Origin of the sequence: Variovorax atrisoli 110B, assembly GCF_000382045.1 — a bacterium.
In the GTDB taxonomy this organism is placed as follows: domain Bacteria; phylum Pseudomonadota; class Gammaproteobacteria; order Burkholderiales; family Burkholderiaceae_C; genus Variovorax; species Variovorax atrisoli.
Map to the genome: position 1 here is coordinate 332704 of NZ_KB907453.1, position 52124 is coordinate 384827.

65 protein-coding genes (2 of these 65 only partly in view) are annotated in these 52124 nt (G+C 68.6%); 34 read left to right on the forward strand and 31 right to left on the reverse strand.

Translation table 11 applies throughout. The annotated features are described in order from the left end of the window. A protein-coding gene (locus G369_RS35825) for an ArnT family glycosyltransferase (protein WP_019654914.1) crosses the window boundary here: on the forward strand, positions 1 to 409 show its final stretch. 1007 nt of this gene lie to the left of the window's left edge; 409 of the gene's 1416 nt are visible here — the last part of the coding sequence; its start codon lies beyond the left edge, outside the window; the stop codon is at positions 407 to 409. 6 nt (positions 410 to 415) lie between these two features. On the opposite strand, the gene G369_RS0115460 is transcribed toward G369_RS35825, so the two are convergent. The 11 genes from G369_RS0115460 to G369_RS0115510 all read right to left on the reverse strand — a co-directional run bounded on the left by G369_RS0115460 (position 416) and on the right by G369_RS0115510 (position 9314). Next, entirely contained in the window at positions 416 to 907 is a 492-nt protein-coding gene (locus tag G369_RS0115460; protein ID WP_019654915.1) for a GNAT family N-acetyltransferase, read from the reverse strand. 28 nt (positions 908 to 935) lie between these two features. Further along, entirely contained in the window at positions 936 to 1430 is a 495-nt protein-coding gene (locus G369_RS0115465; RefSeq protein ID WP_019654916.1) for a P-loop nucleotide/nucleoside kinase family protein, read from the reverse strand. Positions 1431 to 1622: 192 nt separating this feature from the next. Next, entirely contained in the window at positions 1623 to 2411 is a 789-nt protein-coding gene (locus tag G369_RS0115470; protein WP_019654917.1) for an amino acid ABC transporter ATP-binding protein, read from the reverse strand. Then, entirely contained in the window at positions 2395 to 3048 is a 654-nt protein-coding gene (locus G369_RS0115475) for an amino acid ABC transporter permease (RefSeq protein WP_019654918.1), read from the reverse strand. Before G369_RS0115475 ends, G369_RS0115470 begins: the two co-directional genes overlap by 17 nt. A 24-nt stretch (positions 3049 to 3072) precedes the next feature. Then, positions 3073 to 3735 (reverse strand): amino acid ABC transporter permease, encoded by a 663-nt coding sequence (locus G369_RS0115480; protein WP_019654919.1) that lies wholly within the window; start codon positions 3733 to 3735, stop codon positions 3073 to 3075. Positions 3736 to 3854: 119 nt separating this feature from the next. Beyond that, the gene (locus G369_RS0115485) at positions 3855 to 4655 is read right to left on the reverse strand and encodes a transporter substrate-binding domain-containing protein (protein WP_019654920.1); all 801 of its coding nucleotides are present in this window, start codon (positions 4653 to 4655) and stop codon (positions 3855 to 3857) included. Then, positions 4652 to 5422, reverse strand: a complete 771-nt coding sequence (locus G369_RS0115490; RefSeq protein ID WP_020723086.1) for a GntR family transcriptional regulator — start codon at positions 5420 to 5422, stop codon at positions 4652 to 4654. The genes G369_RS0115485 and G369_RS0115490 overlap by 4 nt, the downstream gene beginning before the upstream one ends. Positions 5423 to 5521: 99 nt before the next feature. Beyond that, positions 5522 to 6862 carry an MFS transporter gene (locus G369_RS0115495; protein ID WP_019654922.1) on the reverse strand — a complete coding sequence of 447 codons (1341 nt, stop codon included), beginning with the start codon at positions 6860 to 6862 and terminating at the stop codon, positions 5522 to 5524. 30 nt (positions 6863 to 6892) lie between these two features. Continuing rightward, positions 6893 to 7966: an MBL fold metallo-hydrolase gene (locus tag G369_RS0115500; RefSeq protein ID WP_019654923.1), complete on the reverse strand. Its 1074-nt coding sequence runs from the start codon at positions 7964 to 7966 to the stop codon at positions 6893 to 6895. A 50-nt stretch (positions 7967 to 8016) separates the two neighbouring features. Continuing rightward, entirely contained in the window at positions 8017 to 8790 is a 774-nt protein-coding gene (locus tag G369_RS0115505; RefSeq protein ID WP_019654924.1) for an SDR family NAD(P)-dependent oxidoreductase, read from the reverse strand. Beyond that, positions 8787 to 9314, reverse strand: coding sequence for an ester cyclase (locus G369_RS0115510; protein WP_019654925.1), 528 nt, complete (start codon positions 9312 to 9314; stop codon positions 8787 to 8789). Before G369_RS0115510 ends, G369_RS0115505 begins: the two co-directional genes overlap by 4 nt. A 141-nt stretch (positions 9315 to 9455) precedes the next feature. Between G369_RS0115510 and G369_RS0115515 the strand changes: the two genes are divergently transcribed. Then, positions 9456 to 10187 carry a Crp/Fnr family transcriptional regulator gene (locus tag G369_RS0115515; RefSeq protein ID WP_038114761.1) on the forward strand — a complete coding sequence of 244 codons (732 nt, stop codon included), beginning with the start codon at positions 9456 to 9458 and terminating at the stop codon, positions 10185 to 10187. An 18-nt stretch (positions 10188 to 10205) separates the two neighbouring features. On the opposite strand, the gene G369_RS0115520 is transcribed toward G369_RS0115515, so the two are convergent. Further along, positions 10206 to 11174, reverse strand: a complete 969-nt coding sequence (locus tag G369_RS0115520) for a Bug family tripartite tricarboxylate transporter substrate binding protein (protein WP_019654927.1) — start codon at positions 11172 to 11174, stop codon at positions 10206 to 10208. 45 nt (positions 11175 to 11219) lie between these two features. Beyond that, on the reverse strand, positions 11220 to 11660 hold the full coding sequence (locus tag G369_RS0115525; protein WP_019654928.1) for an OsmC family protein: 441 nt from the start codon (positions 11658 to 11660) through the stop codon (positions 11220 to 11222). Between the two features lie 254 nt (positions 11661 to 11914). Here G369_RS0115525 and G369_RS0115530 point away from each other — a divergent pair, with 254 nt between their 5' ends. Further along, positions 11915 to 13612, forward strand: coding sequence for a long-chain fatty acid--CoA ligase (locus G369_RS0115530; protein WP_019654929.1), 1698 nt, complete (start codon positions 11915 to 11917; stop codon positions 13610 to 13612). Positions 13613 to 13642: 30 nt separating this feature from the next. Here the strand turns inward: G369_RS0115530 and G369_RS0115535 are convergent, their stop codons facing one another. Then, positions 13643 to 14125 carry a tetratricopeptide repeat protein gene (locus tag G369_RS0115535; RefSeq protein WP_019654930.1) on the reverse strand — a complete coding sequence of 161 codons (483 nt, stop codon included), beginning with the start codon at positions 14123 to 14125 and terminating at the stop codon, positions 13643 to 13645. A 147-nt stretch (positions 14126 to 14272) separates the two neighbouring features. On the opposite strand from G369_RS0115535, the gene G369_RS0115540 reads away from it, so the two are divergent. After that, positions 14273 to 14830, forward strand: a complete 558-nt coding sequence (locus G369_RS0115540; RefSeq protein ID WP_019654931.1) for a thermonuclease family protein — start codon at positions 14273 to 14275, stop codon at positions 14828 to 14830. 81 nt (positions 14831 to 14911) lie between these two features. Here G369_RS0115540 and G369_RS0115545 read toward each other — a convergent pair whose 3' ends face one another. Continuing rightward, positions 14912 to 15160 (reverse strand): hypothetical protein, encoded by a 249-nt coding sequence (locus G369_RS0115545; protein ID WP_019654932.1) that lies wholly within the window; start codon positions 15158 to 15160, stop codon positions 14912 to 14914. 12 nt (positions 15161 to 15172) lie between these two features. Next, positions 15173 to 16519, reverse strand: a complete 1347-nt coding sequence (locus G369_RS0115550; protein WP_019654933.1) for an NAD(P)/FAD-dependent oxidoreductase — start codon at positions 16517 to 16519, stop codon at positions 15173 to 15175. A gap of 179 nt (positions 16520 to 16698) precedes the next feature. On the opposite strand from G369_RS0115550, the gene egtB reads away from it, so the two are divergent. From egtB to G369_RS0115575, 5 genes are all read left to right on the forward strand, one after another. Next, entirely contained in the window at positions 16699 to 17955 is a 1257-nt protein-coding gene (gene egtB, locus G369_RS0115555) for an ergothioneine biosynthesis protein EgtB (RefSeq protein ID WP_019654934.1), read from the forward strand. A 2-nt stretch (positions 17956 to 17957) separates the two neighbouring features. After that, positions 17958 to 18977, forward strand: a complete 1020-nt coding sequence (gene egtD, locus G369_RS0115560; protein WP_019654935.1) for an L-histidine N(alpha)-methyltransferase — start codon at positions 17958 to 17960, stop codon at positions 18975 to 18977. A gap of 970 nt (positions 18978 to 19947) precedes the next feature. Beyond that, positions 19948 to 20232: a DUF427 domain-containing protein gene (locus G369_RS0115565; RefSeq protein ID WP_019654936.1), complete on the forward strand. Its 285-nt coding sequence runs from the start codon at positions 19948 to 19950 to the stop codon at positions 20230 to 20232. After that, entirely contained in the window at positions 20229 to 20984 is a 756-nt protein-coding gene (locus G369_RS0115570) for a 2OG-Fe dioxygenase family protein (protein WP_019654937.1), read from the forward strand. The genes G369_RS0115565 and G369_RS0115570 overlap by 4 nt, the downstream gene beginning before the upstream one ends. Positions 20985 to 21114: 130 nt before the next feature. Further along, positions 21115 to 21555, forward strand: coding sequence for a universal stress protein (locus tag G369_RS0115575; protein WP_007833935.1), 441 nt, complete (start codon positions 21115 to 21117; stop codon positions 21553 to 21555). Between the two features lie 85 nt (positions 21556 to 21640). Here G369_RS0115575 and G369_RS0115580 read toward each other — a convergent pair whose 3' ends face one another. Continuing rightward, a complete protein-coding gene (locus tag G369_RS0115580) occupies positions 21641 to 22291 on the reverse strand; it encodes an RluA family pseudouridine synthase (protein ID WP_019654938.1) in 651 nt (216 codons plus the stop codon). A gap of 86 nt (positions 22292 to 22377) precedes the next feature. On the opposite strand from G369_RS0115580, the gene G369_RS0115585 reads away from it, so the two are divergent. Next, positions 22378 to 23679, forward strand: coding sequence for an MFS transporter (locus tag G369_RS0115585; protein ID WP_208604393.1), 1302 nt, complete (start codon positions 22378 to 22380; stop codon positions 23677 to 23679). Between the two features lie 15 nt (positions 23680 to 23694). Here the strand turns inward: G369_RS0115585 and G369_RS0115590 are convergent, their stop codons facing one another. From G369_RS0115590 to G369_RS39090, 3 genes are read right to left on the reverse strand one after another with little or no spacing between them, the layout of a single operon-like run. Further along, a complete protein-coding gene (locus G369_RS0115590) occupies positions 23695 to 23982 on the reverse strand; it encodes a 2Fe-2S iron-sulfur cluster-binding protein (RefSeq protein WP_019654941.1) in 288 nt (95 codons plus the stop codon). After that, the gene (locus tag G369_RS0115595; protein ID WP_019654942.1) at positions 23979 to 24269 is read right to left on the reverse strand and encodes a VF530 family protein; all 291 of its coding nucleotides are present in this window, start codon (positions 24267 to 24269) and stop codon (positions 23979 to 23981) included. Before G369_RS0115595 ends, G369_RS0115590 begins: the two co-directional genes overlap by 4 nt. After that, a complete protein-coding gene (locus G369_RS39090; protein ID WP_019654943.1) occupies positions 24269 to 24418 on the reverse strand; it encodes a hypothetical protein in 150 nt (49 codons plus the stop codon). The genes G369_RS0115595 and G369_RS39090 overlap by 1 nt, the downstream gene beginning before the upstream one ends. Positions 24419 to 24504: 86 nt before the next feature. Between G369_RS39090 and G369_RS0115605 the strand changes: the two genes are divergently transcribed. From G369_RS0115605 to G369_RS0115615, 3 genes are all read left to right on the forward strand, one after another. After that, complete coding sequence (locus G369_RS0115605) at positions 24505 to 25023, forward strand: GNAT family N-acetyltransferase (RefSeq protein ID WP_019654944.1); 519 nt, start codon at positions 24505 to 24507, stop codon at positions 25021 to 25023. A 15-nt stretch (positions 25024 to 25038) separates the two neighbouring features. Continuing rightward, positions 25039 to 25731, forward strand: a complete 693-nt coding sequence (locus G369_RS0115610) for a PepSY-associated TM helix domain-containing protein (RefSeq protein WP_019654945.1) — start codon at positions 25039 to 25041, stop codon at positions 25729 to 25731. 104 nt (positions 25732 to 25835) lie between these two features. After that, entirely contained in the window at positions 25836 to 26744 is a 909-nt protein-coding gene (locus G369_RS0115615) for a DUF808 domain-containing protein (protein ID WP_019654946.1), read from the forward strand. A gap of 49 nt (positions 26745 to 26793) precedes the next feature. Here the strand turns inward: G369_RS0115615 and G369_RS0115620 are convergent, their stop codons facing one another. Next, on the reverse strand, positions 26794 to 27006 hold the full coding sequence (locus G369_RS0115620) for a hypothetical protein (protein WP_019654947.1): 213 nt from the start codon (positions 27004 to 27006) through the stop codon (positions 26794 to 26796). A 33-nt stretch (positions 27007 to 27039) separates the two neighbouring features. Further along, a complete protein-coding gene (locus tag G369_RS0115625; RefSeq protein ID WP_019654948.1) occupies positions 27040 to 28227 on the reverse strand; it encodes a YncE family protein in 1188 nt (395 codons plus the stop codon). Positions 28228 to 28319: 92 nt separating this feature from the next. Here G369_RS0115625 and G369_RS0115630 point away from each other — a divergent pair, with 92 nt between their 5' ends. From G369_RS0115630 to G369_RS0115640, 3 genes are all read left to right on the forward strand, one after another. Continuing rightward, on the forward strand, positions 28320 to 28592 hold the full coding sequence (locus G369_RS0115630; RefSeq protein WP_019654949.1) for a DUF2164 domain-containing protein: 273 nt from the start codon (positions 28320 to 28322) through the stop codon (positions 28590 to 28592). 75 nt (positions 28593 to 28667) lie between these two features. Continuing rightward, positions 28668 to 29090 carry a hypothetical protein gene (locus G369_RS0115635; RefSeq protein ID WP_019654950.1) on the forward strand — a complete coding sequence of 141 codons (423 nt, stop codon included), beginning with the start codon at positions 28668 to 28670 and terminating at the stop codon, positions 29088 to 29090. A gap of 40 nt (positions 29091 to 29130) precedes the next feature. Further along, complete coding sequence (locus tag G369_RS0115640) at positions 29131 to 29928, forward strand: enoyl-CoA hydratase/isomerase family protein (RefSeq protein ID WP_019654951.1); 798 nt, start codon at positions 29131 to 29133, stop codon at positions 29926 to 29928. Between the two features lie 105 nt (positions 29929 to 30033). Here the strand turns inward: G369_RS0115640 and G369_RS0115645 are convergent, their stop codons facing one another. Both G369_RS0115645 and G369_RS0115650 read right to left on the reverse strand, forming a co-directional pair. Next, a complete protein-coding gene (locus tag G369_RS0115645; RefSeq protein WP_019654952.1) occupies positions 30034 to 31137 on the reverse strand; it encodes a M14 family metallopeptidase in 1104 nt (367 codons plus the stop codon). 37 nt (positions 31138 to 31174) lie between these two features. Beyond that, on the reverse strand, positions 31175 to 32515 hold the full coding sequence (locus tag G369_RS0115650; protein ID WP_019654953.1) for an MFS transporter: 1341 nt from the start codon (positions 32513 to 32515) through the stop codon (positions 31175 to 31177). Positions 32516 to 32662: 147 nt separating this feature from the next. On the opposite strand from G369_RS0115650, the gene G369_RS0115655 reads away from it, so the two are divergent. After that, the gene (locus tag G369_RS0115655) at positions 32663 to 33565 is read left to right on the forward strand and encodes a LysR family transcriptional regulator (RefSeq protein ID WP_019654954.1); all 903 of its coding nucleotides are present in this window, start codon (positions 32663 to 32665) and stop codon (positions 33563 to 33565) included. Here G369_RS0115655 and G369_RS0115660 read toward each other — a convergent pair. Beyond that, positions 33562 to 34218, reverse strand: a complete 657-nt coding sequence (locus G369_RS0115660; protein WP_019654955.1) for a glutathione S-transferase — start codon at positions 34216 to 34218, stop codon at positions 33562 to 33564. The two genes, G369_RS0115655 and G369_RS0115660, sit on opposite strands and share 4 nt — an antisense overlap. A gap of 69 nt (positions 34219 to 34287) precedes the next feature. On the opposite strand from G369_RS0115660, the gene G369_RS0115665 reads away from it, so the two are divergent. Both G369_RS0115665 and G369_RS0115670 read left to right on the forward strand, forming a co-directional pair. Continuing rightward, positions 34288 to 35157 carry a helix-turn-helix domain-containing protein gene (locus tag G369_RS0115665; RefSeq protein WP_019654956.1) on the forward strand — a complete coding sequence of 290 codons (870 nt, stop codon included), beginning with the start codon at positions 34288 to 34290 and terminating at the stop codon, positions 35155 to 35157. 53 nt (positions 35158 to 35210) lie between these two features. Then, a complete protein-coding gene (locus tag G369_RS0115670; RefSeq protein WP_019654957.1) occupies positions 35211 to 36113 on the forward strand; it encodes an SDR family oxidoreductase in 903 nt (300 codons plus the stop codon). Between the two features lie 36 nt (positions 36114 to 36149). Here G369_RS0115670 and G369_RS0115675 read toward each other — a convergent pair whose 3' ends face one another. Then, complete coding sequence (locus tag G369_RS0115675; RefSeq protein ID WP_019654958.1) at positions 36150 to 36584, reverse strand: hypothetical protein; 435 nt, start codon at positions 36582 to 36584, stop codon at positions 36150 to 36152. 100 nt (positions 36585 to 36684) lie between these two features. On the opposite strand from G369_RS0115675, the gene zigA reads away from it, so the two are divergent. Next, the gene (zigA, locus tag G369_RS0115680) at positions 36685 to 37878 is read left to right on the forward strand and encodes a zinc metallochaperone GTPase ZigA (protein WP_019654959.1); all 1194 of its coding nucleotides are present in this window, start codon (positions 36685 to 36687) and stop codon (positions 37876 to 37878) included. 216 nt (positions 37879 to 38094) lie between these two features. On the opposite strand, the gene G369_RS0115685 is transcribed toward zigA, so the two are convergent. Then, entirely contained in the window at positions 38095 to 38568 is a 474-nt protein-coding gene (locus G369_RS0115685; RefSeq protein WP_020723089.1) for a Fur family transcriptional regulator, read from the reverse strand. Positions 38569 to 38770: 202 nt separating this feature from the next. Between G369_RS0115685 and G369_RS0115690 the strand changes: the two genes are divergently transcribed. The 7 genes from G369_RS0115690 (at position 38771) to G369_RS0115720 (ending at position 44687) form a co-directional block, all read left to right on the forward strand. Continuing rightward, complete coding sequence (locus G369_RS0115690) at positions 38771 to 39781, forward strand: Bug family tripartite tricarboxylate transporter substrate binding protein (protein WP_019654961.1); 1011 nt, start codon at positions 38771 to 38773, stop codon at positions 39779 to 39781. A gap of 135 nt (positions 39782 to 39916) precedes the next feature. Then, positions 39917 to 40579, forward strand: a complete 663-nt coding sequence (locus tag G369_RS0115695; protein WP_019654962.1) for an alpha/beta hydrolase — start codon at positions 39917 to 39919, stop codon at positions 40577 to 40579. 30 nt (positions 40580 to 40609) lie between these two features. Beyond that, the gene (locus G369_RS0115700; RefSeq protein ID WP_019654963.1) at positions 40610 to 40927 is read left to right on the forward strand and encodes a putative quinol monooxygenase; all 318 of its coding nucleotides are present in this window, start codon (positions 40610 to 40612) and stop codon (positions 40925 to 40927) included. Positions 40928 to 41064: 137 nt separating this feature from the next. Continuing rightward, positions 41065 to 42624, forward strand: a complete 1560-nt coding sequence (gene gshA / locus G369_RS0115705; RefSeq protein WP_026346406.1) for a glutamate--cysteine ligase — start codon at positions 41065 to 41067, stop codon at positions 42622 to 42624. 150 nt (positions 42625 to 42774) lie between these two features. Beyond that, on the forward strand, positions 42775 to 43701 hold the full coding sequence (locus tag G369_RS0115710) for an SDR family NAD(P)-dependent oxidoreductase (protein WP_019654965.1): 927 nt from the start codon (positions 42775 to 42777) through the stop codon (positions 43699 to 43701). 100 nt (positions 43702 to 43801) lie between these two features. Further along, positions 43802 to 44221: a nuclear transport factor 2 family protein gene (locus G369_RS0115715; protein ID WP_019654966.1), complete on the forward strand. Its 420-nt coding sequence runs from the start codon at positions 43802 to 43804 to the stop codon at positions 44219 to 44221. Then, a complete protein-coding gene (locus tag G369_RS0115720) occupies positions 44211 to 44687 on the forward strand; it encodes a MerR family transcriptional regulator (protein WP_019654967.1) in 477 nt (158 codons plus the stop codon). Before G369_RS0115715 ends, G369_RS0115720 begins: the two co-directional genes overlap by 11 nt. Here G369_RS0115720 and G369_RS0115725 read toward each other — a convergent pair. From G369_RS0115725 to G369_RS0115735, 3 genes are all read right to left on the reverse strand, one after another. Further along, positions 44674 to 45033: an HPF/RaiA family ribosome-associated protein gene (locus G369_RS0115725; RefSeq protein WP_019654968.1), complete on the reverse strand. Its 360-nt coding sequence runs from the start codon at positions 45031 to 45033 to the stop codon at positions 44674 to 44676. The genes G369_RS0115720 and G369_RS0115725 overlap by 14 nt on opposite strands. Before the next feature lie 102 nt (positions 45034 to 45135). Then, a complete protein-coding gene (locus G369_RS0115730) occupies positions 45136 to 45564 on the reverse strand; it encodes a CBS domain-containing protein (RefSeq protein WP_019654969.1) in 429 nt (142 codons plus the stop codon). 144 nt (positions 45565 to 45708) lie between these two features. Next, on the reverse strand, positions 45709 to 46332 hold the full coding sequence (locus G369_RS0115735; RefSeq protein WP_019654970.1) for a SmpA / OmlA family: 624 nt from the start codon (positions 46330 to 46332) through the stop codon (positions 45709 to 45711). Positions 46333 to 46557: 225 nt separating this feature from the next. On the opposite strand from G369_RS0115735, the gene ylqF reads away from it, so the two are divergent. The 3 genes from ylqF to G369_RS35830 all read left to right on the forward strand — a co-directional run bounded on the left by ylqF (position 46558) and on the right by G369_RS35830 (position 48808). Next, entirely contained in the window at positions 46558 to 47514 is a 957-nt protein-coding gene (gene ylqF / locus G369_RS0115740; protein WP_019654971.1) for a ribosome biogenesis GTPase YlqF, read from the forward strand. A gap of 46 nt (positions 47515 to 47560) precedes the next feature. After that, positions 47561 to 48142 carry a Crp/Fnr family transcriptional regulator gene (locus G369_RS0115745; protein ID WP_019654972.1) on the forward strand — a complete coding sequence of 194 codons (582 nt, stop codon included), beginning with the start codon at positions 47561 to 47563 and terminating at the stop codon, positions 48140 to 48142. Positions 48143 to 48226: 84 nt separating this feature from the next. Then, a complete protein-coding gene (locus G369_RS35830; RefSeq protein ID WP_019654973.1) occupies positions 48227 to 48808 on the forward strand; it encodes an anthrone oxygenase family protein in 582 nt (193 codons plus the stop codon). Here the strand turns inward: G369_RS35830 and G369_RS37120 are convergent. Beyond that, positions 48715 to 49536, reverse strand: coding sequence for a hypothetical protein (locus G369_RS37120; protein WP_132797645.1), 822 nt, complete (start codon positions 49534 to 49536; stop codon positions 48715 to 48717). The two genes, G369_RS35830 and G369_RS37120, sit on opposite strands and share 94 nt — an antisense overlap. Positions 49537 to 49754: 218 nt before the next feature. On the opposite strand from G369_RS37120, the gene G369_RS0115760 reads away from it, so the two are divergent. The 4 genes from G369_RS0115760 to G369_RS0115775 form a co-directional block, all read left to right on the forward strand. Continuing rightward, the gene (locus G369_RS0115760; protein ID WP_019654975.1) at positions 49755 to 50210 is read left to right on the forward strand and encodes a Fur family transcriptional regulator; all 456 of its coding nucleotides are present in this window, start codon (positions 49755 to 49757) and stop codon (positions 50208 to 50210) included. Between the two features lie 92 nt (positions 50211 to 50302). Then, positions 50303 to 50452, forward strand: a complete 150-nt coding sequence (gene ykgO, locus G369_RS0115765; RefSeq protein ID WP_019654976.1) for a type B 50S ribosomal protein L36 — start codon at positions 50303 to 50305, stop codon at positions 50450 to 50452. A 133-nt stretch (positions 50453 to 50585) separates the two neighbouring features. Further along, a complete protein-coding gene (locus G369_RS0115770; protein WP_019654977.1) occupies positions 50586 to 51293 on the forward strand; it encodes an ABC transporter ATP-binding protein in 708 nt (235 codons plus the stop codon). A 164-nt stretch (positions 51294 to 51457) separates the two neighbouring features. Then, positions 51458 to 52124, forward strand: the 5' end (the start) of a protein-coding gene (locus G369_RS0115775; protein WP_019654978.1) for a DUF3526 domain-containing protein. Its footprint extends 734 nt past the window's final position; the window shows 667 of its 1401 coding nt (coding positions 1-667); it begins with the start codon at positions 51458 to 51460; the stop codon falls past the right edge of the window.

The following is a 52124-nucleotide window of genomic DNA, read 5'->3' on the forward strand; positions in this document are numbered from 1 at the left end:
CACGGGTTTCCTGGCGGTGCAGATCCTGCTGTTCGCGCTGACCTGGGTGATGTCGCCGATGAGCGGACTGGGCCTGTCCAAGAGCAAGTCCGCAGGCTTCCGCTCGGAGCACTTCGCTGCGCGCATCGGTCCGCCGGCGCGCGTCGTGCTGGGCGGGCCTGTCATGATCGTCGGCGGTTCCTCGCGCATCGCGAGCGCCATCGCGCTGAGGCTGCCCGAGCGGCCGCTGGTGCTGCTCGAAGGCGACCTGGTCGCAAGCCCATGGGTGTCGGTTGCGCAGGTCGAGCGCCACGGCGTGCTGTGGGTGGGCGACGAGCATTCGCTGCCGCCGCCGCCCGGCCTCGAGCGGCACTGGGTGACCGGCAAGCTCTGGTGGGCCGTGCAGTTGCCCAGGCCCGACGCTGACTGAGCCGGCTCAGGCGCAGGGAACGCGCAATTCGTAGCGGGCGAAGGCCCGTTCGCCCTTGTGGATCACGCTGTGCAGTGAAAAGCCGAAGCGCTCGTACAGCGAGCGCAGCGGCGCCCGGTCGGCCACGCAGTCCAGCCGCAGGAAGGGGCGGCCGAGCCCTGCGGTGCGTTCGCGTGCGAATTCCAGGAGCCGTATCGAAACCCCGCGCCCCGCCCAGGCCCGGCTGACTGCGAGCTTGTGCACGTAGAGCGATGTGCCGGTCTCCATCTCGGGCCAGAAGCCCGGGTCATCGAGGTCGATCCGCATCACGCCCGCCACCTCGCCGCCTTCGCGGGCGATGAAGTAGCCGCCGGCATCGGTGTCGCGCTGCACGCGCTCCAGCCCGACGTCGGCCTCCGACCACAGCGGCCGGCCCTCGCCGGCGATCCATTGGGCGGCTTCGCTGAGGACGGCCGCGACGGTGGCGGCCTCGGAGGGCCTGGCTTGTTCGATCTGCATCGGGGGCAGAGCATAGCGGCGCGTCGGCTCAGGCGTGCCGCTCCACGTCGAAGCCTTCTTCCGGCGAAGGCGCCGCGAAGTGGCTGCTGATCAGCTCGAACTGCTCGTCCGTCGTCTCGAAGGGATGCGTGCCGCTCGCGTTGCGCGCCCGCAGGCGCTGTCTGCAGACCTCGTCGGGTACGTCGAGAAAGTGCAGCCTGTGCGCCGCGCCGGCCGCCTCGAAGATGCCGCGCATCCACCGGCGGCCGGCCACCGTGTTGGCCGGAAAGTCGAGCACGACCGACACGCCGGCCCTGAGCAGGCCGGCCACGTGGTCCGCCATGGCCTGCTTGAGCCGGCCCGCGCAGCGCACGTAGTCGGGCAGTTCGTGGATCTCGCCGGGGTACAGCGCCGCCAGCCAGACGTCTTCGCTGATCAGCACGGTGGCGGGCGCTTCGGCGAGCTGCCGCATGAGCGTGGACTTGCCGGCGCCGATCTTGCCGCAGACGATGTGGAGCACGGGGCGGGGGAGTGGCGGTGTCATCTCGATCTCCTGAAGGCTTGAAGAGAAGAGCCCCAGGAAACGAAAAACCCGCCTCCTGGGGCGGGTTGCATGGCGTGTACCTGATGTGTCGTTCGAAGTGCCGCGCGCTAACCCACCGTCTTACGGATGGGTCGAATAATGGAGGCGGTACGCAGGCAGGCCATGGGCAGAGGATAACCGCAGGGCTCCGGCTCAGTCGTGCAGCGAGGACAGGAACTGCTTGAGCTCCGCCGTCTGCGGATTGCCGAAGAGCTCCGCCGGCGGCCCCATCTCGTGCACGCGGCCCTGGTGCATGAAGATCACGCGGTCGCTGACCTTGCGCGCGAAGTTCATCTCGTGCGTGACCATGAGGAGCGTCATGCCCTCGTCGGCCAGCGACTCCACCACGCGCAGCACCTCGCCGACCAGCTCGGGGTCGAGGGCGGAAGTGATCTCGTCGCACAGCAGCACGGCCGGCTCCATCGCCAGCGCGCGGGCGATGGCCACGCGCTGCTGCTGGCCGCCCGAGAGCTGGTCAGGCATGGCGTCGAACTTCTCGGCCAGGCCCACGCGTGCGAGCAGCTTGCGGGCCTGCGAGGCGGCTTCGAGGCTGGTGCGCTTCTTGACCAGCGTGGGCGCGAGCATCACGTTGCGGCCCACCGACAGGTGCGGAAACAGGTTGAAGCTCTGGAAGATCATGCCCACGCGCTGGCGCAGCTCGCGCATGGCCATGGCGCTCTCGTGCAGCAGCGGCTTGCCGTCCACCGTGAGCGAGCCTTCCTGGAATACCTCCAGGCCGTTGACGCAGCGCAGCAGCGTGCTCTTGCCCGAGCCGCTCTTGCCGATGATGGCGATCACCTCGCCGCGCTTCACGTCGAGGTCGATGCCCTTGAGCACCTCGTTGGTGCCGTAGGACTTGCGCAGCGCCGTGATGCGCACGATGGGCGAGCCCACCGAGGTGGCGGGCGTCTGTTGTTGCGAAGGGTCAAGCACGGCGGCCATGGGATTTCCTCTCGAGGTTCTTGGCGTACAGGCTCACCGGGAAGCACAGCACGAAATAAAGCAGGGCCACGCAGCTGAACACCACGAAGGGCTTGAAGGTGGCGTTCGAAATCATGCTGCCGGCCTTGGTGAGTTCGACGAAACCGATCACCGACGCGAGCGCGGTGCCCTTGATGACCTGCACCAGGAAGCCCACCGTGGGCGCGATGGCGATCTTCACCGCCTGCGGCAGGATCACGTGGCGCAGTTGCTCGCCGAAGCTCAAGGCGAGGCTGCCCGACGCCTCCCACTGCCCCTTGGGGATCGATGCCACGCAGCCGCGCCAGATCTCGGTGAGGAAGGCGCTGGTGTAGAGCGTGAGCGCCACGCTGGCAGCGGTCCACGCCGACACGTCCACGCCGAAGAGCGCGATGCCGAAGTAGGCCAGGAAGAGCTGCATCAGCAGCGGCGTGCCCTGGAAGAGCTGCACGTAGAGGCCCACGGCCCGGCCGATCGCCTTGCCGCCGCGCAGCCGCAGGAACAGCAGCAGCGCGCCCACGATGCCGCCGCCGATGAAGGCGATGAGCGAGAGCACGACAGTCCAGCGCAGTGCCAGCAGCAGGTTGCGCAGGATGTCCCAGAGAGAAAAATCAGCCATGTCGGGGTGCTTTCGCTTGGTTGCTCAGCGGCCGAAGAAGAACTTCGGCCCGGCCCAGTCGAGCAGCCGCCGCAGCGCCACCGACAGCGCCAGGTAGATCAGCGTGGCAACGATGAAGGCCTCGAAGGCGCGGAAGTTGCGGCTCTGGATGAGGTTGGCCGCGTAGCTCAGTTCCTCGGTGGAGATCTGCCCGCACACCGCCGAGCCCAGCATCACGATGACGATCTGGCTCACCATCGCGGGCCATACCTTCTTGAGCGCCGGCGGCAGCACCACGCGCAGGAACACCTGCGAGCGGCTCAGCGCCAGGCTCACTGCCGCCTCGATCTGCCCCTTGGGCGTGGCCTCGATGCCGGCGCGGATGATCTCGGTGGAGTAGGCCCCCAGGTTCAGCACCATCGCGATCACCGAGGCCACTTCCGGCGTGAGCTTTACGCCCGCCGCCGGCAGCCCGAAGAAGATGAAGAACAGCTGCACGATGAAGGGCGTGTTGCGGATCAGCTCCACGTAGGTGCCCACGATGGCGCGCAGCCACTTCGGGCCGTCGGCGCGCGCCCACGCGCAGAAGGTGCCCACGATCATGCCCAGCACGGTGCCGACCGCGGTCAGGCCGATGGTCCATGCAACGCCCCGCAGCAGCAGCGGCCATTCGGAGAGCACCGCGCCGAAATCAAACTCGATGTTCATAAGTCAGTCTTCCCTTCGTGGAACGCCGCGGAACCGGCGTTGCCGGGCCGCAGGCGTCGCCCCCGGCGAGGGGGTGTGCGCAGCGACACGAAGTGCGCGAAGCATGTGGGAGTACTTGTTCAGACCGGCAGGTCGCCGGCAGCCTTGCCCAGCCACTTCTTCGACAGGGCGTCCAGCGTGCCGTCCTTCTTGGCGGCGGCGATGATCTCGTTGACCTTGGTCTTCAGCGCGGTCTCGCCCTTGGCGACGCCGACGAAGCAGGGACTGTCCTTGAGCAGCAGCTTGAACTCGGCACTGACCTTCGGGTTCTTGGCGAGCATGTCGCCCGCGACGGCGGCGCTGGTCGCGATGGTCTGCGTCTGGCCGGCCACGAAGGCGGCGATGGTCGCGTTGTTGTCCTCGAAGCGGCGGTAGTCGACGTTCGGCGGCGCCACCTTGTTCAGCTCCTGGTCTTCCATCGCGCCGCGCGTCACGGCCACGGTCTTGCCGGCCATGTCGGCGAAGCTGGTGAGCTTCATGCTCTTGGGGGCGTACACGGCCTGGAAGAAGGGCGCGTAGGCCGACGAGAAGTCGATCACCTTCTCGCGCTCGGGGTTCTTGCCCAGCGTGGAGATCACGAGGTCGGCCTTCCTGGTCTGCAGGTACGGGATGCGGTTGGCGCTGGTCACGGGCACCAGCTCGACCTTCACGCCGAGCTTGGAGGCGATGAGCTCGGCCATCTCCACGTCGAGGCCCTGCGGCTTCATGTTCTTGTCGACCGAGCCGTAGGGCGGGTAGTCGGTGGGCACGGCGATCTTGATGGTCTTGGCCTTGAGCACGTTGTCCAGCGCGTTCTGGGCGTGCGCGGCGCCGGCCGAGGCCAGCATGGCGGCGGAAGCGAGCGCCAGGGCGATGCGGCGTTTGGAAGCAGAGAAGGTCATAGCAGGGCTCCTAGGTAAGTCGAAGAATCGGAATCGGGCGGCGCGCCGGGCTTGCGGCGCCTGCCCTTGGGCGTTGCGGGGGCAGTGGCGGCGGTGTTGTGCAGCGGCGCCAGCGCGTCGCGCAGCTGCGCCAGCGGATCGGAGGGGGCCTGCACGCGCAGGGCCGACTGCACGGTGCCGATGTGCTCGGCCATCAGCGCCTCGGCGGCGGCGTGGTCGCCGCGCTCCAGCGCCGCGACGATGCGCACGTGGTCCTCGCAGGACTGCACCGCGTCGTGCGTGGACTGGTAGAGCATCGCGATCAGGGTGGTGCGCGCCGTGTAGTCGCGCAGCGTGTCGGCCAGCAGCGTGTTGCCCAGGCACTCGGCCAGGCAGACGTGGAAATCGCCCAGCAGGAAGCTGCGGTTGCCGACGTCGCTCTCTTTCAGTGCGGCCTTTTCACGCTGCAGGTGCGCCTTGAGCTGGCGCAGGGCGGTCTTCTCGATCTTGCCCACGCTGCGGATGAGCCCCAGCTCGATCACGCGCCGCGCCTCGAAGGCCTCGCGCGCCTCGTCCTGCGAAGGCTCGATGACGAACCAGCCGCGCCGCGCGCTCACGGTGACGATGCCGCGCGCCGCCAGCCGCGTGAGCGCCTCGCGCACGATGGTGCGGCTGCAGTCGAACAGCATCGCCAGCTGCTGCTCGCCCAGGCGAGAGCCCGGCGCGAGCTTCTGCGCCATCACCGCCTCGACGATGCGTGCACTGATTTCGGATGCGGAGATGGCCATATGCCTGCATACCAGCAGCTTCTGTGCCAACTGGTATGCAAGATTTGCGCACCTGAATGGAGCATGCCTCCGGTCGGGAGGCCGGCGCGGTGCGCCGATTCAGTGCCGGGGGCGCCCCAGCGCGCTGGCAGGCAGTGCCACAAGCATGAGCAATGCCGAGAGCACCAGCGCCCCGCTCAGCACGTAGAGGCTGGCGGTGAAGCCGCCCGTGAGCTGCTTGAGCCAGCCCACCATCATCGGCGCCACCAGCCCCGCGCTGCCGCCGATGGTGCTGATGAGCGCAATGCCCGCGGCCGCTGCGCTCTTCGACATGAAGTTGCCCGGCACAGCCCACAGCACGGTGAACGCCGCCGAGATGCCCATGGCCGCCAGCGCGAGGCAGAGCACGGCGGCGATCGCGTCGTGCATGAAGAACGTGGTCAGCGCCAGCCCGGCCGCACCCGCGACCGCGCTGAGCGCGAAGTGCCAGCGCCGCTCCTTGCTGCGGTCGGAGTGCCGGCCCACCACGATGTTGGCCGCGATGCCCGCCATCGCCGGGATCACCGAATAGAAGCCGATCTGCAGCACGCTCAGCCCCATCGACTTGAGGATCGTGGGCTGCCAGAACGACAGCGCGTAGATGCCCAGGATGATGAGGAACGACATGAAGCCGATCAGCCAGACCCGGCCGTCGCGCATCGCCGCGCCGAAGGTGTGGCGCTCGGCGGCGCCGTGCGCGGCCTGGTCTTCGGCCAGCAGGCGGGCCACGCGCTGCTTCTCGGCGGCGCTGAGCCAGGCCGCCTGCGCCGGACTGTTCGACAGCCAGCAGAAGGCCGCGATGCCCAGCAGCACGCTCGGCAGCCCCTCCAGCAGGAAGAGCCACTGCCAGCCGCGCAGCGACAGCGCGCCGTCGAGGTACGTCATCGTGAGCCCCGCGATCGGTCCGGCCACGATGGGTGCCGCGCCGAAGGCCATGAAGAAGAGGGCCGTGGCCTGCGCGCGGCGGTGCGAAGGGAACCACAGCGTCAGGTAGAACAGCACGCCCGGCGCGAAGCCGGCCTCGAACACGCCGATGAGAAAGCGCAGCACGTAGAACTGCGCGGGCGTGGTCGCGAACATCATCGCCGCCGAGGCCAGCCCCCACAGGCCCATGATGCGCAGCAGCGTGGCGCGCACGCCGATCTTCGCGAGCATCAGGTTGCTCGGAATCTCGAACACCGCGTAGCCGATGAAGAAGATGCCGGCGCCCAGGCCGAACACCGCGTCGCTGAAGCCGAGCTGCTCCTTCATCTGCAGCTGTGCGTAGCCCACGTTGGTGCGGTCCAGGTAGTTCAGCACGTAGCAGGCGCACAGCAGCGGCATCAGGCGCCAGGTGATCCTGCGGAAGAGGGCGGCGTCCTCGCGCGCATCGGCGTCCGCCTGGGATTGCGCTTGCGCCCCGGCCAGGGTGGCTGTGTTCATCGTCTGTCTCCTCGTTGTCGAATCGTTCGGTCAGGCCTTCACCGGCGTTCCGAAGCTGGTCTCGCCCCAGAGGAAGCTGGCTGGCGCCCCCGGAAAGAGCCAGTGCGGCGTGCATTCGGCCGACGGCACCACGTTGCTGAAGCCGTGCGCTGCCGAGCTGCCTGCAAGCGTCTTCTCCAGCACCATCGACAGGTACTGGTCGTTGCTGCTTTCCTGCGTGTTGCCGTTGAGGATCACCTCCGCGCCGGTGGCCTGCGCGTAGCGGCGGATGCCGTTGTGCCGCGACCGCAGCGGCGCCCAGCTGTCGGCCGCCACGCCGTTCTCGCTGCTCACCCGCAGGCCGTCGCCCGTGCGGTAGACCAGAGAATGGTTGCCTTCGGTATGGCCCGGCGTGTGCACCAGCGCCAGACCGCGGCCGAGCTGGATGCTGCCGTCGAAAGCGACGATTCTTTCGGCCGGGATGCCGTCGAGCCCGTGCGGGCAGTACCACTCGGCCTGCACCGGCATCAGGCCCTGCACGCTCGCGAGCTCCTGGCGATGCACCAGCAGCCTGGCGTTGGGCAGCAGGCCCGGCGTGGCGCCGCTGCCCAGCCACCGGCGCAGGTCCTGCGTGTGCAGGTGGTCGTAGGTGATGTAGTCGACCTGTTCCGGCGCGATGCCGCAGCTCGCCAGCGCCTGCGGCACGGTCCGGTAGACCGGCGCGATCGCCTTGTGCAGGAACTTCGGCGTCTGCTCGGCCAGGCGCTTGAAGTAGGGCGTCTCGTTGCCGGCCTCGAAGTCCGCCGGCGTGAACAGCAGCGTGCGCAGCCGGCCCTCGAAGTCGTCGTACTGGACGACCACCGTGCGCGCCAGCAGATGCACCATGTGCGGCTTGATCAGCTGCTGCGAATAGACGCCCGTGAAGGCGAACCACGCCGGGTACGGAATGCGCAGCAGGTCGAAGCTGCGCGCGAAGCGCACCGGCGGCGCGTCGAGCAGGCGCTCGCGCAGGCCTTCGGCGGCGCGGCGGATGGCGCGCAGGCGGTCCTGCGGCATGGCAGCGTCGCGCGCGCCGTCGAAATCCGCCAGCTGTGCGAAGCCCGAGGGTTCGGGGTCTCTGGTCATGGGGTCTCCTTGTCAGCCTTCGAGGGAAGCGAAGCGAAATGAGCGGGCGCTCAGTACGTCGAGCGCCCGCCCGAGATGTCGAACACCGCGCCGGTGCTGAAGGAACAGTCGTCCGACGCGAGCCATGCCGCCATGGCGGCCACCTCGTCGACCTCGACGAAGCGCGCCATCGGCACGCGCGAGAGCAGGGCGGTGCGCAGCTGCTCGCGGTGTTCGGCCGGAACGGCGGCGAACACCTCGGTGTCTGCCGCCGAGGGCGTGATGCAGTTCACCAGCACGCCGGACGAGGCCAGTTCCTTGCCCAGCGACTTGGTGAGCGCGATGAGACCGGCCTTCGAGGCGGAGTACGCGGCGTTGAAGCCGTTGCCCTCCTTGCCTGCGACCGAGGCGATGTTGACGATGCGGCCGCGCCGCTGCGCGAGCATCGCCGGTGCCACTGCCCGGCAGCACAGCCATGCCCCCGTGAGGTTGACGTCGAGCACGTTGCGCCACTGCGCGGGCGTGTGCTCCCAGGCCGGCACCGTCGGCCCCAGCACCCCGGCGTTGTTGACGAGGACGTCGATGCCGCCGAAGCGCTCCTGCGACTGCGCGGCCGCGCGGGCGATCTGGTCTTCCTCACGCACGTCGACGACCGCCGACGCGGCTTTGCCGAACGGCGCGAGCGTCTCCATGGCATGGGCGAGCGCCAGCGCGTCGAGGTCCCACAGCGCGACGCTTGCACCGGCCGCGAGGTAGCGCCGCGCGATCGCCAGCCCGATGCCGCGCGCGCCGCCGGTCACGATGGCATGCCGGCCCGCGAGCGCATCGCCGCGCAGCGCGTTCATGCCGTGGCCGTCTCTGCTGCCGCTGCCGCGCGTGCGGCGGCCGGCTGGCCCAGAAGCCCGCCCACCAGTGCGCCGACCTGCTCCGCCGGCACGCCCGCCAGCAGCTGCCGCAGCATCGTGAGCGTGTCGAAGTACACGCGCTCGCACACCAGCCGGTCGCCCTCGAAGATGAAGAAGGCGTTCATGCGGCAGCGGAAGCTGTTGCCGGTGGGAGGCAGGCCCTTGAGCGGCCCCTTGTGCGTGCCCAGCAGCCAGAACTCGACGATCACCGAGTCGTCGGCGTGGCGCAGCTGGATGATCTCGTGGCGCTGGTCGGGAAAGGCGCGGCGCGTGTCGATGTAGTACTGGCGCACCTGGGCGATGCCGTCGTGCACCTCGCCGCTGGGAACCAGCTCGTAGTGCGGATGCGGGAAGGTGCCGAGCACGGCGTCGAAGTCCTGCCGGGTCTCGTCGGCGAAGTGGTCGAGCACGAGGCGCTCGCGGCGGGCCTGGAGTTCGGTGCGTGGGGTGTCGTCTTTGCTCATCGGGTGTGCTCCATGTGACAGGAATGGCTGCTGACATCGGGTTGGCGCGAATGCGCCGGCCCGGGCTCGCTGCGTACTATCGGCACGCCCCTGAAACAAGACTGTCCGGTGTTGGCAATCGACGCTACGGACAAACCCGCGATGCCACGCACGCTCCCTTCATCCTCCGACACGGCCCCGGACGCGCAGCCATCGCCGGTGCACAACGGCGACATGCGACTGGCCGAGGACGTGCAGCGGCGGCTGCTCGAAGTGGCGCACCGGCGTACGCTGGCGCGCGGCGAATCGCTCTTCCACAAGGGCTCGTCGCCGGACGCTCTATTCGGCGTGGTGGCCGGCTCGCTGCGCGTGAGCGTGGTGGCGCCGGGCGGGCGCGAGGCGGTGATCGCAATGCTCGAACCCGGCCACTGGTTCGGCGAGGTGTCGCTGCTGGTGGGGCGCGAGCGCGTCTACGACACCTGCGCGGTCGACACCACCGAGATGGCGGTGGTCGCGGCGGCGGACTTCCATCGGCTGGTGGCCGAGCATCCCGACGTGCACATGGCCTTCACCCGGCTGGTGTGCCTGCGGCTGCGCCAGGCGCTGGCGTGGATCGACGACGTGATCCTGATGCCGCTGCCGGTGCGGCTCGCGCACCGCCTGCTCACGCTGGACGCGCGCGCGGAGGGCGCGGATGAGGGCACGGGCAAGGGCGGCGGCGCGCTGCTGGGCGTGTCGCAGGAAGACCTGTCGTTCATGCTCGGCGTGTCGCGCCAGAGCGTGAACCGGCAGCTCAAGCTGTGGGAGGAGGACGGCACGCTGCGCGTGCGCTACCGCGCGATCGAGCTGCTGGACCGCGCACGGCTCGAGCGGCACGCGGCCACGCCGCCCTGAGCGGCGTTCTGCGCGGGATCAGTCCATCCGCGCGCCGGATGCCTTCACTGCCTTCTCCCAGCGCGGTGTTTCCGTCGCGAGGAAGCGCGCGAAATCCTCGCTGCCAAGGAAGGCCGGGTCGGCGCCCTGGCTCACCATGCGTTCGCGCACTTCGGGGTTGCTGAGCACCTGCCTGAAGGCGTCGCTCAGCTTGGCGACCACGTCTTTCGGCGTGTCCTTCGGCGCGAGGAAGCCGTAGAAGCCCACCACCTCGAAGCCCTTGACGCCCGACTCGATCACGGTCGGGATGTCGGGCAGGGCGGGGTTGCGCTCGCGGCTGGTCACGGCCAGGGCGCGCACCTTGCCCTGCTTGTGGTAGTTGGCCGCCTGCGGGATCGACTCGGCCATGAACTGGACCTGCCCGCCCATCAGGTCGGTGAAGGCCGGGGCGCTGCCTCGGTAGGGGATGTGCACCATGAAGATGCCGGTGGCGGTCTTGAACATCTCCGGCACCAGGTGGCTGATGCCGCCGTTGCCGGCCGAGCCGTAGTTGACCTGGCCGGGCCGCGCCTTGGCGTAGTCGATGAACTGCTTCAGGTTCTGCACCGGCAGCTTGGGCGTGACCAAGAGGGCCAGCGGCTGCATCGCGGTGCGCGCGATGGGCACGAAGTCGCGCTGCGTGTTGTAGGGCAGCTTGCTGTAGAGCGCGCCGTTGATCACCGCCACGCCCGTATTGGCCAGCATCAGCGTGTAGCCGTCGGCCGGGCTCTTGGCGACCGCGTCGGCACCCACCGAGCCGCCCGCGCCGGGCTTGTAGTCGACGATCAGCGGCTGGCCCAGCACGGCCTGCAGCTTGTCGGTCAGCAGGCGCGCATGCTGGTCGAGGGGGCCGCCGGCGGGAAAGCCGATGACGATCTTGATCGGCTTGTCGGGAAAGGCGGCCATCGCCGCCGTGGCGCCGAGGCCGAGGGAAAGGACCGCGAGTGCGGTCCGGATGGGCTTGTTCATGATCCGTCTCCTGTTTTTGTGAGGAGACGATCATAGGCAGACCGCTCAGCCGGCCAGCGTGGCCTTCAGCGTGATCTCGGGCACGCTCGCCAGCGCCTTCGACAGCGGGCAGCCGGCCTTGGCGGCGGCCGCGATCTGCTGGAACTTCGCCTCGTCGAGGTTGGGCACGCTGGCGTCTAGTTCGAGCGCGATGCGGTCGATCTTGAAGCCGTCGCCGTCCTTGGCCAGCCGCACGGCCGCGCGGGTGTCGATCTTCGTGGCCGCCAGGCCTTCCCGCTCCAGCGCGAAGGCGAAGGCCATCGTGAAGCAGGCGGCATGCGCGGCGCCGACGATTTCCTCGGGGTTGGTGCCGCGCTTGTCGTCCTCGAAGCGGCTGGCGAAGCCGTAGGGGTAGTCCTTGAGGGCGCCGGTCTCGGTGCTGACCAGGCCCTTGCCGGTCTTGCCGGCGCCTTCCCAGTGAACGCTCGCGTGCTTTTCTGCTGCCATGGAAGCTCCTTCGGTGGGTGAGTGGGTGGACGGGAGGGGAAAGGAAAAGAGAACAGCCCGCAGGTATCGCGCGGAAGGCGGCGCCTGTCTGTAGTCGCAGAGCGCATCCGGCAGGAGCCGGGCATGTGAGAAAAAATGGCGTCACCTAGGCGACGCCCCCGGGGGCTTCCCCGATGCGAGCGGCGGACGTGGCGGCTTAGGCTGGCGGGAATCCACCTTCCCGCCCTCTCGTCCATCCCCCGCCCGTGCCCACCATGGAACAACGCCCGCATTACAAGTTCTGGCCCAAGCGCCTCCCGCACTCGATCACCGTCCCCGCCACCTCGCTCTGGCACAACCTCGCCACCTCGGCCGCACGCTACCCCGACAAGCCTGCGCTGGTGTTCTTCGGCCGCGTGACCAGCTACCGCGAGTTCGCCGCGCAGGTCGACCGGCTGGCCGGCACGCTGCACGCGCTGGGCGTGAAGCGCGGCGACCGCGTGATCCTGGACATGCAGAACTGCCCGCAACTGGTGATCGCGCATTTCGCGATCCTGCGCGCCAACGCGGTGGTGGTGCCGGTCAACCCGATGAACCGGGCCGAGGAGCTCAAGCACTACATCACCGACCCCGACGCCAAGGTGGCCCTCATCACCGGCGACCTGGCGCCCGAGCTGGCCAAGGCCAGCAACTCGCTGCCGCCCGAGCAGCGGCTGGACCACATGATCGTGACCCAGTTCACCGACGCCTTCGACGCCGAAGCCTCGGGCGACGACGCCCCGGCGCCCGCCTGGAAGGAGTGGCTCACCACGCGCCACCCGCTGCCCGCGCTCGATGGCGGCAAGGTCATCGCCTGGACCGACGCGCTCGAGGCCGGCCACCCGCCGCCCGAGCACGTGGTGGGCGCCAACGACATGGCGCTGCTGCCCTACACCAGCGGCACCACCGGCCTGCCCAAGGGCTGCATCCACAACCACTCCAGCCTGATGCACAACGCCGTCTCAGGCCAGATGTGGGGCTGCTCGACCTCCGAGACGGTTGTGCTCGCGGTGGTGCCGATGTTCCACATCACCGGCGTGGTGAGCATGATGCACACCGCCATCCTCGCGGCGGCCACGCTGATCATCATGCCGCGCTGGGACCGCGACGTGGCCGGCCGGCTCATCTCGCGCTGGAAGGTCACGGCCTGGACCAACATCCCGACGATGGTCATCGACCTGATGGCCAGCCCCAACTTCAAGGACTACGACCTGTCGAGCATGACCTACATCGGCGGCGGCGGCGCCGCCATGCCCCAGGCCGTGGCGCAGCGCCTCTTCGAGCAGTACGGCCTGAAGTACCAGGAGGGCTACGGCCTCACCGAGACCGCCGCACCCTCGCACACCAACCCGCTGGACAACCCCAAGCAGCAGTGCCTGGGCATCCCGTTCATGAGCACCGATGCGCGCGTGGTCGACCCCGACACGCTCAAGGAAATGCCCATCGGCGAATCGGGCGAGATCATCATCCACGGCCCCGAGGTGTTCCAGGGCTACTGGAAGCGGCCCGACGCCACCGCGGCGGCCTTCGTCGAGTTCGAGGGCAAGCGCTTCTTCCGCTCGGGCGACATGGGCCGCATGGACGAGGACGGCTACTTCTTCATCACCGACCGCCTCAAGCGCATGATCAACGCGAGCGGCTTCAAGGTGTGGCCCGCCGAGGTCGAGCTGCTCATGTTCCGCCACCCGGCGATCCAGGAAGCCTGCGTGATCTCGACCAAGGACGACTACCGCGGCGAATCCGTCAAGGCCGTGGTGGTGCTGCGCCCCACGCACAAGGACACCACCGAGCAGCAGATCATCGACTGGTGCCGCGAGAACATGGCCGTCTACAAGATCCCGCGCAAGGTGCAGTTCGTCGACGCGCTGCCCAAGAGCGGGAGCGGGAAGGTCATGTGGCGCCTGCTGCAGGAGGCGGAGAGCGAGGCGAAGTGAATCCGGCTGAAAGGGTGGGCACTTGACCGGTCAGTGCCCGAGCCCCAGCGACTTCAGCAGCTTCCCGGCTTCTTCCCTCCCGTTCGGCGTCACCTGAGGCGCCGCCATCGCCTTCGTCAGGTAGTCGACGACCTTGCGGTGGTTCTTGTGCGGGCCTTCCCACAGGAAGAGGCGTCCCAGCTCAAGTGCCGCGTCGCCGTCGCCCGCGGCGTAGGCGCGCTCGAACCAGTAGCGGGCCCAGCGGAAGTTGCCTTCGTCGCGATAGCAGATGGCGAGGTTGGCGCAGCCTGCGATGTCGCCGGCCCTGGCGGCCTTGCGGTACCACTGGCGGGCGGCGGTGCTGTCCTGCTTCACGCCGATGCCGTGGTCGAGGAAGTAGCCGACGCTGTTGAGCGCGTGGGTCTCGCCGGCGACGGCGGCCTTGAGGAACAGCGACAGCGCCTTCTTGTGCGCGCCTGCATCCCATGCGTCGTTGGCGGCGGAAAACCAGTCGTCCCGGGTGGGTTCCTGCATGTGCGGGGTCTCCTTCGAAGCGCGGTTCGGGTAAGAACGCGAGAAAGAAAGGAAAAAAACTGTGTCCCGAATTGTTCCGGTGCGCGGATCACTTAGCCTCGACCGGACCGGCCATTCTGCCTATCTCCTGGTCTTTCCGGCTTCTTCATGCACTTTCGCGCGCTGCCTTCCTGTCTTCTTTCTCTGCTTCTTCTTGCCTTTCCCCACCTTTCCCAGGCTGCACCACGCAACTGCCTCGTCGTCGGCATCAGCGACGGCGACACGCTCACCGCGCGCTGCGGGCGCATCGGCGCCTATGAGCGCGTGAAGGTGCGCATCGCGGCCATCGACGCTCCCGAGAAGGCCCAGCCCTACGGTCAGCGCAGCAGGCAGGCGCTCAGCGGCATCTGCTTCGGCGAACAGGCGCTCATCACCGAGGTCGACACCGACCGCTACGGCCGCACCGTGGCCGACGTGAGCTGCAATGGCGAGGACGCCGGCAGCCGAATGGTGTCCGAAGGGTGGGCCTGGGTGTACGACTACAACCACCTCGCCACCAGGCGCGGCGGAGGCCTGTTCAAGCTGCAGGAGCGCGCGCAGGCACGCCGCGCCGGCCTATGGGCCGATCCGCAGCCGACGCCGCCGTGGGAGTGGCGCAAGCACCAGCGCGAGGAACAACAGGCGCAGCCGCACTGGGGCGGCGGCCGGTGGGGAGGGCTCTTCTGAGCCTGTGAGTTCCGGCTCCGGTGGGGCGGGGCGCTCTCAGGGCGAATCGACGGTCGTGGCCCCGCTCGAATCTCGATTCCCCTAGCAACTGCCCAAGCAGCGCAGCCCGGGCACGATGAGGCCCGCTGCGAAGCTGATCGCGCAGAAAACCAGCAGGATCAGCGCCGCCATCTTCAGCCCCTCGGCGCTCCATCGCGGCGCGAAGCTGCTGAAGAGGAAGCCCGAGGCGAAGGTTCCTTCGAGCCGCTCGGCGCCGCCCCAGCGCAGCACCCAGAGGCACAACAGCGCCTCGGCGGCATGCGCGGCGAGCCAGATGAACAGCGAGAGCATCGCGGCTCGTTCTCAGGACTCGCTCTTGCCCTGCACGTCGGCCACCACGCGCGCATTGCGCTGGAAGCTCCAGTAGGCGCTCGCCCAATCCATCATCACCACGATGCGGTTGCGGAAGCCGATCAGGAAGTAGGCGTGCGCGAACAGCCAGAAAAGCCACGCGAGCCGGCCGCTGAAGCGCAGAGGGCCGAAGGGCGTGCCCAGGTCGACCACGGCCGAGTTGCGGCCGATGGTGGCGAGGTTGCCGTAGTCGGCGTAGCGGAACGGCACCGTAGGCCGGCCCGCGATGCGGCGCAGGATGTTGGCGGCGGCCGCGCGCCCCGCCTGCTTGGCGCCGGGTGACACGCCGGGCACGGGCTTGGGCGGCTTGCCGGGGGCATAGCTCATGGCGGCGGCGAGGTCGCCGACCACGCTGATCTCGGGGTGCCCCGCGAGGCTCAGGTCCGGCTCGACCTTGATGCGGCCCGCGCGGTCGCATTCGACGCCGGTGGCTGCGCCCAGCATCCGTCCCAGCGGCGAGGCCGCCACGCCCGCGGCCCACACCACGCAGCTGCTATCGATACGGTAGCTCTGGACCGGTGCACCGTCAGCACCGCCGCCGGTCTGCACTTCGAGCCCGGCGTTGTCGATGGCGGTGACCCGGGCGTTCAGGCGCACCTCGACGCCGAGCTTCTGCAACTGCTCCAGCGCCTTGACGCTCAGCGACTCGGGCATGGCCTGCAGCACGCGCGGCCCACCTTCGATCAGCAGCACCTGGGCGCTGGCCGGATCGATGTGGCGGAACTCGCCCGACAGCGTGTGCTTGGCGATCTCGGCCAGCGTGCCGGCCATCTCGACGCCGGTGGGCCCGGCGCCGATCACCACGAAGGTGAGCAATGCACGGCGGCGTTCCAGGTCGGCGGTGATCTCGGCGGTTTCGAACGACAGCAGCACGCGGCGGCGGATCTCGAAGGCATCGGCCAGCGTCTTCAGCCCGGGTGCGGCGGTGGACCACTCGTCATGCCCGAAGTAGCTGTGTGTGGCGCCGGCGGCGACGATCAGGTGGTCGTATGGCACGGTGTCGCCGTTGGCCAGCTGCACCGATCGCGCGGCCGGGTCGATGCCGCTGACCTCTCCCAGCAGCGTCGTGATGTTCTTCTGCCCGCGGAACAACCCGCGCACCGGCGCCGCGATGGAAGGCGCTGCGAGCCCTGCGGTCGCCACCTGGTAGAGCAGCGGCTGGAACAGGTGGTGGTTGGTCTTGTCGATCACCGTCACGTCCACGTCGGCGTCCTGCAGCTTGCGCGCCGCTTCGAGGCCACCGAATCCGCAGCCGACGATGACGACTTTGGGCCTGCCCGAGGGGTTGGTCGTTTGCATGCGTCGGATGATACGCAGCCCTCCTGCACGCACCGGCATCTTGTGCCACAGTGGCGGACTCTCGCGCTCGCCCCAGGGCGGCTTTGCCGAAGTCGCGGCGGCAGGCCTGCGGCGCCTTGTCCTACGTGCCGTCGCGACCCGGATGGGCTACAAATTGCGGCTACCCGACTGGAGATTCCATGACGCTTTCCCGGCCGACCATTCCGGCGGCGGGCGCACTGCGCGACAGATTCCGCGAAGTGCGCGCAACCAGCCTGGCGCTTGCCGCCCCGCTGTCCGCCGAAGACCAGTGCATCCAGTCGATGCCCGATGCCAGCCCCACCAAGTGGCATCTCGCGCACACCACATGGTTCTTCGAGAGCGTGCTGCTGCAGCCGCACGCGGGGGGCTACCGGCCGCTCGATCCGCGCTTCCATTACCTCTTCAACTCGTACTACGAGGCGCTCGGCCCGCGCCATCCGCGCCCGCAGCGCGGCCTGCTCACGCGGCCCTCGCTGGACGAGGTGCATGAATACCGGCGCCACGTCGACGAGGCCGTGCTGGCGCTGCTGGAGGAGGGCGGATTCGACTGGAGCGTGATCGAGCCCATCGTCACGCTCGGGCTGAATCACGAGCAGCAGCATCAGGAGTTGCTGCTCACCGACATCCTGCACGCGTTCTCCTGCAATCCCATGCTGCCGGCCTACAAGCCCGCCGGCGGCCCTGCGCTGCGGCTGGCCGCGGTGCCGCCCGCCATGCGCTGGATCGAACAGCCCGGCGGCATGGTCGAGGTGGGGCACGACGGCAACGGCTTCTCCTTCGACAACGAGACGCCGCGCCATCGGGCGCTGCTGCAGCCCTACGCGATTGCCGACCGGCTCGTGAACTGCGGCGACTACGCCCAGTTCATCGCCGACGGCGGCTACCAGCGGCCCGAGCTGTGGTTGTCCGACGGCTGGGCCGCGGTCCAGGCCAACGGCTGGCGGCACCCCGCCTACTGGCTGGAGCAAGACGATCCGCGGCTGCGCTTTGCCGGCCCCGCTGCCCAGGCGGGCGCGGGCTGGCACGTGTTCGGCCTGCACGGCGTGCGGCCGATGGAGGCCGATGCCCCCGTGTCGCAGCTGAGCTTCTACGAGGCCGCGGCGTACGCCGAATGGGCCGGCGCACGGCTGCCGACCGAGTTCGAGTGGGAAGCCGCGCACGATGCGTCCGGCATCTCGCAGATGACCGGGCATGTCTGGCAATGGACGCGCTCGTCGTACGACCCGTACCCCGGCTTCAGGCCGCTGCCGGGCATCGCCGCCGAATACAACGGCAAGTTCATGGTGGGGCAACTGGTGCTGCGCGGCAGCAGCGTCGCCACGCCGGCCGGGCATGCGCGGCCCAGCTATCGCAACTTCTTCCCGCCGGCGGCGCGCTGGCAGTTCTCGGGGCTGCGGCTCGCGAAAGACCTCTGATCATGCGCAATCCAAGTTCCTCTTCGTCGCTGTCCTTCGTGCCCGCAAAGGACGGCCGGAAGCCGCACGTTTCTTCGCAGGCTGCCGCTGCGGTCGCAACCCCGCTGTCGGAGTTCGGCCGCGAGATGCAGGCCGGGCTCGCGCGCTCGCCGCGCAGCATCTCGCCCAAGTTCTTCTACGACGCCGCAGGCTCGCAGCTCTTCGACCGCATCTGCGAGCTTCCCGAGTACTACCCGACGCGCACGGAGCTGCGCATCCTCGGCGAATGCGCCGCGGAGATCGCGGGGCAGATCGGGCCGAACGCGGAGATCGTCGAGTTCGGCGCCGGGTCGCTGACCAAGGTGCGGCTGCTGCTCGATGCGCTGGAGACGCCGAAGCGCTACCTGCCCATCGACATCTCTGGCGAGCACCTGGAGGCGGCGGCCGAGCGGCTGAAGGCGGACTATCCCGATCTGGCGATCCAGCCCATCGCGGCCGACTACACCATGCCGCTGGTGCTGCCGGCGCCCATGGCCGGCTCCGGCCGCCGCGTCGGGTTCTTCCCGGGCTCGACCATCGGCAACTTCGAGCCGGACGAGGCGCTGGCCTTCTTGCAGCTTGCCGCGCGGATGTTGCGCGGTGGCGGGCTGCTGATCGGGGTCGATCTCGTGAAGGATCCTGCTCGGCTGCATGCTGCATACAACGATGCGCAGGGGGTGACGGCGGAGTTCAACCTCAACCTGCTGCGGCGGGCGAATGCGGAGCTCGATGCCGGCTTCGATCTCGACGGGTTCTCGCATGCGGCGTTCTACAACGCGCCGCATCGGCGGATCGAGATGCATCTTGTGAGTCGGCGGGCGCAGAGTGTTTGCTTGAATGGGCAGGAGTTTGCGTTCGAGGAAGGGGAGACCATTCACACGGAGTACTCGCACAAGTTCACTGTCGAGGGGCTTCGGGCGTTGGCTGTGAGGGCGGGGTTTCGGGCTGGGGCGGTTTGGACTGATCCTGAGAGGCTTTTCAGCGTGCATTGGTTGGCTGCCTAGTGCTGGCCTAGTGCCCTTGTTGCTGTTGTGAGGTGTTTGCTTTCCGGGGCCGGGACTCGCCCCGGCGGGCGACCTACTTTCTTTTGCTTCGCCAAAAGAAGGTAGGCAAAGAAAAGGCGACCCCACTGTCTGCGACCCCTTCGCTTTGCGAAGGGGCAACCTGCGGTGCTCGCGTTTCGCGGGGTCTCGCAGAACTCGCTTCGCTCAAACAGCTGCGAGCCCTGATCCGCGAAACGCTGCGCTCCTCGGCGCAGCCAGAGGGGAGGGGAGACGCACGTGCCTTTGCTTCGCTCGGCCACCAAGGCACAGCAAGCGCTTCGCGCCTGCTGTGCCTTGGAATGAATTGCGGGATCGCTCCGTGTCGCTTCGAGGGGCGCTCGCTGGCGGTACCCAGCGGTGCCGGGAACCCAGAGTCGTCTCGTGCACCGCATCAGCATCTCACCCAAGACAACGAGCCTGAACACAGGCTCGAAATCAATCCGAGGCCCAAATCCCCGGCCGAGCAAAGCGAAGGCCAGCCCAGGCCGTTCCCAAAGCCGAGCGAAGCGATGGCGCGTGTCGCTCCCTTCTGGCTGCGCCGAGGAGCGCAGACGTAGGAGGGACAAGGGCCGCAGCTGTCTGAGCGCAACGCAGTGGAGCGAGTTCTGCGGACCCCTCCTACGTCGAGCACCGCAGGTTGCCCGTAGCGAAGCGAAGGGACGCAGACAGCAGGGTCGCCTTTCTTTTGCCTACGTTTCTTTGGCGAAGCAAAGAAAAGTAGGTCGGCCGCCGGGCCGAGACCCGGCCTCGGGAAGCAACCGTCCAGCAGCATCCAACAGAGGCAAAGCCAACGCAACGCCCGAGCTAAACCAGCCTCCGAAACCACCCCCTCAAACAGGGTAGCTACACCCCCCCAACAAAGCCATCCCCCCACCAGCGGCACAATACCCCTCGAAAAGCGGCACCCGGCCGCCCCCGGAGACCCACCCCCATGAAAGCAACCTGGAACGGCGTAACCATCGCCGAAAGCGACGACACGGTCCTCGTCGAGGGCAACCACTACTTCCCGATGAGCTCGCTCAACCGCGACTTCGTCACCTTCAGCAACCACAAGACCACCTGCCCCTGGAAGGGCACGGCGAGCTACTACTCGCTGCTGGTCAACGGCGAGCTCAGTGCTGACGCCGCCTGGTACTACGCCGATCCGAAGCCCGAAGCCGAAGAGATCCGCGACCGTGTCGCGTTCTGGAAGGACGTGAAGGTCAGCGAGAAGTGACCACGGCTGCATTCACTCCCCCGTTCATTTCGCCTGCCGAGTTGCCCGCCGCGCTGCGCGAGCAGGGCTATGCGGTGCTGAGCCCGCAAGGCGTAAGCGAATGGCTCGGCGTTCCCCTCTCGCAGCTCGATGCGCTGCATGCCGACTGGAACGACCTTCCCCCCGACGAGTACCTGAAGGACGGCGGCCGCTACCGCACCCGCCGCCATGCCTGCTTCACCGTCGAGGCCGACGAAGAGGCCACGCTCGCGCAGGTGCCGCATCGGGCGCACTGGCAGCCGGTCGAATACAACGCGCTGCACGGCGGCATGCAGCGATGGTTCGCGCCGATGCTCGAGGCTACCGTCGCGCAGCCTGTGTGGCAGCGGCTGCTGCAGCAGCTCGGAAGGGCCAGCAGCGAGATGCGCGGCGCGGCGCAGCGCTGGTACGTGGAGGCGCATCAGTTCCGCATCGACACCGCGGGCGGCATCGGACGCCCCACGCCCGAGGGCGCGCACCGGGACGGCGTGGATCTGGTGGCTGTCGCGCTCGTGGGGCGGCACGGCATCAAGGGCGGCGAGACGCGCGTGTTCGAGGCCAACGGGCGTCGCGGCGAGCGCTTCACGATGACCGAGCCGTGGACGCTGCTGCTGCTCGACGACGCGCGCGTGATCCACGAGTCGACGCCGATCCAGCCGCTCGAAGAGGGCGGCGAAGGCTGGCGCGACACGCTGGTGATCACCTGCCGGGCAGAGGGTTTCCAGGGGGATTGAGGCCCTGCAATATCGGGTCTTGCCCTTGCTGGTACGAGTCCTACAGCCCGCGCCGAGCAACAGCGGTTAAATTCGGGGCCCCGGTCCGTCATGGGCCGAGTCTGTCTGCGAACGAAAGCGAGGTCCCGCCATGTTCAATCACATCCTGGTTCCGATCGACGGCTCCGAAACTTCCATGCTCGCCGTCAGCAAGGCCAGCGGCCTCGCGCTGGCCTTCGGTAGCCGCATCACGCTGATCCACGTGATCGACAACTATCCCTTCATCGGCGTGGGCGCGGACTACGCGCTCGGCCAGAACGAATACCTCGCGGCGGCCACTGCCAGTGCCAATGCCGCACTCGCGCGCGGCGTGGCGGCGCTCGCGGCCGAGGGCCTGCACAGCGACCAACGCGTGATCGACGGCCACGTGGTGCACGAAGGCATCGTCGACACGGCCATCGCCATCGCGGCCGACCTGATCGTGATGGGCTCCCACGGCCGCAGCGGCATCGAGAAACTGCTGCTGGGCAGCGTGACGCAGCGCGTGCTGCAGGACGCGAACATGCCTGTGCTGGTCGTCAAGGGCGGCTGAGCGGCAACGGCAACGACGCAACAACGGAAACCGCGGCGTCTGTAGCGGCATCGAGGATCGATCGGGCGATCGGCCGGGCAGGACGTCAGGCGAATCCGGAGGGCCGCTCGAAGCGGAGCTCCTGCCCCGTCACGGGATGCACGAACCCCAGCTCGCTGGCATGCAGCATCAAACGCGGCGCGCGTGACCGCAGTGCAGCATCGCCATACAGCGCATCGCCCAGGATCGGATGGCCGATCGACAGCAGGTGCACCCGCAGCTGATGTGAGCGGCCCGTCAGGGGCTCCAGCAGCACGTGCGTGGAGGCAGGCTCTCCGGCCAGCACCGAAATGGTCTTCCACCGGGTGAGGCTGGGCTTGCCCTCCGGGTCGATCTTCTGCAGGGGGCGGCGCGGCCAGTCGGCCATCAGGGGCGCGTCGATCACCGACCAGTCCTCCCGCAGCGGCATTTGGCCGTCGACAACGGCTTCATAGCGCTTGTGCACCCTGCGTTCGGCGAATCCGGCGCTCAGCGCGCGCTGCATCTCGATGCCTCGCGCCATCACCACCAGCCCGCTGGTGGCCATGTCGAGGCGGTGCACGATGAGTGCGTCGGGCCACTGCCGCATGGCGCGCGCGCTCAGGCAGTCCTGCTTGTCCTCGCCGCGGCCGGGCACGCAGAGCAGGCCGGCGGGCTTGTCGAGCACCAGCAGGTACGGGTCTTCGTGGACGGGTTGCAGCAGCGGCGGGGCGGTCATGGATGCGACCGAGTGTAGACAGGGGCCCGGGCGAGGCTTGCCCGGGCTCACGCCCTGCTCATGCGGGCTCGGCTATCCTCGGGCGGATGTCCGGCCCCGCCCCCGCTTCCGTCTCCTCCTCTTCCTCTCCCGACGTCCAGGCGGCTTCTCCCCCGAGCTTCTCCGACCTGACGCGCGAACGCCCCTTCATGCAGATGTGGACGGCGCGCCTCTTCGGCACGGCCGCCTCGCAGATGCTGCTGGTGGCCATCGGCTGGCACATGTACGAGCTCACCGGCAGCGCGTGGGACCTGGGGCTGGTCGGCCTCTACCAGTTCGTGCCCGCGCTGGTGCTGGCGCTGCTGGCCGGCCACATCGTCGACCGCCACCATCGCGGGCGCATCGTGGCGGCCTGTTTCGCGGTGCAGGGGCTGGTGGCGCTGGTGCTGCTGCTGGCCGTGCTGGAGAAGCACGACACTCGCGGCCTGCTGCTGGGGCTGTCGCTGGTGCTGGGCGCGGTGCGTGCCTTCCAGATGCCGGCGCAGCAGGCGCTGACGCCGCTGCTGGTGCCGCCGACCATGCTGTCGCGCGCGATGGCCTTCAGCTCGGCGGGCATGCAGGGCGCGATCATCGGAGGGCCGGCCCTCGGCGGCCTGCTGTTCGTGGCGGGCATGGCGGTGGTGTATGGCGCCAGCGTGGTGTTCTTCGCCGTCGCCTGCGTGCTGGTGCTGCGGCTTCGCTACGCCTACACGCCGGCTGCGCGCGAGCCGGTGACCCTGGCGACGGTATTCGCGGGCGTCGATTTCATCTGGAAGCGCAAGCCGGTGCTCGGCGCCGTGTCGCTCGACCTGTTCGCGGTGCTGCTGGGCGGCGCGGTGGCGCTGCTGCCGATCTATGCCAAGGACATCCTGCACACCGGCCCCTGGGGCCTGGGCCTGCTGCGCAGCGCGCCTGCGGTGGGTGCGCTGGTGATGTCCATCGCGCTCACGCGGCGGCCGGTGGAGCGCCACGTGGGGCGCACGCTGCTGCTGGCGATCGCGGTGTTCGGGCTGTGCATGGTGGTGTTCGGCATCTCGAAGAGCTTCGTCGTCTCGCTGATCGCGCTGGCGGTCTCGGGCGGCGCCGACATGGTCAACGTGGTGATCCGCCAGACGCTGGTGCAGCTCGAAACGCCTGACGCCATGCGCGGGCGGGTGAGCGCGGTGAACTCGATCTTCATCGGCGCGAGCAACCAGCTCGGCGAGTTCGAGTCGGGCGCCACGGCTGCGCTGCTGGGGCCGGTCGGCTCGGTGGTGGTGGGCGGCGTGGGCACGATGCTGGTCGCGCTGACCTGGTTCAAGCTGTTCCCCTCGCTCGCGCAGCGCGACCGGCTGGTGGTGGCGGCGCCTTCGGTCAGGCCGCCGGCCTGAGCCGGCCAGGGCTGCTCAGTCGGCGAAGAGGGCGTGTGCGCCGGGTACCTCGAGCGTGACGTCGCCCAGCGCCTGCGCCACGCAGGGCAGGATCCAGCCCTCGGCCTTTTCCTCGGCGCTCAGGCCGGGCCATTCGATGATGTGGCGGGTTTCGCCCGCACGCCGCAGGCAGATGCAGGTGCGGCAGGTGCCGTTGCGGCACGAGCTCGGCAGTTCGATGCCGGCGGCCTCGGCGGCCTTCAGCAGGGTGGTTTCGCCGTCGGTCTCGAAGTCGAGGCCCGAAGGCTCGATCCGGACCTTCATGGCTGTCGCTGCGGTTGCTGCTGCTGCTGCTGCTCGCGGCGTTGCTCGCGCAGCATGAAGAGATAAAGGCTTTCGACCTTCTCGCGCGCCCACGGCGCCTTGCGAAGGAACTTGAGGCTGGAGCCCACGCTCGGGTCGAGCGTGAAGCAGCGGATGGGAACGAGCTCGCTCAGCCTCGGCCACCCGTAGTGGCCCGCCAGCGCCGTGACGATGGCCTCCAGCGTGACCCCGTGCAGCGGGTTGCGCGGCTGGGGTCTGGGGGCGGCGGGCGCCGGCGTTTCGCTCATCACTTGTTCTTGAGCTTGCCGCGGGGGATGACCTCGGTGGTGACGGTGCGTACCGGTTCGAAGCCGCCGGTGTTCACCGGCTTGGGCGGCGAGGAGTCCTTCTTCGGTTTCTTCGCTTCCTTGTTGCTGCGTTGCTGACCCTTGGCCATGTCGATTTCTCCGGTTGTTGCGGCAATGCGGCGTGCAGTTTAGCGGTGCGGCGACAATACGCGGTTCCATTCGATTTCCCGCATTCATGTCAGATTACGAAGTTCGCCCCGCGACCCTGCGCGACGCCAAGGCCGTCGCAGAAATCCACGCACTCTCCGTCAAGGCCGCCTACGAGGGCATCCTGCCCGAGGATGAACTACGCGCCCTGGCTCCTGCCACGCGCGAAGCCAAGTGGCGCGAGGCCATCGAGTACGGCGAACCCCAGGTGCACGTGGTGGTGCAGGGCAGCGAGATCGTCGGCTTCGTTGGCTTCGACCGCTCGCGCGACCCCAAGACCCCGCCGACCACCGGCGAGATCTGGGCCATCTACGTCAAGCCCGAGCACTGGGGCAAGGGCGCCGGCGTGGCCCTGTGGGACGCCGCCCGCGAAGGCCTGGAGGACGAGGGCTGCACCACGGTCACCATCTGGGTGCCGATCCGCAACGACCGCGCCATGCGCTTCCACGAGCTCGCAGGCTTCAAGCGCGAGATGAAGACCGCCAAGACCACCGCCATCGGTACCGTGCGCATCGAGGAAATCCGCCTCAAGCGCAGCGTGGCCTGATCGGGCGAGGCCATCATGGACGCCGCCGGCAGCAGTTCTTCTTCCCTCGGCCACGCCGCGCGCGTGCGTTCGCACCAGCGCCGCACCGCCGCCGTGCAGTGGATACGCCGCACCCATGGCTGGTTCGGCCTCTGGGGCGCGGTGCTGGGGCTGCTGTTCGGCTTCAGCGGCATCTGGCTCAACCACCGCAACGTGCTGAAGCTGCCGCAGGCCCAGGAACGTACACGCGCCCAGCTTGCGCTGCCCGACCCGGTGCCGCAGACGCCCGAGGCCATGAGCCGATGGCTGCAGGAGGCGCTGCGCATGAGCAGCCCGCCGAACTCCAGCCGCATCGAGCCCGCCAAGCCCGTGGCATGGGCCGACAAGAGCGACAAGGGTGCGCCCGCGCTCACCCAGCCGGCGCACTGGATCTTCAACTTCGGCGGGCCCGACGAGATCGTGCAGGCCGAGTACTGGCAGGGCAACCGCTCGGTGGGCGTGACCACCACGCGCAACGGCTTCGTCGCCACGCTCACCAACATGCACAAGGGCGGCGGCATGCCGCTGGCGTGGATCCTCCTGGTCGACACGCTGGCCGGAAGCCTGATCTTCCTGTCGATCTCGGGCGTGGTGCTGTGGATGCTCACGCACCGGCGCCGCCGCGTCGGCCTCGCGCTGTTCGGCGCCTCGCTGGCGGCCGTGCTGGCCATTGCGCTGAGCGCGCTCTGAGGGGCTGCGGCGCCTTTTCTCCGCGGCGCCTGCGTACGGGTATTGCCGGGGCGCGACACGGCTGCGGATAAGCTCGCCGCTTCCCTTACAGCCCCAATCTGCCCATGGCCTCCAGCCTGCTCCTGCTGCTCGACGACATCGCCACCGTTCTCGACGACGTATCGGTCCTCACCAAGGTGGCCGCCAAGAAGACGGCTGGCGTCCTCGGCGACGACCTCGCGCTCAACGCGCAGCAGGTCACCGGCGTCAAGGCCGACCGCGAGATTCCGGTGGTGTGGGCCGTGTGCAAGGGCTCCTTCGTCAACAAGGCCATCCTCGTGCCGGCGGCGCTGGCCATCGGCACCTGGCTGCCCTGGCTGGTGACGCCGCTGCTGATGATCGGCGGTGCATTCCTCTGCTTCGAAGGCGCCGAGAAGCTGGCGCACAAGTTCCTGCACAAGGACGAACACGACACCGACACGCAGCGCCACGAGAAGGCCATGGCCGAAGCCTCGGTCGACGTGGTCGCGATGGAGAAGGACAAGATCAAGGGCGCGGTGCGCACCGACTTCATCCTCTCTGCCGAAATCATCGCCATCACGCTGGGCACCGTGCAGGGCCAGCCCTTCACCACGCAACTGACCGTGCTGGTGGGCATCGCGCTGATCATGACCATCGGCGTCTACGGCCTGGTGGCCGGCATCGTGAAGCTCGACGACGCGGGCCTCTACCTGAGCCAGCGCGCGAGCGCGGGCGCGCAGGCCCTGGGCCGCGGCATCCTGGCTGCGGCGCCGTGGCTCATGAAGGCGCTGTCGGTGGCCGGCACGGCCGCGATGTTCCTCGTGGGCGGCGGCATCCTCGTGCACGGCGTGCCGGCACTGGGCCACGCGGTCGAAGACTGGGCCAAGGCCACGGGCGGCGTGTTCGGCACGCTGGGTTCGATGGGCGTGAACGCCGGCGTGGGCCTCGTGGCCGGCGCGATCGTGCTGGCGGTCGTGGAACTGGTCGGCAAGATGCGCGGCAAGAAGCACTGAGGCGCCGCCGCTTCGATGGACGAAACCCGCCACGAGGCGGGTTTTCTTTTTACTGGCGCTTCCTGCCGAGCTTCAACAGCTCGACCACGATCAGCGCCACCCCCAGCACCAGCGCGAACCAGCCCACCAGATAGGCCCCCGCCACCATCTCGAACCAGCGCGTGCCCTGCAGGAAGCGCGGCCCCAGCAGGACGGCGGCGCCGATCACGAGGCAGAGGATGCCGCGCTCGAGGGTGCGGAGTTGTCGTTTGGGCTGGGCCATGGGTCTTCGTTCTTTCGGGGAAATGCTGATCCGTCAGTGCGTCATTTTCCCGCGCATCGCCGCCGGATGGCCCTGCAGCTGGAACGATTTGCCCGTCGGTACCAGCGTATCCCCGTCCAGCCGCAGGATCGTGACATCCTGGTCGATGAAGTTGCCCACGTACAGGTACTTCCCATCGGCGCTCCACACCGCGCCCTCAGGCAGCCCGCGCACCACCACCTCGTTGGCACGCGTGACCTTCTTGCCGTCGATCTTCAGCAGTACCACCGAGCCGTTGCGGTTGTAGAAGTAGGCGTTCTTCGCCGCGTTGCTGCCGCGCAGGATCACGGCCACCGCATGCTTGCCGGTCGGGCTCACGGCCAGGCCCTCGGGGCCGTCGCCGACGACCACCTTGTCGACCACGCGCGGCGGCACCGCTTCCATGTCGATCACGCTGACCGTGTCGACCTGGCCGTCGGAAGCGCCCGAGTTGCCGTTGTCGGCGGTGAGCGCGAGCTTGCCGTCGGGCGTCACGTCGACGTTGTAGGGCCACAGGCCGGCGGCGAGGTCGACCTTGTTGTAGCTGACCTTCTCGCCGTTCACGTCCAGCAACGCGATCTTGTGGCTCGGGAACTTGGCCGCGAGCGCGCGCCTGCCGTCGGGCGTGAAGCGCACATGCGCCACCGAGTCGCCCATGGCCACCGTGTCGACGAGGGTGACCTTCTTGCCCGCGATGCGCAGCACGCTCACCGAGTTGTCGGTGCGGTTGGCCACCAGGGCGAGATCGCCCGTGCGGTTGATCGAAAGGCCCGAAGGCTGCTTGCCCACCTGCAGTGTGTCGAGCAGCTTGGGCGGCGTGGTGGTCAGGTCGATCACGAAGAGCCGGTTGTCCGGCACCTGCTTGCGTGCGCCGTTCTCCTCGACCACGTTGAGCGAGTTGGCGACCAGCGCCAGCGTCTCGCCGGGCGTGATCGCGAGGTTGGTCGGCGGGCCGGCGATGGTGTTGTCCAGCTGCAGCGTGCCGAGCACCTTGGGCGCGAGCGGATCGGTGCCGATGTCCAGAACCTGCACCGTGTCGCGGCCCATCGGGCCGAGGATCACCGCGCCGGCGTCGTTCCACGACTGCTTTTCGTCGTTGGCCACCAGCATCAGCTGGCGTTGGGGCACGGCGGGGGTGAGGTTCGTGCAGCCAGCGAGGAACGCGAGGGCAAGGGCCCCGAGCGCGGTGGAACGCAACTTCATGGGTGTCTCCGGTATGTGTTGTTGTGACGGCGCATGGTAGCGAAGGAGGCGGGCGGCACAATCGGCCGACCGATCCAACCGCCCGAAAGCCCATGACCATCGAGATCCCGAAAGAAGCCCGCCAGCAGGCCATCACCTCCATCGAGCGCTACTTCCGCGAGAACATGGACGAGCCCATCGGCAACGTCGCTGCCGGTGCGCTGCTCGGCTTCTTTCTGGAGGAGATCGGGCCGCTGGTCTACAACCGGGCGGTGGCCGAGGTGCAGGAGCGGCTGCAGGCGCGCATCTCCGAGATCGACCTCGAGGTGCACGAGGACGAGTTCCAGTACTGGCGCAAGTTCGACAGGCAGAAGAAGGGCCGCTGACGAAGCCTTCGGGCGTGGTGCCCGCGCATCGCGGCGGGTTCAGAAATGCTTCAAAACGTTGCAGAATTCGGGGCCATGCCCTTCCACCGCACTTCCCGACACCGCGCAGCTTCCCTGGTTCTGCGCACCCTTTCGGCCCTGCCGCTCGTGCTCGCCGCCTCCCTCGCCACCGCGCAGCAGGACCCTTCCGGCTTTCCGCTCGACTCGGTCGGCTACCTCAACGAGGAGCTGCCCCGCATGGAGGCTGCCATCGCCGCGAAGGACCGCAGCTTCTTCCACGGCGCAATGGTCCGCACGGTGGCGTTCTCGGAGCGCTGGGGCTTCAAGAGCAAGGCAAATCCCGAGCTTGCTGCTTACTCGATGTGCACCGCGGCCGTGATGGACTACGCTGTGGTCGGCATGTGCAGGCTCGCGCCGTCCGAGGAGTGCGAGCCCGGGCTGGCCTCGCGCTTCGACGCGAACGTGCAGCGCTGCCGCGAAGTGGCCGCCAGGAAATAGACACCCGGAAGACGGAAGACCAACGAGAGAGACATCCGCCATGGACTACGCCCGCTACAAGACCCTCGCCATCGAGCGCCGCGGCGCGAACGGCGCGGTGCTCGACATCCGCATGCTGGCGGCCAACGGCAAGCTGCCCACGGCGGGCCATGACGGCCACCGCGAACTTGCCGAGATATGGCGCGACGTGTCCGCCGACGACAGCGTGCGCTGCGCCGTGCTGCGCGGCGAGGGGCTGGGCTTCTCGGGCGGCGGCGACCTGGGCATGGTGCAGGACATGACCACCGACGACGCGGTGCGCCAGCGCGTGTGGCGCGAGGCGAGAGACCTGGTCTACAACATCGTCAACTGCGACAAGCCGATCGTGAGCGCGATGCACGGCCCCGCGGTGGGCGCGGGCCTGGTGGCCGGGCTGCTGGCCGACATCTCCATCGCCGCGAAGAACGCGAAGATCGTCGATGGCCACACCCGCCTGGGCGTGGCGGCCGGCGACCACGCGGCCATCGTCTGGCCGCTTCTGTGCGGCATGGCCAAGGCCAAGTACCACCTGCTGCTGTGCGAGCCGGTGAGCGGCGAGGAGGCAGAGCGCATCGGCCTTGTATCGCTCGCGGTGGAAGAGGCCGACCTGCTGCCGCGCGCCTACGAGGTGGCCGACCGCCTCGCAGCCGGCAGCCAGAGCGCCATCCGCCTCACCAAGTACGCGCTGAACAACTGGCTGCGCCAGGCCGGCCCGACCTTCGATGCCTCCCTGGCGCTCGAATTCATGGGCTTCGCGGGAGCGGACGTGCGCGAGGGTGTCGCGTCACTGCGCGAGAAGCGGGCGCCGAACTTCGGCTGAGGTTTCGATTTTTCGCGAGACACCGGGGAACCGGCTTTGCCGGGCCGCAGGTGTCGTCCCCTGAAAGGGGGGCGAAGCGACACGAAGGCGCGCGAAGACTGGAGGTCAGCTCGCCTTCAACCCCTGCAGCGTCTGCAGCAGCACCACGCGCGTCTGCCCCAGGATCATTCCCTTCCACTCGTCGTTGTCGCAGTAGAAGGCGTCGCGCAGCCGCGTGCGGATCTCACGCTTCTGCGCCTCGGGGGCCTCGGGATGGCGGCGCAGCCAGGTGTCGGCGCGCAGGCGGTCCAGCACCTCGCCGTCGGGCAGGGTGCCGAACTCCAGGCCCATGGGCGCGATCTTCGCGTTCGGGCATTCGTCGTACGCGGTGGAGATCACAGGGCCTGATACATCGGCCGAGGCGGAGTCGCCTGCGAAGGGGGCGAACACGTCGGCGCCCCACCATGCGTGGGCGCGCGCCAGGTCTTCGGGGGTGTTGCGACCGGGGTAGATCTTCTCGCCGTGGCCGTAGGGGCCCAGGCCGGTGTGCACGTCGATCCAGCCCAGGTGCGTGGCCGAGGCGGCGTACTTGCGCAGGATCTTGCGGATGGTCCCGTTGCTCCACGAAGGCGCGGTGCCGCCGTAGAACAGGCCGTCGGGCGAGGTGTACTGGCCGCGCGTCACGGCGGCGCGGAAGGCGCGCATGCCGTGCTTCGCCACGTATGCGGCCATGGCCGCCTCGTCTGCGGGCGTCGGCGGCCAGGTGGCTGGCAGCACCAGGGGCTCGACCTCGGCGTACTCGGCGTTCACCGGAAGCGGCGCATTGAAGTCGATGTGGTTGCGGTTCAGGTCGATGTTGTCCTCGTTCGTGCGATGCAGGTGCGAGAAGCCGTGCGGGTTGATCGCGTGCACCAGCAGCAGCGAGACGCCGGCCTGCTCCAGCCGCGAGAGCAGGTCCGCGTCGTTGAGCGTGGCGATCTGCGTGCCCGAGCCGCAGAAGCCTTCGGGGCCGTGCGTGCCGGAACTCACGAGCAGCACTTTCTTCGCGTCGATGGCGCCGACCAGCGCGACGTCGGTGGCCAGCTCTTCGCCGAGCGCGCCCTTGTGAGCCTCCATCACGAACGACTCGACGGCGGCGCCGCGCTGCGCGGCGGCCTCGAGGAACTTGGCGCGGGCCTCGACGTAGGTGCCCGAGAAGAACCGCGTGGCGGCAGTGGGTTGTGCTTGCATGGGGTGGGAACTCCTGTGCTTGGAATGATGAAGGCCGTCAGGCGTTTGCGGTCGCGTGGGCGCCGGCGGCGTCGATGTCGCGGCCCGTATGGTCGCGCAGCCAGAGCAGGCCCAGCAGCGAGACCACCGTCATCGCCACCAGGTACCACGCCGGCGCGAGCTTGCTGCCCGTGGTGTTGAGCAGCCAGGTGCTGATGAAGGGCGCGAAGCCGCCGAAGAGGGCCACGCCCACGCTGTAGACCAGCGACATGCCGCTGGCGCGCACCGCCTTCGGGAACATCTCGGGCAGCATCGTGATGCCCGGCACCGTCTGCACCACCAGCCCGAAGCTGAACACGCCGAGCACCACGAACAGCACCGTGGGCGTCGGCGAGGCATTGAGCCACAGGAAGCCGGGGTAGATCAGCAGCGCCAGCGCGACGCGGCTCCAGACGATCAGCGTCTTGCGGCCCACCACGTCCGACAGCTTGCCGACGAAGGGTGCGAAGGCGAACGAGATCAGGCCGGTGAGCGCCGCGCCGAAGAGCGCCACCGATGGCGTGAAGCCGAGTTCGCGCACGGCGTAGGTCGGCATGTAGAAGGTCACGACGTACGCAGCCGTGGTGCCGCCGACCAGCGAAAGAATCGCCGCGAGCACCGTCCTGCCGTGCCGCGTGCAGACGATCTTCAGGCTGCTCTCGCGCGGCGCGGCGGCCTCCTGGGGCGAGATGTGCAGCGATTCCTCCAGGTGGCGGCGGATGTACATGCCCACGGGCGCGATCAGCATGCCGATGACGAAGGGAATGCGCCAGCCCCAGTTCTGCATCGATTCGGCCGACAGCGTGAAGGTCAGGAGGCCCACCACGACGGCACCGAGCATCACGCCCAGGCCCTGGCTCGCGAACTGCCAGCTCGCCATGTAGCCGCGGTTGGCCGGGGTGGCGTGCTCCACCAGCAGCGTGGTCGATGCGCCCACTTCGCCGCCGGCCGAGAAACCCTGGATGAGCCGCGCCAGCACGATGACGATGGGCGCCGCGACGCCGATCGACGCGTAGGTGGGCGTGAAGGCGATCATGGCGCAGCCCAGCGCCATCAGGAAGATGGTGAGCGTCATGGCCTTCTTGCGGCCCGCGCGGTCGGCATACGCGCCGATGACGATGCCGCCCAGCGGCCGCATGATGAAGCCGACGCCGAAGCTGGCCACCGTCAGCAGCAGCTGGCCGTAGGAGCTGAACGTGGGGAAGAACAGCTTGCCGATCACGAGCGCCAGGAAGCCGTAGACGGTGAAGTCGAAGAATTCCAGCCCGTTGCCGATGGTGGTGGCCACGATGGTCTGGCGGCGGCGCGCGGGGGAGGAGGGGGACGAGGAGGGCGCGGGCCGGTTGCTTGGGGTGCTCATGTGTCTCCAGTTGTGGATTGGCTTTTTTGGAATGGGTCTTCGCGGGTGTCGGTCGAAGGTCTGCGGGCCTGGCCGCGCCGGATGCTAGAGATTCGCCGCTGTCATGAAAAGACAATAATTGGGCGTCGAAGATAACTTTTGGTTTTCATGAAACCCAACCAGCTGCATGCCTTCGTGGCCGTGGTCGAGCAGTTGAGCATCCGCGCCGCCGCGCGCGTGCTGGGCATATCGCAGCCGGCCGTCACCAAGATCGTGCGCGAGCTGGAGCGCGAGGTCGGCGCGCCGCTGGTGGAGCGCAGCGTCAAGGGCGTGCAGCTCACCGAGTTCGGCAAGGCCTTCGCGCCGCGCGCCCGGCTGCTGCTGGCCGACATGCAGCGCGCCCGCGACGAGATTGCGCAGATCCGCGACGGGCTCACCGGCAAGGTGGCGCTGGCCGTCAGCACCTCCTTCGCGCTCACGGTGCTGCCGGCGGCCTTCAAGGACTTCCATGCGCGCCTGCCGGCCGTCGACGTGCAGTTCAGCGAGACCGTGCTGCCCTGGATGCTGGCGCGCCTGCGCGAGGGCTCGCTCGATTTCGCGGTGGCGCACGTGGTGCCGGGGCGGCTCGATCCGCAATTCGAGGCGATGGAGCTCTTCCCGGTGAAGCTGGTGGTGGGCATGCGCGAGCGCCATCCGCTGCGCGGCAGCCGCTCGATCCGCGAGCTCTACAAGGCCGAATGGATTCTTCCGGGTGACGACCACTTCAGCGGCCGCGAGGCCGTGTCGCCCTTGCTGCCGCTGGGGCTGCCGCCGCCGGCGCGGGTGATCCAGGGGCAGTCGGTCACGGTGGCGCTGGCGCTGGTCGGGCAGATGGACCTGGTCGGCCTGTTCGTCGAGCCGCTGGCCACGCTGACCTTCAAGCGCCACGGCATCCGCCGCGTCGAGATCGAGGAAGAACTGCCTGTGCTGAACGTCTGCGTCATCAAGCGGCGCGGACAGCTGCTGACGCCGGCCGCGCAGCATTTCGTCGAATGCATCCAGCGGGCCTCGGCGGCGGCGATGGCTGGCTAGCGCGGCGGAGGGAAGTCGACGCCGGCCTCACCCGGCTTCCAGGGCTCGTACTTCTGCATGGCGCGCTCGAAGAGCTCGCAGGCGATCCAGCTCGACAGCCAAGCCTGCAGGCGCGGCCAGGGCTGCGAGTCGAACCATGCCTGATCGACCATCGCGAACTGGCGCACGAAGGGCATGACGGCGGCATCGGCCAGCGTCGCGTGCGAGGCGGCCAGTTGCGGCGATGCGCTCAGCCTGGCTTCCAGGTCGCGCAGGAAGGCGGAGCCGCGCTCGCGTGCGGTCTCGCCGCCGTCCGCGTGGCGCTCGGGGTACTTGTAGCGGTCGAGCTGGGACTTGAACTCGTCGTCGCACCTCGCTACCAGCGCGAGCATGTCCTGCAGGGTGCCCGTGCCGGGCTGCAGCCAGCGCAGCGGGTCGCCGCGGCGCAGGGCCCACAGCATCACGTCGAGGCTCTGCTCCAGCACCGATTCGTCTTGCGCGATCAACACCGGCACCGTGCCCTTGGGCGAGGCCGCGAGCATCTCGGCCGGCTTGTTCCGAAGCACCACCTCGCGCAGCTCGCAGCGCTGCCCTGCGGCGACCAGCGCGAGGCGAGCCCGCATTGCATAGGGGCAGCGACGGAACGAGTAGAGAACGGGCAGGGCGAAAGGCATTCGGTTCTGAGGGGCGGAGCTGGGGATTTTCGGGCATGCCGGGGCCGGTTTTCCCGACAATCGGACCCCATGGCCGATCGCCTCTTCCTCCGGCTCGACGACGACCCGCTGCATGGTCCGGAATCGGGCGCGCCTGCCGGCACGCTGCGCGCATTTCCGGTGGCGGCAGCGCTGCGCGGGCATGTCTCGCATCTCATGCTGTGCCGCGAGAACCTTGCCGACGGCCAAGAGGTGCGCGAGCGCGTGTTGCCTGACGGCGCCGTGCGGCTGATCTTCAACTTCGGCGATGCCCCCTTCGTCGGGGACGAGCAGGGGCAGGCGGTGGAGGCCGTCGGTGCCTCGACCACGCCGGTCGTGTTGCGCATGCGGCGGAAGGTGGAGGGCCTCTCCGTCACCCTCCGCCCTGGTGCCGCCGCCGCGCTGCTGGGACTGCCGGCCGGAGAGATCGGCGGTACGGCGGTGCATCTCGACGAGCTCTGGCAGGGCGAAGGCGTGGAACTGCTCGAACGCATGACCGAAGCGCGTGACGACGCGGCGCGGGTGGCGCTGCTGCAGGCCGTGCTGCTGCGCAGGCTCCGCGATGGCGATGCCGGGGGCAACGCTGCCGTCATGCGAGCGGCGCAGCTCATCGCGGAGGCCGATGGGCGGCGTCCGTTGCGCGAGGTGGCTGCCGCCGTCGGCGTGGGCGAGCGGCGCCTGCAGCAGCTCTTCCATGCCCACGTGGGGCTTTCGCCGCGCGCATGGAGCCGGCTTGCGCGCATGCACGGCTGCCTGCGCGCACTGCGGCAGCAGCCCTCGCCGGCCTGGGCCGAGGTGGCGCTGGAGGGTGGCTTCTACGACCAGTCGCACCTGGTCAACGAGTTCCGCGCGTTGTGCGGCGTCACGCCGACCGAGTTCCTCGACCAGGCGGCTTCGGGTTCTTCCAAGACGGCGGGTTGAGCGTTGGCTATCTTCATCCGCTCTCAGGCAAAAGGATCGAAGGAGCCATCAGGATGAACGACGAAGAAAAGACGCCAGGCCGACCACTGAAGGACTGCGTGGCGGTCGTGACCGGCGCGAGCCGCGGCGCGGGGCGCGGCATCGCGGTGGAGCTCGGCGCGGCCGGCGCCACCGTGTACGTCACAGGCCGCAGCACGCGCGAGCGGCCCGCCGACACCTACGGCCAGCTGATGGCCCTGTCGGACCTGGCGGCGCTGCCCGGCAGCATCGACGACACGGCGGACGAGGTCACGCGCATGGGCGGGCGCGGCATTGCGGTGCGCTGCGACCACACCAGCGAGGACGACGTGGCCTCGCTCTTCGCCCGCGTGGAGCGCGAGGCAGGCCGCATCGACCTGCTCGTGAACAACGCCTGGGGTGGTCACGAGACCTTCAACGGCGTGTTCGAGGCGCCGTTCTGGGAGCACCCGCTGTCGAACTGGGACTCGATGTTCGACCGCGGCGTGCGCAACCACCTTCTGGCCAGCCGCTGCGCCGCACCGCTGATGGTGCGGCAGAAGAAGGGCCTGATCGCCACCACCACCTTCTGGGACCGCGGCCGCTACGTGCGCGGCAGCCTCTTCTACGACCTGGCCAAGGCGTCGATGACGCGGCTGGCCTTCGGCATGGCGCAGGACCTGAAGCCGCACGGCGTGGCCTCAGTGGCGGTGTCGCCCGGCTGGATGCGCACGGAGTTCGTGCTGGCCGCCTACAAGACCGACGAGGCCCACTGGCAGGAACGCTCCGAGCTTGCTCGCACCGAGTCGCCGCACTATCTCGGGCGGGCGATCGCTGCGCTGGCCGGCGACCCGCACGTGATCGACAAGAGCGGCGAGGTGCTGCGCGTGGCCGACCTTGCGCGCGAATACGGCTTCACCGACATCGACGGGAGGCAGGTGGCGGCGTTCGAGATGTAGCGCCACCGGCTCCGGCCGGCCGGGCGAATACTGCGCTCAGTACGAACGCAGGGCGATTCCCCATCGCCCGTCGATGCGCAGCACGATCCACAGGTTGACGTGCGTGCTGAGCACCGCGCCCGCCGCGTCGCGCCGGGTATAGGTGACGACGAAGTGAACCTTGTCGCTGGCGACCAGCACCGGCTCCTTCTTCTCGTACCGGGTGAGGGCCCAGCCAGTGGCTTTCAGCTTCTCGAAGAAGTCGTGCGGATGTCGGCCCGGCTCGGCCCACTCGAGCCGCTGCGCGCCCGACAGCATCACGTGCGGGAAGTGCAGCTCGGCATCCATGCCGCTGGTGTCCGATGCGTTGAAGGCGGCGGTGAATCGGTCGAGGCAGGCCGAGGCGGCATCCACCTCCGCGGCACGGGGTTCGCCGGAGGGCGGTGGGGCGACGAAGGCGGAGAAATCGGAGAAATCGGAGCGGCCGGTCATGCCGCCGATGGTAGGCCAGGGCGCTGGCGTCCCGATAAACGCAACGCAGTTGCATTGGATTCATATAATGCAATTCTGTTGCATATATGGAGCCCGCCCCATGGCCGACCGCCTCCCCGTTACCGTGCTTTCCGGCTTTCTCGGCGCCGGCAAGACCACGCTGCTGAACCACATCCTCAACAACCGCGAAGGCCGGCGTGTGGCCGTCATCGTCAACGACATGAGCGAGGTCAACATCGACGCCGCCCTGGTGCGCGAGGGCGGGGCCGCGCTCTCCCGCACCGACGAGAAGCTGGTGGAGATGAGCAACGGCTGCATCTGCTGCACGCTGCGCGAAGACCTGCTGCTTGAGGTGAGGCGCCTTGCGAAGGAGAAGCGCTTCGACCAGCTGGTGATCGAATCGACCGGCATCTCCGAGCCGCTGCCCGTGGCCGAGACCTTCACCTTCGCGGGGGAGGACGGCAAGAGCCTGTCCGACGTCGCGCGGCTCGACACCATGGTGACGGTGGTCGATGCCTTCAACTTCCTGCGCGACTACGGCTCGCCCGACAGCCTGGGCCAGCGCGGCCAGTCGCTGGGCGACGAGGACACGCGCACCGTGGTCGACCTGCTGATCGAGCAGATCGAGTTCTGCGACGTGCTGGTGGTCAACAAGACCGACCTCGTCACGCCCGAGGAGCGCGAGCGGCTGATGGCGATCTTGCGCAGCCTGAACCCGCGTGCGCGCATCGAGGTGTCGGAGTTCGGCCGCGTGGCGCTCGACCGCGTGCTCGACACCGGCCTCTTCGACTTCGAGCAAGCCGAGCAGGCGCCCGGCTGGCTGGCCGAGCTGCGCGGCGAGCACGTGCCCGAGAGCGAGGAATACGGCATCCGCAGCTTCGTCTACCGCTCGCGACTGCCTTTCCACCCCATGCGCTTCTGGAAGCTGGTGCAGAGCGAATGGGAGGGCGTGGTGCGCTCCAAGGGCTTCTTCTGGCTTGCCAGCCGCGCGACGCGCGCCGGCTCGTGGTCGCAGGCCGGCGGCGCCTGCCGCTACGGCGCGGCGGGCTTCTGGTGGGCGGCGGTGCCGCGCGAGCACTGGCCGACCGATCCGGAGGCCCTGGAGATCATCCGCAGGAACTGGGACCCCGCCACCGGCGACGCCCGCCAGGAACTGGTGCTGATCGGCATCGGCATGGACGAGGATGCCCTGCGCGCCCGCCTGGACGCCTGCCTGCTCACCGAGCAGGAGATGCGCTTCGGCGCCTCGTGGTGGCAGAACTTCCCGGATCCCTTTCCGTCCTGGAACCAGTGAGCTGATATCTCTGCGGGAATGCCGCGGAACCGGCTTTGCCGGGCCGCAGGCATTGCCCCTTGCAAGGGGGTTGGCGAAGCGACACGAAGTGCGCGCAGCCTGGGGGTGAGGCCAAGGTCTCCGCGGAACCGGCTTTGCCGGGCCGCAGGCATTGCCCCCCTGCAAGGCGGTTGGCGAAGCGACACGCAGCGCGCGCAGCCTTGGGGGGCTGCCTTGTTACCTCGCGCAGTCGCCGCAGGTGCCGTGAAGGGTGAGGGCGGTGTGGCGCGTGTCGATGCCCTGCTTGCGCAGCGCCCGGCCCAGCCGCCCCATCACCTTCGGCAGTTCCGGGTCGGAGGGCAGGGCCAGCACCTTGTGGCACTGGTCGCATTCGAAGGTGTTGCCCGACTCGGCCTCCACGTGGCGCGAGAAGCGGTTGACGCGGTCGGCGCCCACGCGGCGGTCGCACAGGCCGGCCTCGACGAGGCGGTCGAGCACACGGTAGACCGTCACCCGGTCGGGCGCCTCGCCGGCGGCGGCGGTATAGGCGGCGGCCACTTCCTCGTGCGTCAGGGGCTGCGAGCTGTGCTCCAGCAGCTCTAGCACGGTCTGGGCGGCGCGCGTCACGCGCAGGCCGCTCTCGCGCAGCAGGGTTTCGCTGTCGAACGGGGCTGCGCGCTGGGGCTTCGGATGCGAGGTCGGGGTCTTCATGCGGTCTTCTTGCGAAACGCCATTGTGTTGCATCCCGGGGCGGCGAGGGTAGGGGCGGAGGAAATGACCTGCCTGGCGAAGTTCCGCCCGGCCCGGGCGCATATGCCGGAATGCGCCTAAGCATCTGACGAATGGGTCGTTCGCCTGCGCGCCGCGGCGCGACAGAATCGCGCCCTTTGTCTTCTGCGATCGAAAGTCCCCCATGCGTGCCCCCCTGCGTGCCCATTCTTTCCTGTCGAAGCTGCTCAAGCCGGTCCTGCTGCTGGGGGTCTGTGCTTCCCTGGCGGTGGCGGCGCAGGCGCAACCGGCCGCGGCGGCCTATCCGTCGAAGCCCGTGCACATCACCGTGGCGAACACGCCCGGCAGCTCGCCCGACGTGCTGGCGCGCTACCTGGGACAGCGGCTGTCGGAGCAGTGGAAGCAGCCGGTGGTCGTCGACAACCGCGCGGGCGCGGGCGGCATCCTGGCGGCCGACGGGCTGGCCAAGGCGCAGCCCGACGGCTATTCGCTGCTGGTGGGCGCCGACGGGCCCATCACCATCCTCCCCAACCTCCAGCCCGGCCTTCCCTATGACGCGCGGCGCGATCTGGTGCCGGTGGTGTCGCTCGGGCAGATCGACTTCGTGCTGGTCGCCAATCCGAAGACGGGCTTCCGCACCGTGGCCGACTTCGTGCGCGCGGCCAAGGCCAGGCCGGGGCACATCAACTACGCCTCCGCCGGCAACGGCAGCCCGCAGCAGCTGAGCATGGAGCTGCTCAAGCAGAAGGCGGGCATCTATGTCACCCACATCCCGTACCGCGGCGGCCCGCTGGGCATGCAGGACGTGATCGCGGGGCAGGTCGACGTGATGTTCATCGCGGTCGGGCCGGCGCTGCCGCACATCCGCAGCGGCCGGCTGGTGGCGCTGGGCACCAGCGGCGAGAAGCGCCATGCGCTGCTGCCCGAGGTGCCGACCGTGGCCGAGAGCTACAAGGGCTATCGCTCGGGCACGTGGTTCGGCCTGTTCGCGCCGGCGCGCACGCCGCAGCCGGTGCTCGACGCCATCGCCTCAGAGGCCGGGCGCATCGTGCAGGCCCCGGCCGCGCGCGCCGAACTCGCCGCGCAGGGCATCGAGGCCACGGGCTATGCGCAGCGCCAGTTCCAGACGCAGGTGGCAGCCGAGTACGAGCGCTACGCGCAGATCGTCAAGGCCGTCGGCATCAAGGCCGAATAGCAACGTTTCGCCCCCGGAGGTAACGGCGGGGCCGCACATCGAAACGATGTGCAAGTCGGCCTACCGCCCGTTTCGGAGCGCCGGACCGGGATGCGCTAAGGTCCGGGCATCCGTTCCCGAATACCCTTGCCGACCATGTCACGTCCTCCCATCGAGATCGAAACCGCCCCCAACCCCATCGCCACGGTGATCGTGATGCACGGCCTCGGCGCCGACGGCAACGACTTCGTGCCCATCGCCGGCGAACTCGACCTCTCGGCCGTGGGGCCGGTGCGCTTCGTGTTCCCCAACGCGCCCGTCATGCCCGTGACCATCAACGGTGGCTACCAGATGCCGGCCTGGTACGACATCTCGGTGGCCGACCTCCAGGTGCAGGAGGACGAAGCCGGCCTTCGCCGCTCGCAGGCGACCATCGAGGCCATCATCGCCAACGAGAAGGCCCGTGGCATCGCCGCCGGCCGCATCGTGGTGGCCGGGTTCTCGCAGGGCTGCGCGATGGCCCTGATGACCGGCCTGCGCCACACCGAGCGGCTCGCCGGCATCGTCGGCCTCTCGGGATACCTGCCGATCGCGGCCACCACCGCGGCCGAGCGGCATGCAGCCAACCACGAGACGCCGGTGTTCCTCGCCCATGGCCGGCAGGACCCGGTGGTGCCCTACGCGGCCGCAGTGCGCACGCGCGAGGCGCTCTCCGCGCTGGGCTACGCCGTCGAGTGGCACGAATACGCCATGGCGCACTCGGTGTGCATGGAAGAAATCGCCGACCTCAACCGCTTCCTGCTGCGGGTGCTCGGCTGAGCCCGAACGAGAACGAACAAGGAGCCAGCGATGATCCTCGTCATCGGCCACGCCATGGCCAAGCCCGACACCCTGCAGGCCATGCTCGCCATCAGCATCGAACACGTGCGGCACTCGCGCGCGGAGCCCGGCTGTATCTCGCATGAAGTCTCGACCGACGCGCAGGAGCCGCTGCGCCTGACCTTCGTGGAGCGCTGGAGCGACATGGACGCGCTGCAGGCGCATTTCCGGGTCGAGGCCTCGCGCGCCTTCGCCAAGGCGCTCTCGGCGATGGCCGAGGGCACGCCGCAGATGCACGTCTATCGCGCGGACGAGATCGACCTGTCGGCCGGCCAGGCCAGGGCCTGAATCGCGCCCGCGACGCCCACAGCTATCAAAAACATAGCGCCCGACAGGGTAGCCAGCCCAGGGATTCCCTGCACGAGCAGTGCCCGCTTGCCCGTGCTACCTTCCAGCCCCTCAGAAGATTGATGGGTCATAACAATATGAGCAACAGATTGCAGGAGAGGTTGGGTGCACTTTCAGCCACACGACTGAAGGGCATGCGACGTGGAATCGAGAAGGAAAGCCTGCGCGCGCTGCCCGACGGCAAGCTCGCGCTGACGCCGCATCCGCTGGCGCTGGGCTCCGCGCTCACGCATCCGCACATCACCACCGACTTCAGCGAATCGCAGCTCGAACTCATCACGGGCGTGCACGCCGACGTCGATTCGGCCCTCGAGGAGCTCACGCGGGTGCACCAGTTCACCTACCGTGTGCTCGACGGCCTCGGCGACGAGCGCCTCTGGGTGTCGAGCATGCCCTGCGGCCTGCCGACCGACGAGACCATTCCGATCGGCCGCTACGGCTCCTCGAACGTTGGCCGCGCCAAGAGCGTCTACCGCATGGGCCTGAGCCACCGCTACGGCCGCCGCATGCAGACGATTTCGGGCATCCACTACAACTGGTCGTTGCCCGAGGTGTCGAGCGAAGAGTATTTCGCGCTGATTCGCAATTTCCGCCGCCACGCCTTCCTGCTGCTGTACTTGTTCGGCGCCTCGCCGGCGCTGTGTTCGAGCTTCGTGGCGGGCCGCCCGCACGAGCTGCAGCCGCTGGGCGACGGCAGCATGTTCATGCCGCACGGCACCTCGCTGCGCATGGGCCGCCTAGGCTACCAGAGCGACGCCCAGGCCTCGCTGGCCGTGAGCTACAACAGCCTCGAAGGCTACGCCGCCTCGCTGCAGGACGCGCTCACGCGCCCGTGGCCGGCCTACGAGGCCATCGGCATCCGCAACCTGGGCGGCGACTACAACCAGCTCGGCACCAGCCTGCTGCAGATCGAGAACGAGTTCTACGGCACCATCCGCCCCAAGCGGGTGATCAACCCCGGCGAGCGCCCGCTGCATGCGCTGCGCGAGCGCGGCGTGGAGTACGTCGAGGTGCGCCTGATGGACCTCGACCCCTTCGAGGCCGTCGGCATCAACGCGCAGACCATGCGCTTCATCGACGTGTTCCTGCTGCACTGCCTGCTGAGCGACAGCCCCGACGACACGCCGCAGGAAATCGCCGACCTCGCCCAGAACCAGCACCTCACCGCCGCGCGCGGCCGCGAGCCGGGCCTGAAGCTGCGGCGCAACGGAACGGAAGTGACCCTTGCCGACTGGGGCCTGGAGCTGGTCGAGCAATGCCTGCCCATCGCCGCCGCGCTCGACGCGGCCCAGGGCAGTGGCACGGCGCATGCCGACGCGGTGCGGGCCGCCGTGTCTGCGCTGCGCAACCCCGACAGCCTGCCTTCGGCCCGCGTGCTCGCCGCCATCGAGAACGAGCATGCCAACTCCTTCATCGGCTTCGTGCGCGACCGCTCCGAGCAGACCCGCGCGACGCTGCTGGGCCTGCCGTTCTCGGCGGCGCTGCAGGCCGAGTTCGAGCGGATGACGGCCGAGTCCATCCAGGAGCAGAAGCGCATCGAGGCGGCCGACACCATGCCGTTCGAGATCTACCGCGAGCAGTACGTCTCGCCCGCGCGCCTGGGCGTGCCGCGCAGCCGCACGGCGGTCGCTGCCTGAGCCGCCGCTGACACGCTGGTGACTGGCGCCGGCGCGCCGATGCTGCGCCGGGTCCGCTTTCTGGGGTAAAACGCCTCGCTGTCGCCCGGGTGAGGCTCGCCCGGCGCGGCATCGAACAACGGCAACTCCCATGGAAGGCGATACAGAGACATGAGCAACGGCAGCAATCTCGATTTCAAGGGCCGCGTGGCCATCGTGACCGGCGCGGGCGGCGGCCTGGGCCGCCAGCATGCGCTGGCACTGGCGGCGCGCGGCGCCAAGGTGGTAGTCAACGACCTGGGCGGCGCACGCGACGGCTCCGGCGGCTCGGTGAGCGCCGCGCAGGCGGTGGTCGACGAGATCAAGGCCGCGGGCGGCGAGGCGATCGCCAACGGCGCCTCGGTCACCGACTTCGAGGCGGTGCAGGCCATGGTCAAGGAGGCGGTCGACGCCTGGGGCCGCGTCGACATCCTCGTCAACAACGCCGGCATCCTGCGCGACAAGAGCTTCGCCAAGATGGACCTTGCCGATTTCAGGCTGGTGGTCGACGTGCACCTGATGGGCGCCGTGAACTGCACCAAGGCCGTCTGGGCGCTCATGAACGAGCAGAAGTACGGCCGCATCGTGATGACCACCTCGTCGTCGGGCCTGTATGGCAACTTCGGCCAGAGCAACTACGGCGCGGCCAAGCTCGCGCTGGTGGGCCTGATGCAGACGCTGAGCATCGAGGGCGCGAAGAACGACATCCGCGTGAACTGCCTGGCGCCCACGGCCGCCACCCGCATGACCGAGGACCTGTTCCCCAAGGAAATGCTCGAGGCCTTCCGACCCGAGGCGGTGGTGCCGGCGATGCTGGTGCTGGCCGCGCAGGACGCGCCCAACCGCACCATCCTCTGCGCGGGCGCCGGCACCTTCGAGGCCGCGCACATCACGCTGACGCAGGGCGCCTGGCTGGGCATCGAGGCCGACACGCCCGAGCAGCTGGCGGCGCGCCTGTCCGAAGTGACCGATCGCGAAGGCGAGGCGGTGCCGCAAAGCGGCGCTGCGCAGGGCGCCAACGAAGTCGCCAAGGGCATGGCCAACGCCAAGCGGAACTGATCCCCGGCATCGTGTTCATGGCGCTTGACCTAGAGCGCACTCGAGCATTTCCAATGAATTCACCGGATATCCGGTTGATTCAAAAGAAGGAAATGAAGCCATGAACACGATCGAGAACAAGGCCATCGTCCAGCACATCCACGACGAGCTGGACAAGGGCAACGGCCAGCCCTTCGTCGACAGCCTCGCCGACGACGCGAGCTGGAAGCTGGAGGGCAGCACCGCGTGGTCGCGTACCTACCAGGGCAAGAAGGCGATCCGCGAGGAACTGCTGAAACCGCTCTTCGCCCAGTTCGCGGCGCCCTACAGGAGCAAGACCGAGCGCGTCATCGCCGAGGACGACCGGGTGGTGGTGCTCTTCAGCGGCGACGTGCCCACCAGGGCCGGCAAGCACTACAACAACCGCTATTGCTACGTGTACCGACTCGAAGGAGGCAAGGTGAAAGAGCTGACCGAGTACTTCGACACCGCCCTCGTGCAGGAGGCGTTGCAGCCTCCGGCCGCCCTCCATGCGGGCTGAGAAAGCCGTCGAGAGGGGCTCTCCCTTCCATATCGGCGAGCTGGCGGTGCGAACCGGCCGCACGGTGCACGCCATCCGCTGGTACGAGACGCAGGGCCTCGTGCCCGGCGTGGCGCGCGACGAGGGCGGCCGGCGCCTCTACGTCGAGCTGCACGTCGGCTGGCTGGATCTGATGGAGCGCCTGCGCAGCACGGGCATGTCCATCGCCGAGATGCGCGAATACACCGCGCTCACCATGAAGGGCAAAACCACGCTGCGCGAGCGGCGCGACATGCTGGCCGCGCACCGCGAGCGGGTGAACGAGACCATCGCCGGGTGGAAGAGGGCGCTCTCGCTGGTCGAGCGCAAGATCGATTTCTACGACGAGTGGATGGCCAGCGGCCACCGCCCGCCGCTCGTCGACGCCAGGCCTTCGCCCGCACCAGCGCCGGCCAGGCGCGGGAGCCGCGCCGCTACTCGGCGATGAAGTTCGGATCGGTGCGGATCGAGTCCCGGTCCCGGTGGTTGTGAAGCCGGCCCAGGGTGTTCTCGATCAGGCGCTTGAGCTTGTCGGACGCACCCCGGAAGGCCTCGTCGAGGCTGCCCGCGTGCTGCGTCACCGCCAGCGGCTGGTGATGCGCGAGGCGCGCCTCCATCACGCAGCACTTGTCGCTGCCGCCGGCCTTGTCGTGGTTCTCGTCGCTCAGGTGCACTTCCACGCGCGTCACGTCGTCGACGAAACGGCTCAGGTTCTGCTTGATCTCCGCGTCGGCCCAGCGCTCCAGCGCGTCCTTGTTGGTGATGCCGTTGCTCGTGTTGACCTGGATCTGCATGCAATTTCCTCCGCTGGATGGATGAACGAAGGGTCACTTTGCACCCGCGGCGCCCGCCAGGGCGTAGGCCTGTTCCCTGCATGTGCGCCGGGCAGGGCCTGCTCAGCTCTGGATGTAGGTGGTGAGCTGTTCGATGGTGGCTTCCTGGTCGGAGATGATGTCGTCCATCAGGTCCTGGATGGAGATCATGCCGACCACCTTGCTGCCGTCGACCACCGGCAGGTGGCGGAACTTGCGCTGGCTCATGAGCGCCATGCACTCGCGGGTGCGGGTCTGCGGGGTCACGGTCATCACGTCGGGCGTCATGATCTCGCGGACCTTCATTTCCTTGGAGTTCTTGCCCTGCAGCGCCACCTTGCGGGTGTAGTCGCGCTCGGAGAGGAAGCCCACCAGCTTCTCGCCGTCCATCACCATCAGCGCGCCCACCTCGAAGCGCGCCAGGATGGAAAGCGCGTCGAACACGCTGGTGTCGGGGGAGGTGCGCCATGCTGCGGAATCATGGCGCTTGAGCAGTTCGGAGACGGGTTTCATCGTTGGCAACTCCATGAAGGGTTTCGATTCGACCGACGCTCGGGCGCCGCACTCGAACAAATCATAGAGGCGATGGATGACCGCGCGGCGCAAAAACTCTAAGGGAATGCGCGTGTGTGCAAGACACGCGCAATGCGCGAGAACTTAAGGCTGCGCAGCCGCCGCCGCAGGGGTGGCCACGAACACGCGGCTCAGCGAGATCGCGTCGCCCACAACCGTCTTCACCAGGCCCTTGTCGTCGAACTGCACCTGGAACTCCGACCAGCTGTCGCGCCAGTAGCGCCACACGGGCGCGTCGAGACTGGGGTTCTCGCTGGCCACGGGGTAGGCGATGGCCATCAGCACCTGTTCGCGCGTCATGCCGGGCATCACCTTGCCGGCGAGGATAGCCTCGCGCACCGGCGCGGGGAAGGTGGCCATCTTCTGCTTCGGGTCCGCGGTCACCACGTAGCGCTGCGCGAAGGTGGGCAGCGGGATGTTGCGGCTGTAGTCGTTCTTGATGCGCTGCTGCTTGCCTGCGAGCTCAACGCCGAACCAGCGGAAGTCGTAGGTGGTGATGCGCGCCGGCGTGCCCACCGCGACGATGCTCGTGCCCTGTTCGTCGTAGTTGATGTCGCTGATCGAGTCGCCGTAGGTGCGCATGTTGCAGCACAGGTAGCCGCTGATCAGCGGGCCGGGTGGCGGGGAGGGCCGCTGGGCATGGGCGACGGTCACGGTCGCGGGCATGACGATGGCTGCCAGCAAGGCGGCGGCAAGGCGCTTGGACATGTGTGGATTTCCCTCGGAGTTGTTGGTGTCGCTGCGGGAGCGCTGTCCTCGGCAGCGAAGGGATTCTAGGAGCGAACAATCCCGCACCGAAGGCAGAATGCGCGCCTGCAGCTATGGAAAACGTAGCAACCAGCTTGCGTTCAGGTTGCCGGTTCACAATGCGCATCGGCCCTGCACGGGCCCCATTCCCCACAGAGACAGCGCGAAAGAAAGAAGAGCCCACCGATGGCGATCCAGTGGTTCCCCGGTCACATGTATTCGACCCAGAAGGCCATCACCGAAAGGGTGAAGGACATCGACGTGGTCATCGAGCTGCTCGACGCACGCCTGCCCGGCTCCAGTGCCAACCCGATGCTGGCCGAGCTCACGGCGGGCCGGCCCACGCTCAAGGTGCTCAACAAGCAGGACCTGGCCGACCCCGAGCGCACCGCGCTCTGGCTGGCGCACTACAACGCGCTGCCGGCCACCCGCGCCATTCCGCTCGACGCGAGCCAGACCACGCCGGCCCAGCAGATCGTGAAGGCCTGCCACGAGCTTTCGCCCAACCGCGGCGGGCTGGCCAAGCCGATGCGGGTGCTGATCTGCGGCATTCCCAACGTGGGCAAGTCCACCCTCATCAACACCCTCACCGGCAGCCGCAAGGCCAAGACCGGCGACGAAGCCGGCATCACCAAGCTCGAACAGCGAATCACCCTGGCCGACGACTTCTACCTGTGGGACACGCCCGGCATGCTTTGGCCCCGCATCATCGTGCCCAAGAGCGGCTACAACCTCGCGGCCAGCGGTGCCGTCGGGCGCAACGCCTTCGACGAGGAGGAAGTGGCGCTCGAACTGCTCGGCTACCTCAAGTCGAACTACGCCGCCGGCATCGCCGCGCGCTTCAAGCTGGTGGAGCTCGACGCCGAGACCATGGCCGGCATGAAGGACGAGGCCCTGCTCGACACCATCGGCCGCAAGCGCGGCGCCCTGCTGGGCAAGGGCCGCGTCAACCTGCAGAAGGCCGCGGAGATCGTGATGCACGAGTTCCGCGCCGGCAACCTCGGGCGAATCACGCTCGAGACGCCCGAGGAGTTCGCCGCGTGGCTGGCCGAGGGCCAGCGTGCGGACGCCGAACGCGCCGCGAAGAAGGCCGCGCGCAAGCAGAAGGGCAAGCCGAAGCCCGAGGCCGGGCAGGACGACTGAGGCGGCCGCGATGCCTGCCGGGCGTGACGACGATACTTCGGCCGCCATGGCTTGGCACCAGGCGCTGGCTAGGCGCTTTCCCGAACTGGCGCCGGCGTCCCTGACGACACTCGCCGGGCAGGCGCGCCGCGAGACACCGGCTGCGCAGGCGACGCTGTTGGCGGCTGGCGACGTGTGGCGGCACGCCTTCTGGGTCGAGCGCGGCATGCTGCGGCTCTGCTACATCGACAGCGAAGGGCGTGAGTCGAACAAGAACTTCCACGCCGAGGACGCATTCATCTGGCCCGTGACCGAGGCAATGCAGCGCGAGCCCGCGGCCTTCTTCATCGCCGCACTGAACCCGGCCACTGTCTGGCGCCTGCCGTACGCCGCGCTGCAGGCCGAGGTGGGCGAGCTGCCTTCGTGGACGGCGCTGCGGCTGCAGGCGCTCGCCGGCCTGCTCGACGACAAGATGCGGCGCGAGCAGACTTTTCTGCAGTGCACGGCACGCCAGCGCTACGAGGCCCTCCTGCGCGAACGCCCCGAATGGACCGGCCGTATCCCGCTGCGCCACCTGGCTTCGTACCTGGGCATGACGGACGTGTCGCTGTCGCGGCTGCGCGCGGAGATGGGACTTATCGAGGGTTAAGGCGCCGAACGCGCAGCGGCGGGACAGTGCAGGCTTTCCTTTCCCGCAGGAGGAGCCCCCGCAATGTTCTCTCGCCGACCGGCCATGTCGCCCTCGTTAGCCTGCCACGCGCTGGCCATCTTCTGGTTGAGCGTGATGGCCGGCTTCTTCTGGACCTACAGCGCCAACGTGAATTTCGCGACCCTGGAGATGGACGGCGCCACCTACGCGCGCGTGCAGTCGGGTCTGAACCGCAACGTGCGGCACGCGATGTTCTTCGGCTTCTTCTTCGGGCCGCCGCTGCTGTGTGCGCTGGCATTGGCCACGGCCTGGAGTGCGCGCCACAGGGGCTGGTGGCGCTGCCTGCTGCTGGCCGGCGTGCTCTACGGCCTGGGCATCGTGGTGTTCACGGCGCAGGTCAACCTGCCGCTCAACGCGCACACCGAATCGTGGGATCCGCGGGCATTGCCGCCAGACTGGGCGCGCACGCGCGAGCGCTGGAACGCAGCGAACCTCTGGCGCACGATAGCCGGTGCGCTGGCTTTCGGGCTGGCGCTCGCGGCCCTGTGCGCTCGGGCAGTGGCGGCAGCGGCTCAATCCAGCGCGAACAGCGCCGCGGCAGCCTCGTCGAGCGCGGCGACCCTGCGCGAGTCGGAGCCCGGGCCCGCCGCCTGTAGCGCGCGCTGATACATGGCCACGCGCGTGGCCGACACCGGCCTGCACAGGGGCCTGCCGCGCGTCTGCGCAATGCCCCGTCCTGGCACCACGTAGCGCCCCGGGTTGAGCCGCGCGAAGCGGATGTACGCCTGCAGCGTGGGCAGGATGTCGCCGTGCAGCGCGTTCATGCGCCTTTCCGCGTCCATGCCGATCTGTGCTCGGCCCTTCGCGTCCCTGGTGATCGGCAAGCCCAGGATGTCGGCCATGTCGATCTGGAAGTGCGTGAAGTCGCCGTAGGGGCGCTTGCAGTCGATGACGAAGCTGTTCCAGTTGGCGTGCTGCAGCAGGCGGATGTGCTCGGCCGTCACGTCGAAGGCGTTGCGCTTCTCGAAGGGCGGCTGGAACGCGTAGTGGCCGGCCACGAAGCTCGCGTGCAGGAAGAAGGCGGCGGCCACGTTCACGAAGCGCTCGAAGACCGGCGAGTTGCCGCCGTCGAGTACCTCGCCGAACTGCTCCAGCGTCATGTCGGGCGGCACGATGGCGGGCGCGCCGGATTCGCAGCCGACCCACTCGGCATGGCTGCGGCGGAACCAGTCGATGTCGGCCTGCGTGATCTCTATGCTGCCCGGTTGGGGCGAAGCCGCCGGTGCGGCCGCAGGCGTGTCCGGCGACCGGCCGCATCCCGACGCGGCCAGCAGGGCGGCTGCGGTGCATGCGGCGGAAAGTGCCAGCGCATCCCGCCGATGGAACCATCTCACGTTGTTCTCTCCACTGAAAAAGCTGTCCATCTCTGTCTTTGCAGCGCAGGACGATGCCATGCGGGCCTGACAGCTGCCTGAGGACGGCCGGGCCGTGCGCCGGAACGCGTGGCAGAAGACAATGGGGAACCCTCAGGAAAAACGGGGCTCCCACGGCGGGCCTGCACCAGCCCGAAGCCTCCATCCAGCCAGCAAGCCAGCCAGCGACCCGAATCCAGATGCAACGTCTCACGCGTCAACGCAACGCCGTCTTCTCCGCCTTCAGCGACGCAGGCCGCGTCCTCACCGCCCCGCAGATCCTGGCGCACGCGCGCGAGATCGTTCCGGAGATCAGCCTCTCCACCGTCTACCGCCAGGTTTCGCTGCTCTTGGCCGATGGCGAGATCGCCAAGGTCGAGCTGCCCGGCGAGCCCGCCCGCTACGAGGTGGCGTGCAAGCCCGCGGCACATGGCCAGCCGGGCCACGGCGACAGCCACGCCGACCACCACCATCACTACTTCCACTGCTCCAGCTGCGGGCAGGTGTACCTGCTGCATTCCTGCCCCGGTCCGATGGACGACCTGGCGCCGAAGGGCTTCCAGGTGAAGAGCCACGAGGTGACGCTGCACGGGATCTGCGCCTCTTGCGCCGGAGCGGAAACGACCGGCAAGGGGCGCGCAGGCAAGTCGCACTGAGCGGCGGCTTTCATCGGGCTTTCAATTTATTGAGAATGGATTCTCAATAACGTATAGTCGCGGGTCCGAATCCTCCGGCTCCGATCCCGACCATGCAAGTCCTGTCCTCGCTCAAAGAAGCAAAGAAACGCCACCGCGACTGCCAGGTGGTGACGCGGCGCGGCCGCACCTACGTCATCTGCAAGTCCAACCCGCGCTTCAAGGCAAGGCAGGGCGGCGCCAAGAACAGGCACAAGCGCTGAGCGCAGGCACCGGGCGCCGCCGCGGCTGAATCGCCGGCGCTCCGGGCTTTCCCATCACTGAACGACCGCTTTGGCGCGCATGCGCCGGCGCGCGGCTGCGCTCGTCTTTTTTCCTTCTCACCGGGTTCCTTCCATGCTCCGAGCCATCGGCCTCACCAAGCAGTACGGCGCGCACACAGCGCTCGACAGCCTCGACCTCGACATCCGCGCCGGCGAAATCTACTGCCTGCTGGGCGCGAACGGCGCCGGCAAGACCACGACCATCAACCTGTTCCTGAACTTCGTCGAGCCGACCTCCGGCACGGTCGAGATCAACGGCATCGATGTCGTGCGCCACCCGGTGGCCACCAAGCAGCACGTGGCCTACATCCCCGAGCAGGTCACGCTGTACGGATCGCTCTCGGGGCTGGAGAACCTGCGCTTCTTCGCCGGGCTCGCGCTGGGCCGCGAGCTGCCGCGCGATCGGCTGCTTCGACTGATGACCGAGGTGGGACTGGACCACGCCGTGGCCGACAGGCGCGTGTCGGCTTACTCCAAGGGCATGCGCCAGAAGGTGTGGATCGCCGTGGCGCTGGCCAAGCAGGCGAGGGCGCTGCTGCTCGACGAGCCCACCTCCGGGCTCGACCCCCAAGCCGCCAGCGAGTTCTCGGGCCTGCTGCGCCGCGCCGCCGACGGCGGCGTGGCCGTGCTCACCACCACGCACGACCTGTTCCACGCGCAGCAGACCGCCACGCGCGTCGGAATCATGAAGCGCGGCCGGCTCGTCGAGAGCCTGGACGGCGAAGCGCAGATCGCGCGCACCGACCTGCAGTCCCTCTACCTGCAGCACATGAGGACATAGGATGAAACTCACCCCCAGTCTTCGCGCACTTCGTGTCGCTTCGCCAACCCCCTTTCAGGGGGCGACACCGGCAGCCCGGCAAAGCCGGTTCCGCGGTGTCTCCCGAATGGATCGCGCCACTTTCATGCGTTGTGTGTCGCGCGCAGAGCGGTGGAGCAACTGACATGCTTCCTTGCTGGATCGCACGCCGCGAATTCCTCGAACGCCTGCGCGACGGGCGCCTCTACTGGGCAGGCGGACTGGTCGCCGTGCTGCTGCTGACTGCGCTGGCCGTGGGCTGGGCGCACCAGCGCGCCGCGCAGGCGGAGCAGCGCGCCGCACAGGCCATGGACTACCACGACTGGCTGCGGCAGGACCGGCGCCATCCGCACGACGCCGCGCACCAGGGCATGCACGCCTTCAAGCCCGAGGCGGCGCTGTCGATGATCGATCCGGGCATCAACCCCTTCATCGGCAGCACCGTGTGGCTGCAGGCGCACCGCCAGAGCGAGGTGAAGTTCAACGCGGCGCAGGATGCGACCGGCCTGCAGCGCTTCGGCAATCTCTCGGTCGGCTGGATCCTGCAGGTGCTGGGGCCGCTGCTGGTGATCGTGCTGGGCTTCAACGCCTTCGCCGGCGAGCGCGAGCAGGGCATCCTGCGGCAGACGCTGAGCCTGGGCGTGTCGCCGCTGCGCCTTTTGGGCGGCAAGGCGCTCGCACTGGCCGGCTCGCTGGCCGCGCTGCTGGTGCCGGCCGCACTCATCGCCGCCGTAGCGGTGGCCGCCGGCGCGGAAGAGGGGGAGTGTCTCGACGCGCTGCTCAGGCTGGGCGCCTGGTCGCTCGGCTATGCCG

Bases quoted from the DNA above. Each gene is read 5' to 3' on its own strand.
- G369_RS0115695 (WP_019654962.1), top strand. From the start codon at position 39,917: ATGTCACGTCCTCCCATCGAGATCGAAACCGCCCCCAACCCCATCGCC.
- G369_RS0115615 (WP_019654946.1), top strand. From the start codon at position 25,836: ATGGCCTCCAGCCTGCTCCTGCTGCTCGACGACATCGCCACCGTTCTC.
- G369_RS0115525 (WP_019654928.1), bottom strand. From the start codon at position 11,660: ATGGCAGCAGAAAAGCACGCGAGCGTTCACTGGGAAGGCGCCGGCAAG.
- G369_RS0115515 (WP_038114761.1), top strand. From the start codon at position 9,456: ATGCCACGCACGCTCCCTTCATCCTCCGACACGGCCCCGGACGCGCAG.
- G369_RS0115605 (WP_019654944.1), top strand. From the start codon at position 24,505: ATGTCAGATTACGAAGTTCGCCCCGCGACCCTGCGCGACGCCAAGGCC.
- G369_RS0115690 (WP_019654961.1), top strand. From the start codon at position 38,771: ATGCGTGCCCCCCTGCGTGCCCATTCTTTCCTGTCGAAGCTGCTCAAG.
- G369_RS0115720 (WP_019654967.1), top strand. From the start codon at position 44,211: ATGCGGGCTGAGAAAGCCGTCGAGAGGGGCTCTCCCTTCCATATCGGC.
- G369_RS0115700 (WP_019654963.1), top strand. From the start codon at position 40,610: ATGATCCTCGTCATCGGCCACGCCATGGCCAAGCCCGACACCCTGCAG.
- G369_RS0115565 (WP_019654936.1), top strand. From the start codon at position 19,948: ATGAAAGCAACCTGGAACGGCGTAACCATCGCCGAAAGCGACGACACG.
- G369_RS0115745 (WP_019654972.1), top strand. From the start codon at position 47,561: ATGGCTTGGCACCAGGCGCTGGCTAGGCGCTTTCCCGAACTGGCGCCG.
- G369_RS0115470 (WP_019654917.1), bottom strand. From the start codon at position 2,411: ATGGCCGCCGTGCTTGACCCTTCGCAACAACAGACGCCCGCCACCTCG.
- G369_RS0115645 (WP_019654952.1), bottom strand. From the start codon at position 31,137: ATGCAAGCACAACCCACTGCCGCCACGCGGTTCTTCTCGGGCACCTAC.
- ylqF (WP_019654971.1), top strand. From the start codon at position 46,558: ATGGCGATCCAGTGGTTCCCCGGTCACATGTATTCGACCCAGAAGGCC.
- egtB (WP_019654934.1), top strand. From the start codon at position 16,699: ATGACGCTTTCCCGGCCGACCATTCCGGCGGCGGGCGCACTGCGCGAC.
- G369_RS0115630 (WP_019654949.1), top strand. From the start codon at position 28,320: ATGACCATCGAGATCCCGAAAGAAGCCCGCCAGCAGGCCATCACCTCC.
- egtD (WP_019654935.1), top strand. From the start codon at position 17,958: ATGCGCAATCCAAGTTCCTCTTCGTCGCTGTCCTTCGTGCCCGCAAAG.
- G369_RS0115575 (WP_007833935.1), top strand. From the start codon at position 21,115: ATGTTCAATCACATCCTGGTTCCGATCGACGGCTCCGAAACTTCCATG.
- G369_RS0115530 (WP_019654929.1), top strand. From the start codon at position 11,915: ATGGAACAACGCCCGCATTACAAGTTCTGGCCCAAGCGCCTCCCGCAC.
- G369_RS0115485 (WP_019654920.1), bottom strand. From the start codon at position 4,655: ATGACCTTCTCTGCTTCCAAACGCCGCATCGCCCTGGCGCTCGCTTCC.
- G369_RS0115520 (WP_019654927.1), bottom strand. From the start codon at position 11,174: ATGAACAAGCCCATCCGGACCGCACTCGCGGTCCTTTCCCTCGGCCTC.
- G369_RS0115540 (WP_019654931.1), top strand. From the start codon at position 14,273: ATGCACTTTCGCGCGCTGCCTTCCTGTCTTCTTTCTCTGCTTCTTCTT.
- G369_RS0115650 (WP_019654953.1), bottom strand. From the start codon at position 32,515: ATGAGCACCCCAAGCAACCGGCCCGCGCCCTCCTCGTCCCCCTCCTCC.
- G369_RS0115670 (WP_019654957.1), top strand. From the start codon at position 35,211: ATGAACGACGAAGAAAAGACGCCAGGCCGACCACTGAAGGACTGCGTG.
- G369_RS0115760 (WP_019654975.1), top strand. From the start codon at position 49,755: ATGCAACGTCTCACGCGTCAACGCAACGCCGTCTTCTCCGCCTTCAGC.
- G369_RS0115625 (WP_019654948.1), bottom strand. From the start codon at position 28,227: ATGAAGTTGCGTTCCACCGCGCTCGGGGCCCTTGCCCTCGCGTTCCTC.
- G369_RS0115635 (WP_019654950.1), top strand. From the start codon at position 28,668: ATGCCCTTCCACCGCACTTCCCGACACCGCGCAGCTTCCCTGGTTCTG.
- G369_RS0115465 (WP_019654916.1), bottom strand. From the start codon at position 1,430: ATGACACCGCCACTCCCCCGCCCCGTGCTCCACATCGTCTGCGGCAAG.
- G369_RS0115505 (WP_019654924.1), bottom strand. From the start codon at position 8,790: ATGAACGCGCTGCGCGGCGATGCGCTCGCGGGCCGGCATGCCATCGTG.
- G369_RS0115585 (WP_208604393.1), top strand. From the start codon at position 22,378: ATGTCCGGCCCCGCCCCCGCTTCCGTCTCCTCCTCTTCCTCTCCCGAC.
- G369_RS0115730 (WP_019654969.1), bottom strand. From the start codon at position 45,564: ATGAAACCCGTCTCCGAACTGCTCAAGCGCCATGATTCCGCAGCATGG.
- zigA (WP_019654959.1), top strand. From the start codon at position 36,685: ATGGCCGACCGCCTCCCCGTTACCGTGCTTTCCGGCTTTCTCGGCGCC.
- G369_RS0115735 (WP_019654970.1), bottom strand. From the start codon at position 46,332: ATGTCCAAGCGCCTTGCCGCCGCCTTGCTGGCAGCCATCGTCATGCCC.
- G369_RS0115460 (WP_019654915.1), bottom strand. From the start codon at position 907: ATGCAGATCGAACAAGCCAGGCCCTCCGAGGCCGCCACCGTCGCGGCC.
- G369_RS0115685 (WP_020723089.1), bottom strand. From the start codon at position 38,568: ATGAAGACCCCGACCTCGCATCCGAAGCCCCAGCGCGCAGCCCCGTTC.
- G369_RS0115495 (WP_019654922.1), bottom strand. From the start codon at position 6,862: ATGAACACAGCCACCCTGGCCGGGGCGCAAGCGCAATCCCAGGCGGAC.
- G369_RS39090 (WP_019654943.1), bottom strand. From the start codon at position 24,418: ATGGCCAAGGGTCAGCAACGCAGCAACAAGGAAGCGAAGAAACCGAAG.
- G369_RS0115770 (WP_019654977.1), top strand. From the start codon at position 50,586: ATGCTCCGAGCCATCGGCCTCACCAAGCAGTACGGCGCGCACACAGCG.
- ykgO (WP_019654976.1), top strand. From the start codon at position 50,303: ATGCAAGTCCTGTCCTCGCTCAAAGAAGCAAAGAAACGCCACCGCGAC.
- G369_RS0115475 (WP_019654918.1), bottom strand. From the start codon at position 3,048: ATGGCTGATTTTTCTCTCTGGGACATCCTGCGCAACCTGCTGCTGGCA.
- gshA (WP_026346406.1), top strand. From the start codon at position 41,065: ATGAGCAACAGATTGCAGGAGAGGTTGGGTGCACTTTCAGCCACACGA.
- G369_RS0115610 (WP_019654945.1), top strand. From the start codon at position 25,039: ATGGACGCCGCCGGCAGCAGTTCTTCTTCCCTCGGCCACGCCGCGCGC.
- G369_RS0115535 (WP_019654930.1), bottom strand. From the start codon at position 14,125: ATGCAGGAACCCACCCGGGACGACTGGTTTTCCGCCGCCAACGACGCA.
- G369_RS0115620 (WP_019654947.1), bottom strand. From the start codon at position 27,006: ATGGCCCAGCCCAAACGACAACTCCGCACCCTCGAGCGCGGCATCCTC.
- G369_RS0115660 (WP_019654955.1), bottom strand. From the start codon at position 34,218: ATGCCTTTCGCCCTGCCCGTTCTCTACTCGTTCCGTCGCTGCCCCTAT.
- G369_RS0115715 (WP_019654966.1), top strand. From the start codon at position 43,802: ATGAACACGATCGAGAACAAGGCCATCGTCCAGCACATCCACGACGAG.
- G369_RS0115510 (WP_019654925.1), bottom strand. From the start codon at position 9,314: ATGAGCAAAGACGACACCCCACGCACCGAACTCCAGGCCCGCCGCGAG.
- G369_RS0115590 (WP_019654941.1), bottom strand. From the start codon at position 23,982: ATGAAGGTCCGGATCGAGCCTTCGGGCCTCGACTTCGAGACCGACGGC.
- G369_RS0115675 (WP_019654958.1), bottom strand. From the start codon at position 36,584: ATGACCGGCCGCTCCGATTTCTCCGATTTCTCCGCCTTCGTCGCCCCA.
- G369_RS0115725 (WP_019654968.1), bottom strand. From the start codon at position 45,033: ATGCAGATCCAGGTCAACACGAGCAACGGCATCACCAACAAGGACGCG.
- G369_RS0115580 (WP_019654938.1), bottom strand. From the start codon at position 22,291: ATGACCGCCCCGCCGCTGCTGCAACCCGTCCACGAAGACCCGTACCTG.
- G369_RS0115480 (WP_019654919.1), bottom strand. From the start codon at position 3,735: ATGAACATCGAGTTTGATTTCGGCGCGGTGCTCTCCGAATGGCCGCTG.
- G369_RS0115545 (WP_019654932.1), bottom strand. From the start codon at position 15,160: ATGCTCTCGCTGTTCATCTGGCTCGCCGCGCATGCCGCCGAGGCGCTG.
- G369_RS0115640 (WP_019654951.1), top strand. From the start codon at position 29,131: ATGGACTACGCCCGCTACAAGACCCTCGCCATCGAGCGCCGCGGCGCG.
- G369_RS0115500 (WP_019654923.1), bottom strand. From the start codon at position 7,966: ATGACCAGAGACCCCGAACCCTCGGGCTTCGCACAGCTGGCGGATTTC.
- G369_RS35830 (WP_019654973.1), top strand. From the start codon at position 48,227: ATGTCGCCCTCGTTAGCCTGCCACGCGCTGGCCATCTTCTGGTTGAGC.
- G369_RS0115655 (WP_019654954.1), top strand. From the start codon at position 32,663: ATGAAACCCAACCAGCTGCATGCCTTCGTGGCCGTGGTCGAGCAGTTG.
- G369_RS0115550 (WP_019654933.1), bottom strand. From the start codon at position 16,519: ATGCAAACGACCAACCCCTCGGGCAGGCCCAAAGTCGTCATCGTCGGC.
- G369_RS0115490 (WP_020723086.1), bottom strand. From the start codon at position 5,422: ATGGCCATCTCCGCATCCGAAATCAGTGCACGCATCGTCGAGGCGGTG.
- G369_RS0115665 (WP_019654956.1), top strand. From the start codon at position 34,288: ATGGCCGATCGCCTCTTCCTCCGGCTCGACGACGACCCGCTGCATGGT.
- G369_RS0115595 (WP_019654942.1), bottom strand. From the start codon at position 24,269: ATGAGCGAAACGCCGGCGCCCGCCGCCCCCAGACCCCAGCCGCGCAAC.
- G369_RS0115710 (WP_019654965.1), top strand. From the start codon at position 42,775: ATGAGCAACGGCAGCAATCTCGATTTCAAGGGCCGCGTGGCCATCGTG.